Genomic DNA, 57,671 nt, shown 5'->3' with positions numbered 1-57,671 from the left:
TGTGGATTCTCACAGGGATATTCTTATTCCTTTGAAAGCCCTAAGGTATTTGACAAGCTGCTGATTCCAGAAGGAGATCAGCTGCGTCAGGCAATCAGTATTTCCAATCCTCTGGGAGAAGACTTCAGTATTATGAGAACGATTTCTCTGAACGGAATGCTGAATTCTCTGGCGTTTAACTATAATCACAGAAATAAAAATGTAAGACTCTACGAACTGGGTAATGTATATCTGCCAAAGTCACTTCCACTGACAGAGCTTCCAGACGAGAGAATGCAGTTCACCCTTGGTATGTATGGAGAAGGTGATTTCTTCACCATGAAGGGAGTGGTAGAAGAGTTCTTTGAAAAAGTCGGACTTCGCAAACCTGCCAAATATGATCCAAATGCAGGCAAGCCATATCTGCATCCGGGACGTCAGGCCAACATCATCTACGAAGGAACCGTAGTGGGTTATATCGGAGAGGTACATCCTGCAGTAGCAGATAATTACGGTATTGGAGAAAGAACTTATGTGGCTGTACTGGATATGAAGAATATTGTATCTTTTGCAACTTATGACCGTAAGTTTGAAGGAATCGCAAGATTCCCGGCTGTTACCCGTGACCTGAGTATGGTAGTACCGAAGCAAATCCTTGCAGGACAGATTGAAGAAATGATCGCACAGCGTGGTGGAAAGCATCTGGAAAGCTATCATCTGTTCGACCTGTATGAAGGTGCGCAGATTGAAAAAGGATATAAGTCCATGGCTTATTCCATTACCTTCCGTGCAAAAGACAAGACACTGGAAGAGAGCGATATCGCTTCCGCTATGAAGAAGATCTTAAATGGTCTGGAATCCATGGGTATTGTACTGAGACAGTAGAATGTATGAATTGTGTTGCTGGTCACGGAGTGAACAGTAAATGAATTCCCGCCGGTATTTGATAAAAAATGCCGGCGGTACTTGCGTTTTTACAGGAAATTCTTTATGATAGCAGATGTGAGCGGAATATGGATGCCAGAAGCCATGTATGATAATCTGGCATATTGAAGCGTTGAGGTAGAAAATATGAAATTATATATTCTCCGTCATGGAGAAACAGACTGGAATAAAAAAAGACTGCTTCAGGGGAAGAGTGATGTCCCATTAAATAAAACAGGGCGGGCGCTGGCCAAAGCTTCTGCAGTGGGGATGAAAGAGATCCCGTTTGATCTGGTGATATCCAGCCCTCTTGAGCGGGCCAGAGAGACGGCGCATCTGGTGCTGGGAGAGCGGGAGATACCATTTATTCTGGATGAACGAATCGAAGAGATTGGATTTGGAGAGATGGAAGGAAAGCCGTGGAGAAAGACTGAGGATTTCCAGGGAGATGAGAACATCTATCAGTTCTTCAATCATCCAGATCTGTATCAACCACCGAAAGGTGCAGAGAGCCTGACTGATCTGGCAAAGAGATGCGCGGACTTTATGCAGGATATCTGTCACAGACCGGAACTGGAAGAAAAGACGATCCTGATTGCCACACACGGGGCAGCCACCAGGGGATTGTTAAACAGCTTGCGGGACTGGAAAATAGAAGATTTCTGGGGCGGAAGAGTAGCGCCGAACTGTGGAGTGGCTATAGTAGAGAGTCACCATGGACAGGCAAAATTAATTGCAGAGAATATTACGTATTATTAAAATAGAAAGAGGTATTGCATTGAAAACAGCAGATTTTTACTTTGATTTACCGCAAGAGCTGATTGCTCAGGATCCACTGGAGGATCGTTCATCTTCCCGTCTTATGGTGTTAGATCGAAAAACGGGAGAGATCGAACATCACATTTTCAAAGAGGTGATTGATTATCTGAATCCCGGAGATTGCCTGGTGGTGAATAATACAAAGGTCATCCCGGCCCGTCTCTTTGGAAGTAAAGAGGGAACCGAAGCCAAGATTGAGATTTTATTATTAAAAAGAAAAGAAAATGATGTATGGGAGACGCTGGTAAAGCCAGGGAAAAAAGCAAAACCGGGAACCATAATCTCTTTTGGAGATGGACTGCTGACAGGAGAGGTCATTGATGTGGTAGAAGAGGGTAACCGCCTGATTAAGTTTACTTATGATGGTATTTTTGAAGAGATCCTGGATCAGCTGGGACAGATGCCGCTGCCTCCATATATTACCCACCAGTTAAAGGACAAGAACCGTTATCAGACCGTTTACGCCAAGCATGATGGCTCTGCGGCTGCACCGACAGCTGGTTTACATTTTACATCGGAGCTTCTGGAAGCGATCAAAGCCAAGGGGGTAAACATTGCACATGTAACTCTGCATGTAGGACTCGGAACCTTCCGCCCGGTAAAGGTAGAAGATGTCACGAATCATCATATGCATTCCGAGTTCTATATCGTGGAAGAAGATCAGGCGAAGCTGATCAATGAGACAAAGCAGAGAGGTGGAAAGATCGTATCTGTGGGAACCACCAGCTGCCGTACCCTGGAATCTGCAACGGATGATCAGGGTGTTCTTCATGCAGGAAGCGGCTGGACGGATATCTTCATCTATCCGGGTTACCAGTTCAAGATGATCGACCGCCTGATTACCAACTTTCATCTGCCAGAATCCACACTGCTGATGCTGGTATCGGCACTGGCAGGGAAAGATAACATTATGGCAGCCTATGAAGAGGCGGTGAAAGAACGTTACAGATTTTTCTCCTTTGGAGATGCTATGATGATATTGTAATGAAATCCTGGCATTAATAGAAATAAAGAAATAGCATCCTGCTTTTGTCAGAGCAGGGATGCTACTTCTTGCTTTTCAGATTTAGAATTTCGATGATGAACAATCGATGCCTCTTATTGTATCAGTTTCTCTAATGTCTGATAGAATTCCGGATAGCTGATCTTTACGCATTCAGCCCCTTCTATCCTGGTTTCACCGTCTGCACCCAGTGCTCCGATGGCAAAGCTCATGGCAATGCGATGATCCAGATGGCTGTCGATTACAGCACCGTGAAGCGGATACCCGCCTTCGATGATCATACCATCGTCTGTAGCCTCGATATGTGCGCCCATTGCTTTCAGATTAGTGACAACGGTATCAATACGGTTACTTTCTTTAACCTTCAGTTCCTGTGCATCTTTGATGGTAGTGATACCTTCTGCAAAACAGGCCATGACAGCAATCATTGGAATCTCGTCAATCAGCGTTGGAATGATTTTACCGCCAATGGTAACACCTTTAAGAGAACTGCTTCGCACCAGCAGATCGCAGGTAGGCTCTCCACCACTGGTTTTTTCATTCAGAATAGTGATATCGCCGCCCATTTCTTTTGCAACCCGTAAAATTCCATCTCTGGTCGGGTTGATCCCCACATTTTTAATCAGGATTTCTGAATTTGGAATCATCAGCCCTGCGGCAAGAAAATAAGCGGCAGAAGAGATGTCACCAGGAACTTCGATCTTCATACCATTCAGATCTGGTTCTGGTTCAATGGTGGCTGTAGTGCCGGAAGACGCCACATGGGCACCAAATCCTGCAAGCATCAGCTCGGTATGGTTTCGGGAAAGAACCGGCTCTGTCACACTGGTAGGAGCATCTGCATAAAGGCCGGCCAGAAGCACGCAGGATTTTACCTGGGCAGAAGCCACCGGTGATTTATAAGGAATCCCGTGAAGCTGTCCACCGCAGATGCGAAGCGGTGCACAGTCATTTCCCTTCAGACTGGTGATATCAGCGCCCATCATAGATAATGGTGTTATGATACGCTTCATTGGTCTTGTCTGAATAGAGGCATCGCCGTTTAGAATGGTGGTAAAACGCTGACCAGCAAGAATGCCGGAGATCAGACGGGTGGTTGTACCACTGTTGCCGGTATCCAGAGTATCTGATGGCTCTGTAAGACCATGTAGACCCTTTCCGTGAATCAATATCCGCTGGGAAGTATTTTCAATCTCAATACCAAGTTTACGGAAGCAGGAAATCGTAGATAAGCAATCCGCCCCCTGTAAAAAATTAGTCACTTCGGTAGTCCCTTCGGCCAGGGAACCAAACATGACTGCGCGGTGAGAAATGGATTTATCTCCAGGAATGCTCACTTCACCTTTTAAAGAATTTACTTTTGTAAAAAACATAATCGACCTCTTTTCCTGTTAAACTTCGTATATCGTATACCGGTATCTGCGTAATTCTTCTACCGCGCATACTTTGGAATCGGCATCATAGAATTCGACCATAAGTACTGCATCCTCGAATTCACGGTTATGTACAATGCCAATATTTTTAATCGTGATGCCGCGGCTTGCAAGAATGGTTGAAAGGATGGCAATTCCACCAGCCTCATCCACCAGATCACAATATAAACGATGGCTTTTCTTAATCGGTCCGGCAGACAGATCAGAGAAAGAGTTCCGGTAATCTCTGGATTCCCGGAAAAGTGTATGGATGGCAGAGCCGTTTTTCTGTTCCAGGGCAACACGAATGTCTTCCAGATTACGAATGTAGTCGTTCAGCACTTTTAATATATTCTCAGAGTTGGTCATACAGATCTGTTCCCACATCTCCGGTGAGGAAGAGGCAATACGGGTGATATCTTTGAAACCGCCTGCAGCGACCATCCGCATCGTCTCGGAAGGAGTATCTTCATTGTGAACCAGATTCACCAGTGCAGCAGCAATCAGATGTGGAAGATGACTGATGGCACCGGTCACAAAGTCATGTTCATGATAATCCAGAACCAGCGGAAGTGCTTTCAGACTACGTACCAGTTCGACATAGGCTTCTACCGATTCCTTTGGAACCTTTGAAGTTGGAGTAACAATATAGTAAGCATTTTCCAGAAGATGCCGTTTGGCATTGGCAATACCGGTTTTTTCGGAACCGGCCATCGGATGACCACCGATGAACTGACCTTCCAGACCCAGATCGGCTACATGGGTATGAATATCAGTTTTGGTACTTCCGACATCAGTAAGAATACAGCCCGGCTGAATCAGAGGCTTCAAGATCTCCAGATAAGAAGCGTTGGCTTCCACCGGTGCACATAAGAAGATGTAATCACATTCTGAAAAACGGGCATCTACCTGATCACAGGCTATATCAATAATCTGTTCATTTAATGCGTAATCTATGGTAGCCTGGCTCCTGGTATGGGCGATGATCCGGGTGTCCGGATAATAGTATCGGATGGCTTTTGCGATGGAGCCGCCGATCAGCCCAAGACCAATAAAGCCAATGGTAAGTGGTTGTTTCATAAAAATAGATCCTTTCTGTGTTACGGGTTTTTGACCCTGACATCGTTTATTGTACTATTGCAGGCTTGCATATGTCAACGATTTTACGCTTTAAAGCACGAAAATCTTATAATATACATAACATACCTTTTTCAGAATATATTTTCGCACATGATAAGAATAATGTGGAGTTGCTAAATTCGTGCTAAATTGTGCGAATTGAATGCAAAATTTAGAAAATACTAATATAATTGTTGGGAAAATGAAAAAATAATATAGTAAAAATGAATAAATTACTTGAAAATATTTGGAATATTTAGTAAAATATACCCATGGTGCTGAAAGGCATAATGAATTCTTCATAGTGAGGTATCAATATATCTCAATAAACTAGAATTGGAGGAAGGCATATGAAGGTTTATACAACAGACAGGATCCGAAACGTGGTAATCTTAGGACATGGCGGATCAGGAAAGACCAGTTTGGTGGAAGCAATGGCTTACTTATCAGGAGTGACCAGCAGAATGGGAAGCATTTCTGAGGGAAATACAGTAAGTGATTATGATAAAGAAGAGATTAAGAGAAAATTCTCAATTAATACAACCGTAATGCCGATTATCTGGGGTGATATCAAGGTAAATGTACTGGATACACCAGGTTACTTTGATTTTGTTGGAGAAGCAGAAGAAGCAGCTGCTGCAGCGGATGCGGCAGTTATTGTGATTAATGGTAAGAACGGCGTAGAAGTGGGTACACAGAAAGCATGGGAACTGTGCGAGAAGTATAAGCTGCCTCGTATGTTTTTTGTATCAAATATGGATGTGGACAATGCCAGCTTCCGTCAGGTAGTAGAGGATCTGACAGAGCTTTATGGCAAAAAGATTGCGCCGATTCATCTTCCGATCCGTGAGAATGAAAAGTTTGTCGGATATGTTAACGTAGTAAGACAGGAAGGACGCCGCTGGCTGGAGAAGGGTGAAAAAGAGCCATGTGATATCCCGGATTACTCTATGGAATATCTGGAAAAATATAGAGAGAATCTGTTGGAAGCAGTAGCAGAGACATCAGAAGAATTTATGGACCGCTATTTTGCAGGAGAGACCTTCTCACCGGCAGAGATCATGGCTGCGCTGACGATGAATGTTGACGAATGCTCTATTGTACCGGTAGCTATGGGTTCCCCTGTGAATTTCCAGGGTGTAATCAATCTTCTGGATGATATTGTACAGTATTTCCCGAGCCCGGATAAGAGAACGATTGCCGGCATCAATATGAAGACCAGTGAGATTTATGAAGCAAATTATGACTTTGCAAAGGCAAAATCTGCATTTGTATTCAAGACCATTGTAGATCCGTTTATTGGAAAATATTCTCTTGTGAAGGTAGCATCTGGTGTTATCAAGAATGATGATCTGCTTTACAACGTAAACAGAGATGAAGAAGTGAAGCTGAATAAACTGTATGTGATGGAAGGCAGCAAGCCGATAGAAGTTCCGGAACTCCATGCGGGCGATATCGGTGCCATCGGCAAACTGAATGTCACCAGAACCGGAGACACTCTGGCAACTAAGAATACACCGATTCAGTATGCCGGTGTAGATACTTCCACACCTTATACATACAAGAGATACTTTGCAAAGAATAAAGGCGAAGAGGATAAGGTAGCACAGGCACTGGCTAAGATGATGCTGGAAGATCTGACCATGAAAGCAGTGAATGATGCAGAGAACAGACAGACACTGATCTATGGTATGGGCGATCAGCATATTGATATTATTGCCAGCAAGCTGCTGAGCAAGTATAAAGTAGAGATCGAGCTGGCAAGACCGAAGGTAGCTTTCCGTGAGACGATTCGCAAGAACTCTGATGTGGAAGCAAAATATAAGAAGCAGTCTGGTGGTCACGGACAGTATGGACACGTTAAGATGAGATTTGCCAATTCCGGAGATATGGAGACTCCTTATGTCTTCGAGCAGGTAGTAGTCGGTGGTGCAGTTCCGAAGAACTATTTCCCAGCAGTAGAAAAAGGAATTCAGGAATCTGTTCAGAGAGGACCTCTGGCAGCTTATCCGGTAGTAGGTGTAAAGGCTACACTTTATGATGGATCTTATCATCCGGTTGATTCTTCTGAAATGGCATTCAAGACAGCTGCGATTCAGGCATTTAAGAAAGGTTTCATGGAAGCATCACCGGTTCTTCTTGAGCCGATTGCATCCCTGAAAGTGACTGTTCCGGATAAATTTACCGGTGATGTTATGGGCGATCTGAATAAACGAAGAGGTCGTGTGCTTGGTATGAACCCAGATCACAAAGGCAATCAGATTATCGAAGCAGATATTCCAATGATGGAACTGTATGGCTATTCCACTCAGCTTCGTTCCATGACAGGAGGATCTGGTAATTTCGCATATGAATTCGCAAGATATGAACAGGCACCTTCTGATATTCAGGCAAAAGAAGTAGAAGCAAGAGCGAGCAAAGTAAAATCAATGGAGGAATAAAGAAAACGGATACAGGATGATATCCTGATTTCAAAGTGAAAATCATAATTCCCAAAAGAAGTAAAACTCCGCAGTACGATGATGCTGCGGAGTTTTGTTGTGGCAGCAGAATTCCTGCAGAAAAATACATAGATTTTCCGGTGCAGATAGGGTAAAATAGATAAAACAGAAACAGGGAAGGAAAGCGAATATGATGCAGGGGATAAAGGTGATAGCGGTGGCAGCGATGCTGGCATTTCACGGAGCAGCGGGCGGCACCGTTTATCATGAAGCACTGACAGTAGAGACGGACCAGAAAAAAGTTGTAAATCCTTATGAAAAAGGTGGCACTTATGAGCATATGAAGATAGTTTATAAGTTCGGCAAAAGAAGAGTCGTACTGACAGCAGAAGATGTTACGGACTGGGTAAGATACTGGCCGGATGGTCACTGGGATATTGATGATGACCGGATTGCGGAATATGTGGAAGGTCTTCAGAAGCATTTTGATACATGGAATCGTACAAAAGTATTTGAAACGACAGGAAAAAAGACGATCCGTTTAAAGGGAGATTATGGATGGAAGCTGGACAGAGAGAAAGAAGTGAAGGAGATTTCCAAACTGCTTCGAAGAAACGGAACCACGATACATCCTCTTCACTTTCTGACAGAGGCGGCATCTCGTGACAATTCTGTCAGAGATTATGGAGATTCCTATGTAGAAATCGATCTGAGCCGTCAGGTACTGTGGCTGTATGAACATGGAAAAGTGACTTTACGTACCGATATTGTATCCGGGATGATGAATACGAGCCGTCAGACTCCCGGAGGTATTTTTTGCGTGAAGTATAAGCAGTCGCCAGCAGTTCTGAAAGGAGCAGATTACCAGACACCTGTGTCATTCTGGATGCCGTTTAACAGGGGGATTGGCTTGCATGATGCTACATGGCAGCCGAGCTTTGGCGGAGATGCCTGTTATACAAGGGGATCTCACGGATGCATTAATCTGCCTTATGATAAGGCAGAAATATTATATGAAAAGATTGGGAAAGGATTTCCGGTGATTTGTTATTATTCCAACCCGGAAGATGAGTGAGTATGAATCAATATGATGTAGCACCGCTGGAGGGCATTACCGGCTATGTATTCAGGAATGTCCATCATCGGTATTTTCCGGGAGTGCGTAAATATTATATTCCGTTTATTGAACCAAAACCGAAGGCGAAGAAGATTTTTACCGGAAGAGAAATGGGAGATATTCTGCCGGAGCATAATGAGGGAATTCCGGTAGTGCCGCAGATTCTGACAAATAAATGGGAAGATTTTCTGTGGACGGCAGAACATCTGAAGAATTATGGTTACACCGAGGTGAACTGGAATGTGGGATGTCCTGCAAAGACGGTGGTATCGAAAAACCGTGGATCCGGTTTTCTGGCATTTCCAGACGAAATAGATGAATTTCTTTATCGGGTATTTGAAAAAACGAACCTGAAGATATCGGTAAAGACAAGAATCGGGAAGGAGGATCCGGAAGAGTTTGACAGACTTCTGGAGATCTATGAGAAGTATCCGCTGGAAGAACTGGTAGTTCATCCAAGAACCCAGAAAGATTTTTATGGGAATATACCGAATCTGGAAGTGTTTGCCAAAGCGGCAGCATGTCGGAAATTTCCGGTTGTATATAATGGAGACATTACGGATCGGCAAGATCTGGAAAGGATTCAGATGCGTTTCCCGGATATTACATGTTATATGATGGGAAGAGGAGTATTGCGCAATCCGCAGCTGACAGAGAATCTGCAGAAGAATACATTGCCGGATAAACAAAAGATATGGAATTTTATGAAAGAACTGGAAGAGTCCTATAGCACAGAACTGTCTGGGGAGACAGTGGTACTTTTTAAAATGAAAGAGATCTGGTGCTATATGATCAAACTGTTTGAAGATCCGGGGAAACTGTCCGGAAAACTGAAAAAAGCAAAGCGCCTTTCTGATTATGAACTGGCAGCAAAAAGTATTTTTGAGGAATGTCAGATCAAAGAACAGCATACAGAACTTTGATTTTGGCAGGAGGGTAAAGGATTTATGATTTCCATTCAGATTTCAGATGTAAAAGTATTTATGAATAAATTATTCCTGACAGAATATTTTGACGCATTTCTTCTTTCTGAAGCAAATTTTGTGACATTTAACACCTTTCATATTGACGGAACACTTCAGCATGCTTATTATTCCAGTGAAGAACAGGAGGAATACGGTATGAGTCAGATGAAGTATTCCAGATGGAAACAGGTACGTCCTTTTGCGTTAAGTCTGATTAAAGGGACGCATACCCCGCTGGAATTTAAAATTGTGTTCCGACTATCCCAGTCTAATGTGAAAAAGCTGCTGAATCAGAACGGAATTACCTCTTTCTCAGAAGCAGATGTAAATGGACTGTTTTTAAATCTTCATTTTTCAGGCGGAGCAATGCATTGTATTTCCGGTACATCCCTGTCTCTGTTTTCCATGGATAAAGCCGTTGAGCATGCGTGGGATGATGCGGTACAAAAATATCTGAATCCATTTAGATAAAAGTTTATAGAAATTTTATTAGCACTCACTACAGATGAGTGCTAATTTTTCCTTGACATCTCTATTTCCTGGTATTATACTCTTGTTAAATGGTAAGGGGAAAAGAACCCCATAAGATTATAACCAAATTTTACGAGAGGTGATTACTATGAACAAAACAGGAAGTCTTTCTATTAACAGTGAGAATATTTTTCCGATTATAAAAAAGTGGCTTTATTCTGACCACGATATTTTTATGCGCGAGCTGGTATCCAATGGATGTGATGCCATTACCAAGTTAAAGAAGCTGGCGCTGATCGGTGATTATACCCTTCCTGAAGATTATAAAGGAAAAGTAGAAGTGGTGATCAGTGCAAAGGACAAGACCATGAAGTTTATCGATAATGGTCTTGGTATGACACCGGAAGAGGTAGAAGAATATATTACACAGATCGCATTTTCCGGAGCAACAGACTTTATTGAAAAATATAAGGATAATGCTAATGGGGATGAGATCATCGGTCACTTTGGACTGGGATTCTATTCTGCATTTATGGTAGCAGATGAAGTACACATTGATACGCTTTCTTATAAAGAAGGTGCAGAACCGGTACATTGGGAATGTGATGGCGGTACCAGTTATCAGATGGAGACAGGGAATCGTACAACAGTTGGTACCGAGATTACGCTGTTTTTAAATGAAGAAAGTCTGGAATTTGCCAATGAATACCGTGCACGTGAAGTGCTGGAGAAGTATTGTTCTTTCATGCCGACTGAGATTTTCCTGACTAACGCAGATGCAGAGCCGCAGTATGAGACAATTCTCAAGGAAGAGGTTCTGGATACCGATGAGGTAATAGAATATATTCACGAAGAAGCCAGGACAGAAGAAAAGGAAAATGAAAATGGGGAAAAAGAGGTAGTAGAAGTATCTCCGGCAAAGGAAAAGGCAAAGATCAAGAAACGCCCGGTTTCTATCAGTGATACCCATCCTCTTTGGACCAAACATCCAAATGACTGCACAGATGAAGAATATCTGGAGTTTTACCGTAAGGTATTTCTGGATTACAAGGAGCCACTGTTCTGGATCCATCTGAACATGGATTATCCGTTTAACTTAAAGGGTATTCTGTATTTCCCGAAGATCAACACCGAGTATGATTCTATTGAAGGAACGATCAAGTTATATAACAATCAGGTGTTCATTGCAGATAACATTAAAGAAGTGATCCCGGAATTTCTGATGCTGCTGAAAGGTGTGATTGATTGTCCGGATCTGCCACTGAACGTATCCAGAAGTGCATTGCAGAATGATGGATTTGTAAAGAAGATTTCGGATTATATCAGCAAGAAAGTGGCTGATAAGCTCAGTGGTATGTGTAAGACAGACCGTGAGAATTATGAGAAATACTGGGATGATATCAGCCCATTTATTAAATATGGATGTATCAAGGACAGCAAGTTCTGTGAACGTATGATGGACTACATTCTGGTTAAGAATATTGATGGTAATTATCTGACACTGGATGACTTCATTGCAGAGAACAAGAAAGAGGATACGACAGAGACTACAGATACTCAGGAGAAGAAGGAAGAGGCGGAATTCGAGGAAGACTTGGATAAGAAAGAGGATGCACCAAAGACCACTTTGTTCTATGTGACAGACGAGGTACAACAGAGCCAGTACATCAATATGTTCAAAGAAGAAGGGCTGGATGCTGTGATTCTGAAACATAATATTGACTCTCCATTTATCTCTCTGGTAGAACAGAAGAAAGAGAATGTTCAGTTTAAACGCATCGATTCAGATGTCAATGATACTTTAAAAGCTGCAGATGCAGAAGAGGTGACAAAAGAGACGGTAGATACACTGACAGAAGTATTCCGTAAAGCCCTTGGAAAAGACAAACTGGATGTGAAAGCAGAGAATCTGAAGAATGAATCTGTAGCATCTATGATCACGCTCTCTGAAGAAAGCAGACGTATGCAGGATATGATGAAGATGTACAATATGGGAGGCATGGATCCAGCGATGTTCGGCGGTGCTGAGACACTGGTATTGAATGTAAAGAACCATCTGGTACAGTATATTCTGGAGCATAAGGATGGCGAATATGTGCCGATGATCTGTGAGCAGCTTTACGATCTGGCGATGCTCAGCCATGCACCACTTTCACCGGAAGCCATGACAAAGTTTATTGCACGCAGCAATGAGATCATGACCAAACTGGTACAGTAAAACATAAGAAAAGCAGAGAGCCATTCGGTTGGAGAAATCTGACTGAATGGCTTTTTTAATTTCATAGGAAATCCCTCTTTTCAAATGCAAATATATGTGTTACTATAATGTAGTATTAAAAACTATGTTAAGAAATGTGAATATCTTTAGATGAAAATATAGAATTGCTTTGAGATAAAGAAACAGCCTGAAGCCGGAGGATGAAATTAATGAGTTATAAGATTATTATTGACAGTTGCGGAGAACTGACAGAAGCGATGAAGGCAGATGAACATTTTGGTTCAGCAGCGTTAACATTATATGTAGATGATCATACCATTGTAGATGATGAGACATTTGATCAGCATCAGTTCCTGAAGCTGGTGGCGGAAAGTCCGAACTGTCCGAAGTCGGCCTGCCCTTCCCCGGAGAGCTTTCGTGATAAGTTTGACTGCGGGGCAGACCATGTATATGCGGTAACACTTTCTTCTGAACTGAGCGGTTCCTATAACAGCGCAGAACTGGGAAAGAATCTGTTCTTGGAAGAGCATCCGGAGAAAAAGGCCTATGTATTTAATTCCAGATCGGCTTCCGTGGGAGAGACACTGATTGGATTGAAAATTCAGGAATGTGAAGAAGCAGGCATGGCATTTGAAGAAGTAGTAGAGCAGGTAGAAGCGTATATTGAGAAACAGAATACCTGGTTTGTGCTGGAGTCGCTGGAAACCTTGCGTAAGAATGGCCGGCTCAGTCATATGAAGGCGATTCTTGCTACTGCGTTGAAGATTAAGCCGGTGATGACAGCCACACCGGAAGGAACCATTGAGCAGCTTGCTCAGGCCAGAGGGATGAATAAAGCGCTGGTAAAGATGACAGATGCTATTGTAGAATATGTGGGACAGGATCAGGATCGGATTCTGGCACTTTCTCATTGCAACTGTCCACAGAGAGCAGAGATGGTGCGGGATGAATTGAACAGACGTCTGCATCTGAAAGATATTATCGTGGTGGATACGGCAGGAGTCAGCAGTATGTACGCCAATGATGGAGGAATTATTGCGGTAGTATAAAAGTATGACCGGAACAACCAGATCACCAGACAGGAAATGAGATTGTCTGGTGATTTTTCTTGTTTTTAAATGAATTTAATATTATAATAGTTTCAAGAGTGCGTCATGCGGAAGAGTCCGGTGATGCATATGATGAATTGAAGGAGGAATCAATGATGATTACCTGGAAAAATCTGGATACGCTTACAGCGTATCAGGAACTTGCCAATGCAAAAAAGGTGAACCTGAAAGAGGCGATGACAGGAGAAAACGGTGCAGACCGTGTGAAAAAATACAGTGTACCAATGGCAGAAGGACTGACATATCACTTTGCTGCAAAGCAGGTGGATGACAATATTCTGGCAGTACTGAAGAAGCTGGCAGAAGAAGCACAGCTGACAGAGAAATTTGCAGCTCTTTATAATGGAGAAGTGATCAATACAGGAGAAAAACGTCTGGTTCTTCATCAGCTGACCAGAGGACAGCTTGGGGACAAAGTGATGGCAGACGGCGTGGATAAGCGTGCATTCTATGTAGAACAGCAGCAGAAGATAGCAGAGTTTGCCAGGAAAGTACATAATGGTGAGATTACCAATGCAGCAGGTGAGAAATTCACTACGGTAGTGCAGATCGGTATTGGTGGAAGTGACCTTGGACCTCGTGCCATGTATCTGGCACTGGAAAACTGGGCAAAGAAACATGATACCTTTAAGATGGAAGCAAAATTTATCAGCAATGTAGACCCGGATGATGCAGCAGCGGTATTGTACGGCATCGATGTGGCACATGCTATCTTTGTATTGGTATCGAAGTCAGGAACTACCCTGGAGACACTGACAAACGAGGCATTCGTGAAAGATGCTCTGAAGAATGCAGGACTGGATCCGTCCAGACATATGATTGCAGTAACCAGTGAAACTTCTCCTCTGGCAAAGAGCGATGATTATCTGGCAGCATTCTTTATGGATGATTATATCGGAGGACGTTATTCTTCTACTTCAGCAGTAGGAGGAGCAGTATTATCTCTGGCATTTGGACCGGAGACATTTGCACAGTTCCTGGACGGTGCAGCAGAGGAGGACAAACTGTCTGCCAATGCAGATGCATTACAGAACCCTGCTATGCTGGATGCTCTGATTGGTGTCTATGAGCGCAATGTACTGGGTTATCCAAGTACTGCTGTACTCCCATATTCTCAGGCACTGAGTCGCTTCCCGGCACATCTGCAGCAGTTGGATATGGAGTCCAATGGAAAATCAGTAAACCGTTTCGGTGAACCGGTAGATTATGTGACTGGACCGGTGATCTTTGGCGAACCTGGAACTAATGGACAGCACTCTTTCTATCAGCTCCTTCATCAGGGAACCGATATTGTGCCGCTTCAGTTTGTAGGATATCGTAACAACCAGATGGACACTGATGTGGAGATTCAGGGAAGCACAAGCCAGCAGAAGCTCTGTGCGAATGTAGCAGCTCAGATCATCGCATTTGCCTGCGGTAAAGAAGACGACAACCGCAATAAGAACTTTGAAGGTGGACGTCCATCCAGTATTATCATTGGTGATCAGGTGAATCCTGGAAGCCTGGGAGCACTTCTGGCACATTTTGAGAACAAAGTAATGTTCCAGGGATTCCTTTGGAATGTGAATAGCTTTGATCAGGAAGGTGTTCAGCTGGGTAAGGTACTGGCAAAACGTGTCCTGGCTCATGAGACAGACGGTGCGCTGAAGGTATTTAGTGATTTATTGAATATTTAATGCATGAAATGCTTGACATTTACACATTACAGTGCTAGACTAACCACAACAAATCACAAACCAAACCGATGAGAAAGAGAAGTAAGCTTATCCGTTGTATTACAGAGAACTGCAGATGGTGGAATTGCAGTATAGAGCGATTTGCTGAATGGGCTTTCGAGGGCAGCCTGAAATGGATCACCGATTATCATAGAGATACAGAGTAGGCGTTGTCGGGAACCGAACCCGTTATCAATCAGGAGTGTATGAATGTACATGCGAAAGAGGACGTCACAGACGTCAAGTTGAGTGGTACCGCGATAATAAGAATTTTATTACCGTCTCAGGCAGATAGCTTGAGGCGGTTTTTTGTCCTATAAGATAAAGTAATTCTCATTTCACAAACTGCCATCAGCACTGCATTCATAAAAAAGTGATTTCAAGATTTCAAAAATTTTTTTAATGAAAAGGAGAAAACGTATTATGAAAAAGAAAGTGTTCACAAGTGTAGCAGTTATGGCAGCAATTACCTCAGCAATGGCAGCAACCGCAATGGCAGAGGATTATAAGGTTGGAATTGTACAGTATGTAGATGATGCATCCCTGAATCAGATCACAGAGAATATTGAAAAAGAACTGGATGCAAAGGGAGAGGAACTGGGTGTTACCTTTAATTACGCAGATTATTTTTCAAATGCACAGGCAGACTCCTCTGTGCTGAATCAGATCTCCACGGATCTGTTGGCTGACCAGGTAGATGTGATTGTAGCAATTGCGACTCCGGTTGCCATGGTGATGCAGTCAGCGACAGAAGATACGGATATTCCGGTGATCTTCTCGGCAGTGTCTGATCCGGTGGGAGCAGGACTGGTAGAATCTATGGATGCTCCTGGTGGAAATATAACCGGAACTTCAGATGCTCTGGATACCGCAACGATTATGAATCTTATGCTGGCAGCGAATCCAGATCTGAAAAAAGTAGGTCTGTTATATGACACGGCACAGGATTCTTCTCAGAATGCTATTCAGGATGCAATTGCATTTTGTGAAGAAAATGGAATCGAATACGAAGAAAAAACAGGTTCCACTACTGATGATGTAATTCTGGCAGCTCAGTCTCTGATTGCGGATGGCGTAGAAGCAGTATTTACACCAACGGACAATACCATCATGACAGCAGAACTTTCTATTTATGAACTGTTTAATGATGCAAAGATCCCACACTATACCGGAGCTGATTCATTTGCACTGAACGGAGCGTTCTGCGGCTATGGTGTAGATTATGCAAACCTGGGTGTGGCAACTGCAGATATGGTTGCAGAAGTACTGACTGGTGATGCAGATGTGGCAGCAACGCCGGTTCAGACTTTTGACAATGGTATTGCAACAGTGAATACAGATACCTGTGAAGCAATTGGATTTGATCTGGATACAATTAAAGAAGCATTCAGCGATTACTGCACAGATTTTGTAGAAATTCAGACAGCGGAAAGCTTTGCTGAATAAAAAGGAGAAAAAATATGTTTATTACATGGACCCTGATACAGAGCGCGTTGGAACTGGGAATTATCTATGGAATCATTGCACTGGCACTGTTCCTTACCTATTCCATGCTGAATGTCTGTGATCTTTCCACAGATGGATGTTATACAATGGGAGCGGCAGCCGGAGCAGTGGTAGCATTGGCGGGTCATCCTTTTCTGGCTTTGTTTGCAGCTATGGCGGCCGGAGTGTTATCTGGTCTGGTGAATGCATTTTTGCAGACTAAGATGAAAGTAGAGAGTATGCTGGCTGGAATCATTGTAAATACCGGACTTTATACTGTCAACATCTGCATTATGGGAAAATCGAATCTGAACATGAATACTACTACAACCGTATTTTCCATGATGAAGGAACTGTTAAAAGGAACCGCACTGGAAAGCTACAGCAAGATGATCGTAGCACTGATTTTCCTGGTGATCATTGCAGTTCTCCTGGCACTTTTTCTGGGAACCCGTCTTGGATTATCGATTCGTGCAACAGGAAATAATATTGCGATGGTAAAAAGTTCTTCTATCAATCCGGACATGACGACAACGGTTGGACTCTGTATGGGTGGCGCCATGACAGCGCTTGCAGGATGCCTTCTGGGAGAATATCAGAAATCAGTTGATGTGAATATGGGAACTGGAATGGTGACTGTAGCTTTGGCATCTCTGATTATTGGTGAGACTATTTTTGGACGCAGAACTATAAAAGTCAGAATCCTGGGAGTGATTCTTGGCTCCTGTCTGTACCGTGTGATTGTAGCGATCGCTCTGAGATTTAATCTGCCGGCGTCTGCTTTGAAACTGGTGTCAGCAGTGATTGTAGGTATTGCGATTTCAATTCCTGCCATCAAAGAGATCCTTGCATTGCAGAAGACCAAACGGGCAGCTATGCTGCGCCATAAAGCCTTATATAAACAGCAGAAGGGAGGCAGATAAGATGTTAAAACTCATAGATATTTGCAAAACCTTCAATAAGGGAACGGTAAATGAAAAGACAGCCCTGAATCATCTGAACCTGGAAGTAAAGGATGGAGATTTTATCACTATCATCGGTTCTAATGGGGCCGGAAAATCTACAATGTTTAATGCAATCTGTGGCGGATTTTATGTGGATGAAGGGTTTGTGGAATTGGATGGCGAAGATATTACGTTTTTGCCGGAGCATAAGCGTGCGAAGTTCATCGGACATCTGTTCCAGGATCCGATGAAAGGTACAGCACCTAATATGACGATTGAGGAAAATATTGCAATCGCCTATCTGCGTACCTCTACCAGCCAGCATGCCTATCTTAGCCGTGTATCTAAGAAAGAAAAAGAACAGTTTCGGGAACGGCTGGCTGTGTTGGATATGGGACTGGAAGATCGGATGAAGCAGCCGGTTGGATTGCTGTCTGGTGGACAGCGTCAGGCTCTGACTCTTTTGATGGCCACTATGATACCGCCTAAGCTGCTTTTGCTGGATGAGCATACAGCAGCCCTGGATCCGGCGACAGCTGACAAGGTGCTGGATCTGACCAAAAGAATTGTAAAAGAGCATCATCTGTCCTGTCTGATGATTACCCATAATATGCATTCGGCGCTGGAACTGGGAAATCGTACTTTGATGATGGACAGTGGAAGAATTATTCTTGATATTGAAGGAAAAGAGAGAGAATGCATTACGGTGGATGGTCTGCTGGAAAAGTTTAATTCCGGTGCAGGAAAGGAACTGGATAATGACCGGATTCTTTTCTCAAAATAACAGGACACAGGAGAAACAAAACAATTTATGAATTATCACAACATTACGAAGGATGATATGTTAAACGGTGATGGACTGCGTGTGGTACTTTGGGTATCAGGATGTGCTCATCACTGCAGAGGATGTCAGAATCCGGTGACCTGGGACCCGCAGGATGGTGTAAGGTTTGATGAGGAAGCAAAAAAAGAGATTTTTGATCAACTGGCCGAGAACTATATATCGGGGATAACCTTTAGTGGAGGAGATCCGCTGTTCCCGGCGAATGAAGCGGAAGTGACGGAGCTTGCACGGACGATTCGAGAAAAATTTCCGGAAAAAACAATCTGGCTGTATACCGGATATCTCTGGGAGGAGATAAAAGACAGAGAAATTATGACATATTTGACGGTACTGGTAGATGGAAAATATGAGGAAGCTCTGAGAAATACACAGCTTCACTGGAAAGGAAGCTCCAACCAGAGAGTGATTGATGTGCAGGAGAGCCTGAAAAGTGGGCAGATTGTGCTTCATGATTCCTGAAGATACGACATAGCAGAACAAGGAGAAGGCAATGAAACATACAGAAAAAATACAGATCAAATATTTTTCAGACAAAATAGAACGTCTGCGGTATATTGACGGAAAATCAGACTGGATCGATCTGCGGGCGGCGGAAGATGTGGTATTAAAAGCGGGGGAATATAAGTTGATTCCTCTTGGAATTGCCATGAAACTGCCAAAAGGATACGAGGCCCATGTAGTGCCAAGAAGTTCTACATTTAAAAATTTTGGCGTGATTCAGACAAATCATTATGGAGTGATTGATGAATCTTATTGCGGGGATAACGATCAGTGGTTTGTACCGGTCATGGCCATGCGTGATACAGAGATTCATGTGAATGACCGTATCTGCCAGTTCCGCATTATGGAACATCAGCCGGTGATCGAATTCGAAGAAACGGATCAGCTGGATGGAACAGACCGTGGTGGATTTGGCAGTACTGGAAAAGCATAATACTGGCAATACAAAACCTATGTAATAAGGTAACTATTCAGACCCACTGTGAAGGTACTGAACAGTTACGTAATAAGAGTCGAATTCAGATGCATATTGTTGACAGAAAAAAGAAAAAAGGCTATACTTATAAACAGGTTTGTTAAGCTGGGAAGCAGGGTGTAACTCCCTCACAAGTCCGTTACTGTAACAGTCAGAGACCAGGGCAGACCGCAGAAGTTCGTGAGACTGCGGCAACCGGTTCTCAGAATATAATTGATGATAAATAATGTTGAATATCATACGCTACCGTTGTCATTTTGTCAGCGGTAGTTTTTTACTTAACAGGAAATTTTTGTATGGAGACAGGCATATGGAGCATAAGAACGGTCTGGAAGACTGTTATGTCATGAAGAATAATAAAAAATTACATTGCGGCTATACCACAGGCTCCTGCGCTGCGGCTGCTGCAAAAGCAGCGGTCAGGATGCTGCTTCTGCAAAAAAAGATTTCAGAAGTGGAACTGATGACACCGAAAGGAATCTTATTGCATCTCCTGACAGAAGATGTACATCTGGAAAAGAAAAGCGCCAGCTGTGCGATCCGAAAGGACGGCGGGGATGATCCGGATGCAACCCATGGACTTCTGATCTATGCACATGTGACCAGAAGCAGTCAGCCGGGTGTACAGATTGATGGTGGAAAAGGCGTGGGACGCGTCACCCAAAAAGGACTCTGGCAGTCAGTAGGAGAAGCAGCCATTAACCGGGTGCCAAGAGAAATGATTCGGGAAGCGGTGCAGTCTGTCTGTGAGGATCTGGACTATGCAGGGGGCATTTCAGTAGTGATCTCTGTGCCAGGCGGAGAAGAGGTGGCGAAAAAGACATTTAATCCACGTTTGGGAATCAAGGGCGGCATTTCCATCCTTGGAACCAGCGGAATTGTGGTGCCGATGAGCGAAGCAGCTCTGATTGCCAGCATCCGTCTGGAGATGGAGATGCGTCATGCGAACGGTGATGAATATCTGATTATTACGCCGGGCAACTATGGAGAGGATTTCCTGCGGGAGCATGTGGAAATAGATCTGAAAAATTCCATGAAATGCAGCAATTATGTAGGCGAAACACTGGATATGGCGGCAGAGATGGGGGTGAAAGGAATCCTTTTTATTGCTCATATCGGAAAGTTTATTAAAGTATCTGGTGGAATTATGAATACCCATTCCCGTCATGCGGACAGCCGTGCGGAGCTGATGGCAGCTCAGGCGATTCGTGCAGGAGCAGATCTGGAGACGGCAAAACGCATATTAGATACCATTACGACGGAAGAAGCCATCGATATCTTAATAGAAAAGAATCTGACAGAACCGGTGATGAAGCTGGTGACAGAAAAGATTCACTATTATCTGCAGCATCGCTGCGATGGGGCACTTCAGACAGAGGCTATTATTTTTTCCAATGCCCATGGGTTCCTCGGGGAGACAGATGGTGCAGAGGAGATGCTGAAGAGATTTATGATTTTAAAATAGCAATATTAATGGAAAATACAGGAGGTAGCTATGAAAGGAAAATTATATGGAATCGGAATCGGACCGGGAGATCCGGAGTTATTAACATTAAAGGCAGTACGTCTGATTCGTGAGGCAGATGTGATCGCAGTTCCCGGAAAGGTAAAGACAGAGACAGTGGCTTATCAGATCACCGTACAGGCCGTTCCAGAGATTGCAGATAAAGAATGTGTAGAAGTATATTACCCAATGTCCAAGGATCCAGAGATTCTGGAAAAGTGTCATACAGAGGCGGCAGAAAAGATTGAAACCTATCTGGCAGCAGGAAAAACAGTGGCATTTCTTACCTTAGGAGATACGACCGTTTATTCGACTTATATTTATGTACATACCAAGCTTCTGGAAAAAGGGTATGAAGCAGAGATCGTCAGCGGAATTACTTCATTCTGCGCAGTAGCGGCAAGGCTGAACATTGGACTTGTAGAAAAAGCGGAGGAACTCCATATCATTCCGGCTTCTTACCAGATTGAAGAGGCATTAAAGCTGAAAGGAACCAAAGTTCTGATGAAGACAGCGAGCAAAATGGGAGAAGTGAAAAAGATGCTCAAAGACTGTGGTCAGGATGTGGTGATGATCGAAAACTGTGGAATGCCTGGAGAAAAAATCCACAGATCAGTAGATGAGATTCCAGAAGATGCAAGCTACTATTCACTGATTATTGTAAAGGAGAAATAAGATGATACATTTTGTTGGAGCCGGATCAGGAGCACCGGATTTAATTACTTTAAGAGGAAAGACATTTCTGGAGCAGGCAGATGTGATCATTTATGCAGGATCGCTGGTGAATCCACAGCTGCTGGATTATGCGAAAGAGGGCTGTGAGATTTATAACAGCGCAAAGATGACACTGGAAGAAGTGCTGGATGTTATGTTTGTAGCAGAGAAAGATGGCAAAATGACGGTACGTCTTCATACCGGGGATCCTTGCCTGTATGGTGCGATCCGGGAACAGATGGATGTGCTGGATGAAAAAGGAATCGAATATGATTACACTCCGGGAGTCAGCTCTTTCTGTGGAGCAGCATCTGCACTGAACCTGGAATATACCCTTCCGGATGTATCTCAGACAGTGATTATTACCAGAATGGCCGGCCGTACACCGGTACCGGAAAAAGAAGAGATTGCCAAACTGGCATCGCACGGAGCAACGATGGTGGTATTCTTAAGTACAGGTCTGCTGGAGCAGCTCTCCCAGCGTCTGATTGCAGGTGGTTATGCAGCAGATACACCGGCAGCGATTGTTTACAAAGCCACCTGGGAAGATGAAAAAGCATTTGTCTGCACAGTCGGAACATTAGCTGAGACAGCAGCCAGAAATCATATTACCAAGACAGCGCTGATGATTATCGGTGATGTGGTGACACATAGTCATTACAATCGTTCAGAATTATACAATCCGGCATTTACAACAGAATTCCGTGAGGCTACAAAATGAGACTTGCCGTGATCAGTTTTACTCAGCATGGCAGCCGTTTAAATAAAATGGTAAGCAAAGCAATGTCCCTTCAGGGGTATGACTGTGACAGCTATGCGATAAAAAAATATGCCTCTTCTTATGGATTGAAAATACTGGATCAGCCGTTGCAGGAGTGGACCGGTGAAATGTTTGAAAAAATGGACGCCATTCTTTTTATTGGTGCTACTGGCATTGCAGTAAGAAGTATTGCGCCATTTGTGCAAAGTAAAACAAAAGACCCGGCGATTGTAGTCATGGATGAAAAGGGCGTATTTGCCATATCGCTGATGTCCGGACATCTGGGCGGAGCAAATGAACTGGCAGGTGTCCTGGCGAATCTGACAGGTGCGATTCCGGTGATCACTACTGCGACAGATGTAAATGGCCGGTTTGCAGTAGATGTTTTTGCAAGAAAGAATGGATTATTTATTTCCAGTATGAAATATGCAAAGGAAATATCAGCAGATGTGCTGGATGAAAAAAAGATCGGTTTTTATTCTGATTATCCGGTAATTGGAAGAATTCCAGAAGAAATGGAAGTATGGCAGGAAGGGCAGGTGTTTGAAGGCACGAATGGAATCTGCATTTCTGTTTATGAGAATAAAGAACCGTACAGGCAGACCCTGCATCTGATTCCCAGAATTCTGACGGCAGGAGTGGGCTGTAAAAAAGGAACACCGGCAGAACTGATCAGAGAGAAGATACAGAAGGTTCTGGAAGAACAGCATATTTCAGAAAGAAGTATCAGCAGAATAGCCAGTATTGATCTGAAGGCAGAAGAAAAAGGTTTGTTGGAAACAGCCAGAGATCTGAATGTGAAATTTGTCACTTACACAGCGGAGGAACTGAAAAATGTAAAAGGGGATTTTACGGAATCAGCTTTTGTGGCATCCGTCACGGGTGTATCCAATGTATGTGAAAGAAGTGCAGTGCGTGGCAGCGATTACGGAGTGCTGATCTGCAGGAAGACCGCAGGGGACGGAGTGACCGTGGCACTGGCTGTAGAGGAATATATGGTGGACTTTACTTTGTGATGTCCAGGGATGATGGAGGAAAAAGAATGAGCAAAATATATGTAGTGGGAATTGGTCCGGGTGCTTATGAGCAGATGACGATGAGAGCGGCCAATGCCTTAAGAAACTGTGATACCATTGTTGGTTATACCGTATATGTGGATCTGGTAAGGGAACATTTCGCAGAGAAAGAATTCCTGACTACACCAATGAAAAAAGAAGTGGATCGTTGCCGTCTGGCATTTGAAGAGGCTGCAAAAGGCAAAAATGTGGCAATGATCTGCAGCGGAGATGCAGGCGTTTATGGCATGTCTGGGCTGATGCTGGAGATCGGAACCGAATATCCGCAGATTGAAGTAGAAGTGATCCCTGGTGTAACGGCAGCTACAGGAGGTGCGGCTGTCCTTGGTGCCCCGCTGATTCATGATTTTTGTCTGATCAGTTTAAGCGATCTGCTTACCCCATGGGAAAAGATCGAAAAACGACTGGTACTGGCTTCGGAAGCAGACTTTGTGATCTGTCTGTACAATCCTTCCAGCAAGAAACGACATGACTATCTGCAGAAGGCCTGTGATCTGTGTATGCAGCATAAGTCACCAGATACGGTCTGCGGCATTGTTCTGAATATCGGCAGAGAAGGAGAGGCTATGAAAGTGATGACCTTAAAAGAACTGCGCGATACACAGGTAGATATGTTTACTACAGTATTTATCGGTAATTCACAGACAAAAGAAATCGGTGGCAGAATGGTGACACCAAGGGGATATAAGAATGTCTAAGATTCTCATTTTTGCAGGCACTACGGAGGGAAGATTGCTGGCAGAGTTCCTTAAGAGACAGAAAGTACCTGCTTATGTATGTGTGGCAACAGAATATGGGGGACAGCTTCTGGAAGAAAACAGCTATCTTCAGGTCAGTCACAGCCGTCTGGATGAAACCCAGATGCGGCAGCTGATCCTGGAAGAGGGCATACATCTGACTGTGGATGCAACCCATCCTTATGCGGTGGAAGTATCAGCCAATATCAGAAAGGCCTGTGAGGAAGCGGGCTGTGAATATATCAGGCTGCTTCGCTCGTCTGTTCAGACCGGTGAGGAAGAAGAGATGGTCTGCGTGGAATCCGTGGAAGCGGCAGTAGAATTCCTGAAGGAAACAGAAGGTAATATACTGGTGACTACAGGAAGTAAGGAACTGCATAAATATACAGCTATTCCGGCGTTTGAAGAGAGAGTATTTGCCCGTGTCCTTTCCACACCGGAAGTAGCCCGTCACTGCGCAGATCTGGGCTTCACCGGAAAACATCTGATCTGCATGCAGGGACCGTTTTCGGAAGAACTGAATACAGCTCTTTTAAAGCAGTTTGGAGCCAGATGGATGGTGACCAAGGAAGCCGGAAAGAACGGGGGGTACGAGGAGAAGATCCGTGCAGCCAGAAATGCAGGCGCGAAAGTGGTACTAATCGGACGCCCGGTAAAAGAAAGCGGCCTTTCTTTAGAAGAGGTGATTCGTACCCTGATTCAGAAAGAAGAGATTCAGGTACAGCGGAAACTGGCAATTGTCGGCATCGGTATGGGAAACCGGGACAATATGACCGTGGAAGCACAGAAAGCCTGTATGGAAGCGGATCTGTTAATCGGGGCAGGCCGTATGCTGGAACAGATAGCAGAATCTGGAAAACCTGTTTTTGTATCCTACAAACCGCAGGAAATCTATGAGTATGTCATGAATCATCCCGAATATGAAAAAATAGCATTGTTGCAGTCTGGAGATTTGGGCTTTTACAGTGGCGCAAAGAAACTGATGGAGATCTTTGCGGGAGAAGAGATGGAAGTGTACCCTGGTATTTCTTCAGTCGTATATCTCTGTGACCGGCTGCATATGTCCTGGGAGGATGTGGTACTGGTCAGTCAGCATGGAAGATATGCAAATCTGATCGGCAAGATCAGGAAGAATAAAAAAGTCTTTGCATTACTGGGAAAAGGCAGTATGGTGAATGAGCTGTGCCAGAAACTGACAGAGTATCAGATGGATCAGGTAGTGCTGCATGTGGGGCAGGATCTTTCTTATCCGACAGAGCAGATTCGGACTGGTTTTGCCAGTGAACTGAGGACGCAAAGTTTTGCAGATCTCTGTGTGGTGTTGCTGGAAAACCAAAATCCGGATACAGTGGTCACCCACGGCATGGAAGATGAGGCGTTTCTGCGGGCAAAAGTACCGATGACCAAAAGTGAAGTACGCAGTATTTCCCTGTCAAAGCTGAGGCTGGCGAAGGATTCTGTTGTCTATGATGTGGGAGCCGGAACAGGAAGCATTTCGATAGAAGCAGCGCTGCAGGCAGAGGACGGATATGTTTATGCCATAGAAAAAAAGGAAGAAGCAGTGACTCTGATGCGGGAAAATCAGAAGAAGTTTGCGGTGGATAATCTGGAGATTGTAGAAGGACTGGCACCGGAAGCTTTGGAGAGTCTGCCGGCACCGACTCATGTATTTGTGGGAGGATCGTCAGGCAACATGAAGACAATTCTGGAGCTGGTACTAAAGAAGAATCCATCCGTAAGGATCGTGATCAACTGTATTGCCCTGGAGACTGTGGCAGAATCTCTGGACTGTGTAAAGACACTTCCGGTAAAAGAAGTAGATATCGCAGCGGTTTCCATTGGAAAGTCAAAAGAGATCGGAAAATACCATATGATGATGGGACAGAATCCGGTCTATGTCATTTCCTGTACAGGGGGAGAAGCATAAATGAAAAATTATCCGAGAGTGATGCTGGCAGCAGGATCCAGCGGCAGTGGAAAAACCATGATTACCTGCGGAATATTGCAGGCATTGAAAAACAGAGGCTTAAAGGTCACATCGTTTAAATGCGGTCCGGATTATATAGATCCCATGTTCCATGAAAAAGTGATCCATACCCGCTCCGGCAATCTGGATACCTTTTTTGCAGGAGAAGAGCTGACCCGTTATCTGTTTTGCCAAAATGCGGTGGACAGCGACATCTCCGTGATGGAAGGTGTGATGGGATACTACGATGGACTTGGTGGATTTTCTGTTCAGGCAAGCGCCTGTGATCTGGCTGAGGTGACGAACACACCAGTGATCCTGGTCGTGAATACCAGAGGCATGAGCCTGTCAGTACTGGCTTATATTAAGGGATTTCTGACATTCCGGGAACCGACAAGGATCCGTGGAGTGATTTTGAATCAGTTATCTCCGATGCTGTATCCGAGGATGAAAGAAGCAATTGAGAAAGAACTTGGCATACCGGTATGCGGCTATGTCCCACGCATGGAAGACTGTTCACTGGAAAGCCGCCACCTGGGTCTGGTCCTTCCTCAGGAAGTAGAACAGCTTTCAGAGAAGCTTCAGCATATCGCAGAAGTACTGGAAGATACACTTGATCTGGATCAGATCCTGAAGATTGGCGGGGCGGCTGGAGAAGTTGGAAGTTTTAAGCGGGCAGAAAAAGAGATGGATCAGTTTCTTAGCCTCGCTGCAAAAGAAAGGAAAGGTAAGCAGCCTCTTCGTGTTGCAGTGAGTAAAGACGAAGCTTTTTGCTTTATTTATGAAGCAAATATGCAGCTGCTTCGGGAGATGGGAGTAGAACTGATTCCTTTTTCTCCAATACATGATACAGAGATTCCTGCGGCTGACGGAGTACTCTTTTACGGGGGATATCCTGAGCTGTTTGCAAAGGAATTGTCAGAGAATGAGAAAATGCGACAGGATGTAAAGGAAAAACTGGCAGAAGGCTTGCCATGCATGGCAGAATGCGGCGGTTTCATGTATCTGCATCAGACGATGGAGGATATGGAGGGCAACAGCTGGCCGATGGCAGGTATCATTGACGGAACAGCTTATCGTACGAAAAAGCTGGGACGTTTCGGGTATATCGAACTGGAACGGGCAGAGGATGCAAAAGAGGGATGCAGGCTGAAGGGACATGAGTTTCACTATTTTGACAGTACCTCCTGTGGGGAGAGTTATCTGGCTAAAAAGCCTCTTAGCAGCCGCAGCTGGCGGTGTATTCATGAAACAGAGACACTGATGGCAGGATTCCCGCATTTATATTATTATGCCAGTCCGGAATTTATTCTGAAGTTTCTGAAAAAATGCAGGAAGTATCAGGAAACAAAATAAAATCAAACAGAACCGAGGATAAAAGAAAATGAAAGTATCACTTCTGGCGCTTGTACTGGGATTTTTGCTGGATTTACTGATCGGGGATCCGGAAGGCCTTTATCATCCGATCAGGCTGGTGGGCAACCTGATTGGCATTCTGGAAAAAAAGATGAACAGGAGAATCGATTCGCCTGACCGCCAGATGGTTATGGGGTGGCTCATGGCATTGATTGTGATTGGAATCTCATCGGGAGTCCCGCTGTTACTGCTTCTGGCGGCACAGTGGATTCATCCGGTCTGCCGTCTGGTACTGGAGACGATCATGTGCTGGCAGCTTCTGGCGACCAAATCATTGAAGACAGAAAGCATGAAGGTATATAAGAGATTGCGAAAGCATGATCTGCCTGGAAGCCGGAAAGCGGTATCCATGATTGTTGGAAGGGATACCAATGTGCTGGATGAAGCCGGGGTAACAAAAGCTGCTGTGGAGACAGTGGCGGAAAACACTTCAGATGGTGTTATTGCACCAATGTTTTATATGGCCATTGGAGGTGCGTTCCTTGGATGGATGTATAAGTCTGTCAATACCATGGATTCCATGGTGGCCTATAAGAATGACCGATATCGGTATTTTGGACGGATTCCTGCGTATCTGGATGATGTGGCAAACTATATTCCGGCAAGACTGGCAGGGCTCTTGATGATTGCAGCATCTTTCCTGATTCATCTGGATGGTGCTCATGCATGGCAGATCTTTCAGAGAGACCGTTACAATCATGCCAGTCCCAATTCTGCACAGACGGAAGCAGTTATGGCAGGGGCATTGGATGTCCAGCTGGCAGGGGATGCCTGGTATTTTGGAGAATTACATAAAAAGAAAACAATCGGAGATGATATCCGGCCGATAGAGCCAAAGGATATTGTCCGTGCGAATAAATTGCTGTATGCGACAGCGGGTATTTCCATGGCAATCTTTGCACTGGTAAAATATCTGATCTTACTGATCTGATGCAGCAGGAGCAGACTGGAGGAACAAAATGCTGAAACACCGGCATGGAGGAGATATATATGAGGTTTCTTACCGGATTGATTACTCTGCGAATATCAATCCATTAGGGACACCGGAGAGTGTGGTCAAAGCGGCACAAAAATCAATTCTGGACTGTGCACATTATCCGGATGTAGACTGCAGGGCACTGCGGAGAGCCCTGGCAGAAAAAGAAAATATGGAGCCAGAGCAGATCTTGTGCGGAAATGGTGCAGCAGAGCTGATTTTTGCCATGGTACAGGCTGAAAAGCCTCAAAGGGCACTTTTGATGGCACCCGGATTTGCAGAGTATGAGCAGGCACTGAGGGCAAACGGGTGTGAGATCCGTTACTATGAACTAAAAAAAGAACATGGATTCCGATATCAGACGGATTACAAAAAAATGCTGACAGAGGATCTGGATATGATTTTTCTGTGCAATCCCAATAATCCTACCGGACTTCTGATTCCAAAAGAAGAGATGCTGGAGATCTTTCAAATCTGTCTGGAAAAGAAGATACGCGTGGTTCTGGACTCCTGCTTCATTGACTTCCTGGAACAGGAAAAAGAAGCAGAATATACCGGATATCTGGACGACTATCCGAATCTGTTTATTTTAAAGGCATTTACCAAGATCTACGCTATGGCGGGACTCCGGCTGGGCTACGGAATGAGCCGGGACAAGAGGCTGCTGGAGCGAATGAAAAATGTGGTACAGCCGTGGAGCGTATCCATACCGGCACAGGCAGCTGGTGTAGCTGCTTTGCAGGAAACAGCATTTGTCCATCGTTCGGCAAAGATGGTTCAGGAAGAACGCATATGGCTGAAAAAGCAGCTGCAGAACATGAATCTGTGGGTTTGTGATTCTCAGGCAAATTATCTGTTTTTTGAAGGAACGGAAGATCTGTCAGAGAAATGTAGAAAAGAAGGTATTCTGATTCGTGACTGTAGTAACTATCATGGATTGAGAAAGGGCTATTACCGTATTGCGGTAAGAACAAGAAAAGAAAATGAAGAACTGGTGCAGGTATTTCGGAAGATCTTAAAGCCTGCAGAAAGGCGGAACTGATATGGCAAAAGCGATTATGGTGCAGGGCACAATGTCCAACGCAGGAAAAAGTCTGCTGGCAGCTGGGCTTTGCCGGATATTTAAACAGGACGGTTATAAAGTGGCACCATTTAAGTCTCAGAATATGGCACTGAATTCTTTCATTACCGAAGAGGGACTGGAAATGGGAAGGGCTCAGGTGATGCAGGCGGAAGCAGCAGGTATCAGGCCTTCTGTATATATGAACCCTATTTTGCTGAAGCCAACTACAGATGTGGGTTCCCAGGTGATTGTCAACGGAGAAGTGCTGGGAAATATGAAGGCAAGAGATTATTTTGCCTATAAGAAGCAGCTGGTTCCGCAGATTATGGAAGCATATCACAGACTGGAAGAGGAATATGACATTATTGTGATTGAGGGAGCAGGAAGCCCGGCGGAGATCAACCTGAAAGAGGAAGATATCGTTAATATGGGCATGGCAAAAATGGCCAAAGCACCGGTTCTCCTGGTGGGAGATATTGACCGGGGTGGTGTATTTGCACAGCTGATCGGTACCGTTATGCTTCTGGAAGAAGAGGAGAAAAAGATGGTCAAAGGTCTGATCATCAACAAGTTCCGTGGTGATAAAACTATCCTGGATCCAGGGGTAAAAATGCTGGAAGAAAAAGCAGGTATCCCGGTAGTAGGCGTGGCACCATATCTGCAGATTCAGGTGGAAGATGAAGACAGCCTGACAGAACGGTTTGACCGGAAAGCAGCAGTAGGAGTCATCGATATTGCGGTGATACGTTTGCCACGAATCTCTAATTTTACGGATTTTAATCCATTTGAGAGTATGGAAGGAGTCTCTTTGCGTTATGTAGGCAGCGTGTCAGAACTGAAGAATCCGGATCTGATTATTTTGCCTGGAACAAAGAGTACCATGGCGGATCTGGCCTGGATGCGTCAGAATGGCCTGGAAGCAGCAGTCTTAAAGGCGGCAGCATCGGGAAAACTGATTTTTGGTATCTGTGGCGGCTACCAGATGCTGGGTGAAACCTTAAGCGATCCGGAAGGAGTAGAAGGTGGCGGAACTATGAAAGGTATGGGCCTGCTTCCGATGGATACCGTATTTGCAGGTGATAAGACAAGAACCAGAGTCAGCGGGACTTTTACACAGGTGGAGGGCCGGCTGAAGGAATTGTCCGGAGTAGAGCTGGAAGGTTATGAGATCCATATGGGTGTGACAACGGTAAAAGAGGGCGCCCGGTCTCTTACAGAGATCACGGATCATGGTGCTCAGACAAAAGGGCAGACAAAGAAAGATGGGGCCTATACGGATCATGTATATGGTACCTATGTGCATGGGGTGTTTGAAAAAGAAGAAGTTCCAAAGGCTGTGATCTGCGCAATTGGACGGGAAAAAGGGCTGGATGTGAGTGAGATTACATCGGTTGATTTTGCACAGTTTAAGGAGACACAGTACGATCTGCTGGCGGCAGGATTAAGAGAACATCTGGATATGAAAAAGATCTATGAGATATTGAAAGAGGGAATTTAAATGAAGGTACAGCTGGAAAATGTAAAACCGATGGATATTGAAAAACGCAGTTTTGCTATTATTACGGAAGAACTGGGATATGAACTCCCGGAAGATAAGGCACCGATTATCAAGCGATGCATTCATACCAGTGCAGATTTTGATTATGCCCAAAATCTTATGTTTTCCGATGATGTAGTGGAAAAGGCACTGAAAGCATTGAAAAACGGAGCCTGTATTGTGACAGATACCCAGATGGCAAAAGCGGGAATTAATAAAAAGGCATTGCAGAAGTTTGGCGGGGAAGTGTACTGCTTTATGTCAGATGAAGAAGTGGCTGAAATTGCAAGAAAGAATGGTACAACAAGAGCAACAGCCAGCATGGACAAGGCAGCAGCGTTACAAAAACCACTGATTTTTGCAATCGGTAATGCGCCTACAGCACTGGTCCGTCTATATGAACTGATCGAGGATGGAAAGTTACAGCCGGAACTGATCATCGGAGTACCAGTAGGATTTGTGAATGTGGTACAGTCAAAAGAACTGATTATGCAGGCAGATGTGCCGTATATTGTGGCAAAGGGCAGAAAAGGCGGAAGCAATATTGCAGCCTGTATCTGTAATGCACTTCTTTATATGGCAGGCGGCAGAGAATAGCGGAATCGAGAATGCCTGTATAAGAAAAATTTAAGATGCAGTTAATGTTCTGGAAGCCATGGTATGTTATGATAGCAGTAACGTACTTGGAGGAGGATATCATATGAGATGCAAAAATAAGATAAGAACATTACAGATGGGAATGTTAACAGGGCTGATGGCATTTGCCATTCCGGTGCTGACCGGCGCAGAGGATGCAGCAGAACAGGTGGATATAGAGGAATTATTTTATACGTATTCCAATGATACCCAGGTGTATGATTTTACAGATCCGGCTTATCTGCAGGGACGGCTCAGTTCACTGGAGTATAAGAAGTATGATGGATATCTGGCCCTGGATCAGCTGGATCTGGACTGGAACGGAACAGAAGAATTGCTGGCGATCCGGGTAAAACAGCCGGATGAGAATACCGATCAGAACAATCTGATTGCAGAAGTATATCAGTATGAAGGGGATAAACTGAAAAGAGCTGCCCAGTGCACTCTGGCGGAAGACATTTTGACGACCAGTGAAGCAGATATCAATGTGTTCCTGGTCAGCACGGATAACGGCATGTATCTTTGCTGTGAAGAAAAGGAGACCATGAATTTTCTGGCAGACGGTGTGGATTGGAATCTGCGCACATTTACCTATGATGGAACGTCTTTTGTACAACAGGCAGATACTGGAATTGCCGGCAGTGCATGGGAGGATAGCGAGGTAGAACCAGCCAGAGATGCGTTAAACGCTATGGGGCTGTATCCGGCAGAACTGGTAACCATTCCGATAACCGATCAGGTAGATAATCTGACGAAGGTGAATGTGATACAGCGGTATCTGACGGAAGATATAGATACGGTGGATGCATATCTTGACAATCCAGAAGCAGAGCTTATGCAATATGGTGAGACCTGGTTCCACAGCTATCAAAATGAGAACCGGGAAAATAAAAATGCAGATAATTTTGCTGCTTATGAAGAACAGTCGGAGGCATTGGCAGAAACAGCTGATTCCTCAGAAGATTATATCATCCCAGACAGTGACAGCCGCTATATTACTGATGAAGATCTGACTGGACTTTCAGATTACGAAATTCTGCTGGCGAGAAATGAGATTTATGCAAGACATGGTAGAATCTTTGTAAATGAAGATCTGAACAGTTATTTCAGAAGCAAGTCCTGGTATCAGCCGGCAGTAAGTGGCGAAGACTTTACAGAAGAGTATGCGGCAAGTGTATTCAATGAATATGAGAGAGCGAATATTGACACCATTGTGAAATATGAGCAGGCTCATAACATCAATCAAATGTAAGAGAACATAGAAAAAGGGGAAGAGAGATGGCAGTACAGACAAAAGCAATTCTGGTTGTGAGCTTTGGTACCAGTCATAATGACACCAGAGAAAAGACGATTGACCAGATTGAAAACAGAATTCAGGACAGTTTTCCGGATTATCGGGTTTACCGTGCCTGGACCAGTGATATGATTCGAAAGAAATTAAAGAATCGGGATCAGGTTCAGATTGACAGTGTAGAAGAAGCTTTTGCCCGTATGAAGCAGGACGGCATACAGCAGGTGATTGTACAGCCGACCCATGTGATGAATGCCATAGAAAATGATAAAATGCGCGGCCAGATTCTGGCTGCGCAGAAAGATTTTAAGGAAATCCGAACAGGAGATCCGTTATTTGCCACAGATGCAGACCGGGATCGACTGGTAGAGATCCTGGGAGAGTACTGGAAGGAGATTCCAGAGGAAGAACTGCTGATCTTCATGGGACATGGTACTTCCCACGAAGCAAACTGTGTATATGAAGATCTGGATCTGGCACTGAAAGCAGCAGGACATGACAATATGTATGTAGGTACAGTGGAATCACTTCCTACCTTACATATGATTATAGAAAAAATTCAGTCACTGCCAGTAAAAAAAGTACACCTGGCACCATTTATGATTGTAGCGGGTGATCATGCCAGAAATGATATGGCAGGGGAAGAAAAAGATTCCTGGGGAAGCCTTCTGAGGGCAAGAGGCTATGAGGTGCAGTGTCACATTATAGGACTGGGGGAACTGGAAGGAATCCAGAATATGTTTGTACAGCATGTGAGGGAAGCAAAATGAGTATACAGATGTTAGGAATTGACCATATGAAGGCATCCATTGATGTACGTACTGTCTTTTCCTTTACGAAAAAAGCTATTGGAGAAACACTGGAAAAATGGAAAGAGCATCCGCAAATTGCAGGGTGTGTCATATTATCCACCTGCAATCGTATGGAAATCTGGGTCAGCAGCGTGGAAGAAGAACTGGATCTATATGATCTGCTTTGTCAGGAAAAGAAAGTAGATCCAAAGGAGTATGAAGAGTATGTTGTCTGTCGCCGTGAGGGTGAAGCAGTGCAGCATCTTTTTGAACTGGCCTGTGGACTGCAGTCCAGGATTCTGGGTGAAGACCAGATCATCACACAGGTAAAGGATGCCCTGACACTGGCCAGAGATCAGTACGCAACGGATAATGTGCTGGAAGTGTTGTTTCGCATGGCAGTAACAGCGGCAAAGAAAGTGAAGACGGAAGTGACTCTTTCAGATGCCAACAGCTCTGCGATTCATAAAGCAGTACAGGAGTTAAAAGAACAGGGCTATTGTTTTACAGGAAAAAACTGTATGGTAATCGGAAATGGAGAAATGGGTAAGCTTTCTGCAAACGTATTTCGTGAGCAGGGAGCTTCCGTTACGGTTACTGTCAGACAGTACCGCAGCGGTGTGGTGCAGATTCCGGATGGCTGTTCCAGAATTGATTATGGAAAAAGGCTGGAACTGCTGCCTTCCTGTGATTATGTAGTTAGTGCCACCTCCAGCCCGAATTATACCTTAACTAGGGAAAGTCTGGAAGCACTGCATCTGGATCATGATGTGGTCATGATTGACCTGGCGGTTCCAAGAGATATTGAAGTGGCTGTAAACGAACTGGATCATGTCACTTTATATGATATCGATTATTTTAAAGCGGATCATACCAGTGCCCAGGTGAAGGAGAATATCAAAAAAGCAGAAGCAATTCTGGATGTGCAGATGCATGAATTCTTTGACTGGTATGAAGGCAGAGACGTGATTGAACAGGTACAGGTAATCAAAAAGCAGGCTACAGAGGACTTCCATCTGAGAATTCAGAAACAGGTAAGAGAGCTGCAGCGTACGGCACAGGAAAAAGCACCACAGGAAGTAGAACAGATCGACCGGCTTCAGGAATATGTGGAAGCAGCGGCCGGAAAAGTAATCAATAAGATGATTTTCGGAATGAAGTCAAGGCTCAGCGATCAGGCATTCCGGGAATGTATCGAAGCAATAGGAGATGTATTTCGGGAATGAGCAGAAAAATAGTGATCGGCAGCAGGGAAAGTAAACTGGCTGTCATTCAGACAGAAATGGTAAAAAAATATATAGAGACCAATTGTCCGCAGATGCAGGTAGAGGTTCTGACGATGAAGACAACCGGAGATGTGATTCTGGATCGAACTCTGGATCAGGTGGGCGGAAAGGGCCTGTTTGTAAAAGAACTGGATAAGGCGCTGATGGACAGACGCAGTGATCTGTCAGTACACAGTTTGAAGGATATGCCGATGAAAGTGCCAGAAGAGCTTCCACTGGTGGCATTTTCCAGAAGAGAAGATCCAAGGGATGTACTGGTACTTCCGCAAGGAATGTCAGAACTGAATTTTGATAAACCAATTGGATGCTCCAGCAAACGGAGAATTCTGCAGCTGCAGGAACTGTATCCACAGGCTACGTTCGCTACAGTACGCGGAAATGTGCTGACTCGTCTGCGTAAGCTGGATGAGGGAAATTTTTCCGCACTGATTCTGGCAGCAGCAGGATTGAAAAGACTGGGACTGGAAGAACGCATTTCCCGTTTCCTGGAGCCAGAGGAGATGATTCCGGCTGCAGGGCAGGGAATTCTTGGAATACAGGGAAGAGCAGGCGAAGATTATCGTTTCCTGGACACCTATAACGATGCGGATGCAAGAGACTGTGCACTCTGTGAACGTGCATTTGTGAGGATTCTGGATGGTGGATGTTCCTCTCCTGTGGCAGCCCATGCCAGAATAAAAGAAGATCAGATTCTGCTGCTGGGTCTGTACTATGATGAGATGGATGGCGGATACCTGAAAGGAAGTCTCTCAGGACACAGAGATCAGGCGGAAGCACTGGGAGAACAGCTGGCACTTCAGCTGAAGGCGGAGTATGGAAGGAGAAACAGCAAATGACAGGAAAAGTATGGCTGGTAGGAGCCGGACCCTCTGATCCGGGTCTGTTTACCAGAAAGGGCGAACAGATTTTAAAACAGGCAGAAGTAGTGGTTTATGATGCACTGGTAGGGCAGAGCATCCTGAATATGATACCGGAAAATGCAACATTGATTAATGTGGGAAAACGATCCTGTAAGCATACTATGAAGCAGGAACAAATTAATCAGGTCCTGGTTGAGGAAGCAAAAAAAGGACAGCGTGTGGTTCGTTTAAAAGGCGGAGATCCGTTTCTTTTTGGAAGAGGCGGTGAAGAGCTGGAACTGCTGGTGAAAGAGGGAATTCCTTATGAGGTAGTACCAGGAGTGACATCTGCGCTTTCGGTACCGGCTTATAATGGAATTCCGGTAACACACAGAGATTACTGTTCTTCTCTTCATATTATCACCGGACATAAACGTCAGGGAGAGAGCTATAACATTGATTTTGAAGCACTGGTCAGAACAAAAGGAACACTGGTGTTCCTCATGGGCGTATCAGCGCTGGGAGACATCTGCCAGGGACTTCTTCAGACGGGTATGGATCCGGATATGCCGGCAGCTCTTTTGATTAAGGGAACGACGGCAGCTCAGAGAAGAATTGTGGCAACCGTGGCAACTTTAAAAGAAGAAGTAGAACGGCAGGGGGCTGAGACACCGGCCATTATCGTAGTCGGAAAGGTATGCAGCCTTGCTGAGGAATTTGAATGGTATGAGAAACTCCCATTGGCAGGAAAGAAGATCCTGGTGACCAGACCGAAAGAACTGATCTCTGAGATGTCTGCAAAGCTGCGTAGTGCCGGAGCGGAAGTACTGGAACTGCCGGCTATCCGTACTGTGCCATGTGAGGATCAGAAAAGACTGGTGCAGGCCTTAAAAGAGATCAGTACTTATCAGTGGCTGGTATTTACCAGCCCGACTGGTGTGCGTGTGTTCTTTGAAGAGATGGATAAACAACATATGGATATTCGTGCTCTCTGCCGGATACGTCTGGCTGTGATCGGATCCGGAACGGCAAAAGAATTAAAGAAACACGGACTTTACCCGGATCTGATGCCAGAAGAATTCTATGGAGAAGCCCTTGGAAAAGCACTGGCTGAAAAATGTCAGGATGGAGACCACATACTGATCCCAAGAGCAGCCACTGGCAACCAGGAGCTGGTACAGATCCTGACAGACAGCAAAAAAGTTACTATTGACGATATCGCTACATATGATACCATATATGCGGGATCTGCTTTGATTGATGAAAAGCAGGAGTTCGAAAATGGCAGTATCGATTATGCTGTTTTCACCAGCGCCTCAACAGTAAAGGGTTTTGCAGAAGCAACAAATGGACTGGATTATGCAAAAGTTCATGCGGTCTGCATTGGCCGACAGACAAAGGCAGCAGCAGATACCCTTGGTATGCAGACAGAAATGTCTGAAAAACCGACCATGGATTCAGTAGTAGAAAAAGTGGCAGAGTTGTGTCAGAAACAGGGTTAGGCAGCTTTGTTCCAACAGATACCGATCAGACAAGGAGGAAGGTCAGATGGAAATGACAAAAAGACCAAGACGATTAAGAGGAAGTATGACACTTCGGAAGATGGTACGGGAGACCAGAATGGATAAAGCCTCTCTGATGTATCCGATGTTTGTTATGGATGGAGAAAATAAAGTAGAAGAGATTCCTTCTATGGAAGGACAGTACCGCTATACAGTGGACCGTATGGGTGAGTGCCTTCAGGAACTTCTGGATGCAGGAGTTACTTCAGTTATGCTGTTTGGAATTCCGGCAGTAAAGGATGAAGTAGGAAGTCAGGCATATGATGACAATGGTGTGGTACAGCGTGCTCTGCGTTATGCAAAAGAGCATTTCCCGCAGATGTATCTGGTAACCGATGTATGTATGTGTGAATATACATCCCATGGTCATTGTGGAGTGCTGTGTGATCATGATGTAGATAATGATAAGACACTGGAACTGCTTGCCAGAACCGCAGTTTCTCATGCAAGAGCAGGTGCACAAATGGTGGCTCCTTCGGATATGATGGATGGAAGAGTGGCGGCAATCCGGGAAGCACTGGACGAGGCTGGATTTACGAATGTGCCGATTATGTCTTATGCAGTAAAATATGCATCTGCATTTTATGGCCCATTCCGTGATGCAGCAGGATCTGCACCTTCTTTTGGAGACCGCAAGACGTATCAGATGGACTTCCATAACAGCAGAGAGGGAATCAAAGAAGCGTTGCTGGATGAAGAAGAAGGCGCAGATATCATCATGGTAAAACCGGCGATGTCTTACCTTGATATGGTGGCTAAGGTAAAAGAACAGGTGACAACACCGATTGCATGCTACAGCGTCAGTGGAGAATACGCTATGGTGAAAGCCGCTGCCAAAATGGGCTGGATCGATGAAGAACGTATTATCTGTGAGATGGCGGTATCCGCTTACCGTGCAGGCACAGATATTTATATTACTTATTTTGCAAAAGAACTGGCAAAATGTATGGATGAGGGGAAAATAGGATGAGCAGATCAGAAGAATTATTCAGACAGGCAGTAGAACTGATCCCGGGAGGGGTCAACAGTCCGGTAAGAGCTTATGGAAATGTGCATGAAATACCACGTTTTATTGCAAGCGCTGACGGTCCTTATATCAGCGATGTGGATGGAAATACCTATGTGGATTTTATCGGTTCCTGGGGTCCAATGATTTTGGGAAATAATGATAAAAGAATTTTGAACAGTGTAGCAGAGGCAGCAGGAAAGGGACTGAGTTTTGGCGCAGCCACAGAAGCAGAAGTAGAGATGGCAAAGCTGGTTTGCGATCTGGTTCCTTCTATTGAGATGGTACGTATGGTGAATTCCGGTACGGAAGCAGTGATGAGTGCCATTCGTGTGGCAAGAGGATTTACAGGTAGAAATAAAATCGTGAAGTTTATGGGATGCTATCATGGCCATAGTGATGCGATGCTGGTAAAGGCAGGTTCAGGTGTCATGACAGCAGGTATCCCGGACAGTGCCGGAGTACCGGCAGGTTGTACCCAGGATACCTTATCTGCAGAATACAATAATCTGGACAGTGTACAGGAACTTTTTGACCGTTATACAGAGGAGATTGCAGCTGTCATCGTAGAGCCTGTTGGGGCTAATATGGGTGTGGTACTGCCAGAAAAAGGATTCCTGGAAGGATTGCGTGCTATTTGTGACAAATATGGCAGCCTTTTGATCTTCGATGAAGTTATTACAGGATTTCGCCTGAGCATCCAGGGTGCACAGGGATATTTTGGCGTACAGCCAGATCTCACCACATTTGGAAAGATCATTGGAGCAGGAATGCCGGTAGGCGCTTATGGCGGAAGAAAAGAGATTATGAAGCTGGTATCTCCGGTAGGAAAAGTATATCAGGCAGGAACGTTAAGCGGCAACCCGGTTGCTATGGCTGCTGGTCTGACACAGCTGAAAATTTTACGGGATACACCGGATTTTTATGAAAACTTAAATGCAAATGGTGACTGGTTCTATACGGAAATGGATCAGATCTTAACCGATCATCAGATTCCACATTGTCTGAATCATATTGGATCTCTTGGATGTGTCTTTTTTACAGAAGAGACGGTCAGAGATTATGTCAGTGCAAAGACGTCTGATACTGTCGTTTATGCAAAGTATTTTAAATACCTGCTGAATCATGGCGTATACATGGCACCATCTCAGTTTGAGGCTATGTTCTTATCCGGTGCACATACAAGAGAAAGAGAACTGAAGAAAACACTGGAAGTGATCGATGCATGCTGCAGCGAACTAAAATAAGAGACTGCCTTTTGGGAGTGCTGGGAATGCTGTTCCTGATTTCAGCAGCAGTTACACTGACGCTTTCTTGCAGATGCCTTTACCGGTCAGATATGAAGCATCTTCATCTGTCAGAAGAGACGGGGTACAGTGGAGAAGAGATACTGGCAAACTATGAAGAACTGATTGACTATAATTTGTCTCCGTTTCATACAAGGCTGGAATTTCCTACTTTTCCCATGTCAGAAGAAGCCAGAATTCATTTTCAGGAAGTGAAGGTGATTTTTCAGGGTTTTCTGTGTATGTTGATTGTCTCCGGAGTGGGATATCTCATTGGAGCGTTTATTTTGATACGAAGAAAAGAATGGAGATTTTTAAAATACACAGGGATTTGCAGTCTGGTTATTCCCATTGTAACAGGGATTCTGATAGCAGTGAACTGGGACTGGGCATTTGAGACCTTTCATGAACTGGTCTTTGCCAATGACTACTGGCTGTTTGATCCGGTTACAGATCCCGTGATTCTGGTTCTTCCGGATGAATATTTTATGCACTGTGCGGTCATGATCATCGTTCTGGTAGTGGCCGGGGCACTGGGATGTCTCGGATGGTATCAGATAAAAAGACATTGCAGCTGTCAAACTGTATAAGGAAGGAAAAAAGGGTCATACTCTAAGAAAAAGAAAGGAGTATGATCTTTTTTTATGAAAAAGAAAGAAATCATCAAAAAGACGGATCTGGATCAGCTTTCGCCAAAAGAAAAAATGAAATACGAGATAGCGGAAGAACTGGGATTGCTGGATCGTGTACTGACAGATGGATGGAAGACTCTTTCTGCCAAAGAAACAGGGAGAATTGGGGGAATTATGACCAAAAGAATGCGCAAGCCAAAACCATGATCTTGCAAGGCAAAATGGCCTATGTTATACTTGGATCATGAAAAATTTAGTACAAGATCTTAAAAACCAAAATTTCAGGCATATCTATTTATTTACCGGAGAGGAAGTCTATCTGAGGAACCAATATAAAAAAAAGCTGCAGGAAGCTTTGATTCCACCGGAAGATACGGTAAATATTAATTTCTATCAGGGAAAAGGCATTGATCTGAAGGAATTGATTGCTCAGGCTGAGACGATGCCTTTCTTCTCGGAAAGACGCCTTCTGGTAGTGGAAGACAGCGGATTTTTTAAGACGGCGACACCAGAGCTTGCCGAATATCTGGAACAGGTACCAGATACCACGTATTTTCTGTTTGTAGAAACGGATGTTGATAAGAGAGGAAAGCTATATAAGACGGTGAAGAAGCAGGGCAGCGTGGTAGAATTTGCCAAACAGACAGAAGATACTCTGATGCGCTGGATACTTGGAATATTAAAAAAGGAACAGAAAAATATTACCCGGTCTACGATGGAACTGTTTCTGGAGAAAACAGGAACCGATATGAATCAGATCAGTATGGAACTGGAAAAGCTGTTATCTTATACAATGGGAAAGGAGATTATCACAGCGGAAGATGTTCAGGAGATCTGTACCAGTCAGACGGTGAATCAGATCTTTGAGATGATCAGTGCCATGGCAGAAAAAAATCAGAAAAAAGCACTGGATTTGTATTATGATCTGTTAGCGTTAAAGGAACCGCCGATGAGAATCCTTTACCTGATTGCCAGACAGTTTAACCAGATTATGCTGATCAGCGAACTGAGCAGCCAGGGACTGGGACGAGAGACGATTGCAGAAAAACTGGGTATTCAAAGCTTTATTGTCCGAAATGGGCTGCGTTATGCCAGATCCTTTACGCAGGAACAGCTGCGTTATGCAGTGGAGACGGCTGTACAGACAGAGACAGATGTAAAGACTGGAAAGCTGGATGAGAAACTGGCTGTGGAGCTGGTCATAGTAGAGATGAGCAAGTGATAAAACCTGAAGATAGAAGTTCGCTTGCGAACTTCTACGCCTGCGGCAAGTCGCTTTAGCGACAGAATACGATGTTGCCGCAGTGCGATCTACAGGTCTTTTTTTATGCAATGATTTGTCATTGCATAAAAAAAGACCATCGGATGACGGGCCGATGGTCTTTTCAAGTTCTCATTTATTAGATATTGTTAACAAGTTTTGCTAAACGGGAAACTTTTCTGGCTGCATTGTTTTTGTGATAAACACCCTTTGTAGTAGCTTTATCAATAACAGATGTAGCGTTCAGCAGAGCAGCAATAGCAGCATCTTTATCTTTTGCTGTAACAGCAGCTTCTACTTTCTTGATTGCTGTCTTCACACCAGACTTGATTGCTTTATTGCGTTCAGCTTTTGTTCTGTTAACTAAGATACGTTTTTTTGCAGATTTAATGTTAGCCAATTCCTGACACCTCCAATTATTCTCTTTTTCATCTTTTATGTTAAACTCGGACACGGACGTTCTAACATAAACATACTTCATTATTTTAGTGCAACACCTGAATTGTGTCAATACATATTTCGGAAAAATTTGAGAAAAATAGCAGAAAAGAAGTGAAAATTAAAAAGAAAGCGAGAAAAAATATGCGTGGTTATTTTGAGATACGTACGGATCTGGCCCTGGAGGCAAAAGAGAATCTGGAAAAGGGGAAAGAAGAATTGACAGGAATTCATGTCAGAGAGGAGCGGGACGATGAACACCGGATCTACACCACTACGGTAAGCATTGATACGGAAAACAGTGCCAAAGCCATCGGAAAGCCGGTGGGATGCTATATTACCATGGAAGTACCCGAGATGATGGACGAGGATGAAGATTATCACCGGGAGATTTCGATCTTTCTTGCAGAGAAGATCAAAAAGATGCGAAAAAGACAAAAAGGATCTGTATTGCTGGTGGGGCTGGGAAACCGCAATGTAACACCGGATGCACTGGGACCATCTGTAATTGACAACCTGAAAATTACCAGACATCTGGCAAAAGAATTTGGTTTTCTGGAAAGTACCTCTACGCAGGTAAGCGCATTAATTCCAGGAGTGATGGCGCAGACTGGAATGGAGACTCTGGAGATCCTGAAAGGTGTGATCAGTCAGACACAGCCGGATACGGTGGTGGTTATTGATGCATTGGCTGCAAGGAGTATCAAACGACTGAATCGGACCATTCAGATCTCTGATGCCGGGATTCATCCGGGATCTGGAGTGGGAAATAACCGGTGCAAGATCAATCAGGATACGGTAGGCGTACCGGTGATTGCCATAGGTGTACCGACGGTAGTAGACGCCGCTACGATTGTCTGTGATGCACTGGAACAGACGGGGCTGGAAGGAGAACAGATGCAGCTGTTCCGGGAAACGATTTCTCCAGGGCTTCATACGATGTTTGTAACTCCAAAGGATATTGACGAAACAGTAAAACGGATCAGCTACACCATATCTGAAGGACTGAATATGGCATTTTCCTGAAAAAACATTCATAAAAAGAGAAAAACGACATAAGTATAGTACAGAGGTGGAAAAAATGCGGTTATTGGACAGGCTAATCCGCGGCGTACTGACGATCAGTGTGATCCTGCTGGGCGGATATATTTTGGTAAGGACAGTCACAATTGCAGGGGAGAATGGGATGTTTCAGGATTCGCCTGTCTTATCTGCCCTGTACCGAAAGCTGGAAACAGCAGGAATGCAGATTTATATTCCGGTGATTTCTTATCAGGAAGATGTCCTGGAAGCTTCGCCGGAACAAGATCTGGCAGACAGTATCGGCAGATCGTTGTATCCTGCCGGTTTCTGGGCAGAAAGGGAACAGAAACAGGAAGGGCGGGAAGAAGAATACGAATTAATTCTGGCTGCGGAGGCAAGGGCAGAAGAAGAGAAAAAGCCCCTGGATCTGAAGCAGTGGATGGAAGAAAGAACAGAAGGAGACCAGGAAGCTGAGTTTGAAACACTTCTGAACCGATATTTTTCTATGGATGCAGCAACAACCATAGACAGCAGCCGGCTGAATAACAGCCTTCTGGATCTGGATCTTACACTGGATACCGAGAAAGAAGGTCCACAGATTCTGATCTATCACAGTCATTCACAGGAAGGATTTGTAGATACTGTGGAGGGTGATGATACCACTACGATTGTTGGCGTAGGAGATTATCTTGCAAAGCTGCTGACAGAGACTTATGGGTATCAGGTGATTCATGACCGGGGAGTTTATGATCTGGTGGATGGGGTGCTGGATCGCAATGTGGCTTATGATTATTCCGGAGCAGCTGTAGAACAGTGGCTTTCACAGTATCCCCAGATCCAGGTGATTATAGATCTACATCGGGATGGCGTAGACGGAAAAAAGTTTGTGGTACAGGAAAATGGCAGACCAACAGCCAATCTGATGTTCATTCTCGGTATGAGCCGCACAGCGGATCAGCAGGATATTTCCTATCTGCCTAATCCGTACATAAAAGAAAATATGGCATTTGCTCTTCAGATTCAGGAAAGGGCAGAAATCGCTGCTCCCGGTCTGATGCGCAATATCTACCTGATGGCATACCGTTTTAATCTGCACTATCGGCCGCGAAGTATGCTTTTGGAAGCTGGCACTCAGCTAAATACTCTGGAGGAAGAGAAAAATGCCATGGAAGTCTTTGCAGGGATTCTGGATGCAGAATTAAAAGGCAGGTAAGCTTAAGATTCAGGTATAGACAAAGCGGGAAATCATGTGCTAAAATGCCTCTTGAACAGGAGGAAATACTATTGGCAGCAATTGATCAGAATAAAATCAGAAATTTTTGTATTATCGCACATATTGACCATGGAAAGTCTACACTGGCAGACCGGATTATAGAGATGACAGGGCTTTTGACCAGCCGTGAGATGCAGGCACAGGTTCTGGATAATATGGATCTTGAACGGGAACGTGGTATCACGATTAAGGCACAGACCGTTCGAATTGTCTATAAGGCAAAGGATGGAGAAGAATATATCTTTAATCTGATTGACACTCCGGGGCATGTGGATTTTAATTATGAGGTATCCAGAAGTCTGGCAGCCTGTGATGGCGCAATTCTGGTAGTCGATGCGGCGCAGGGAATAGAAGCACAGACTCTGGCCAATGTTTATCTGGCATTGGATCACGATCTGGATGTGATGCCTGTTATAAATAAAATCGATCTTCCAAGTGCAGATCCAGAGCGTGTGATCAATGAAATAGAAGATGTAATCGGAATAGAAGCGCAGGATGCGCCGCAGATTTCTGCTAAGACAGGACTGAATGTCGATCAGGTACTGGAGCAGATTGTCACCAAAATTCCGGCACCGAAGGGAGATTCGAAGGCACCGCTTCAGGCGTTGATCTTTGACTCTGTGTATGACTCTTATAAAGGCGTTATTATTTTCTGTCGTATCAAAGAGGGAAGCGTACGCCGGGGAACGCCGATTCGCATGATGGCTACCGGTGCAGAAGCAGACGTGGTCGAAGTAGGATACTTTGGGCCGGGGCAGTTTATTCCATGCGACGAGCTCAGCGCAGGTATGGTAGGATATATTACCGCCAGCCTTAAGAATGTCAAGGACACCCGTGTGGGTGATACGGTTACGAATGCACTGTTTCCGTGTGCAGAGCCGCTTCCAGGTTACAAAAAGGTAAATCCGATGGTATATTGTGGAATGTACCCTGCAGATGGAGCAAAGTATCCGGATCTGCGAGATGCACTGGAGAAACTTCAGCTGAATGATGCGGCGCTGCAGTTTGAACCGGAGACATCACTGGCACTGGGATTCGGTTTCCGTTGTGGGTTCCTTGGACTGCTCCATCTGGAGATTATTCAGGAACGACTGGAGAGAGAGTATAATCTGGATCTGGTCACCACAGCTCCGAGTGTTATCTATAAAGTGCATAAGACCAATGGAGAAGTCATTGATCTGACTAATCCATCTAATCTTCCAGATGCATCCGAGATCGAATATATGGAAGAACCGATTGTTGGGGCAGAGATTATGGTGACGACAGAATATATCGGTTCTATTATGCAGCTGTGCGAAGAACGCAGGGGAAATTATCTTGGTATGGAATATATGGAGGAGACAAGGGCTCTTCTGAAGTATGAACTGCCGTTAAATGAGATTATTTATGACTTCTTTGATGCACTGAAGTCCCGATCCAGAGGTTATGCGTCTTTTGATTACGAAATGAAGGGATACCAGAGATCTGAACTTGTGAAACTGGATATTCTGGTAAACCGTGAGGAAGTAGATGCACTTTCTTTCATTGTGCATGCAGAGACGGCATATGAGCGTGGAAGAAAGATGTGTGAGAAACTGAAAGAGGAGATCCCGAGACAGCTGTTTGAGATCCCGATTCAGGCAGCAATTGGCAGCAAGATCATTGCCAGAGAGACTGTGAAGGCTATGCGCAAGGATGTACTTGCAAAGTGCTATGGTGGTGATATCTCCCGTAAGAAAAAGCTTCTGGAAAAACAGAAGGAGGGTAAGAAGCGTATGCGCCAGGTGGGAAATGTAGAGATTCCACAGAAGGCGTTTATGAGTGTATTAAAACTGGATGATAATTAGGAGTATACCATGCAGAAAGAACTGGAACTGTATCTTCATATTCCCTTTTGCGTAAGAAAATGCAGATATTGTGATTTCTTATCGTTTGCAAAGGATGAAGAAGTGCAGAATGCATATGTACAGGCCTTGTGTGAAGAGATAAAAGGATGGGACGGCTTTGAAAACCGTCCCATCTCTACAATATTCATAGGCGGGGGAACGCCAACCATATTGCCGGCCCGGAAGATAAGCAGAATTCTGGAGACTATTCAGGAAAAAAGAGATCAGGGCTTTCCGGCTCCGAAAGAGATCACCATAGAGTGTAATCCTGGAACTGTGGATGAAGCTGACCTGCAAACTTTTCTGTCGTCCGGAATTAACCGGATCAGCTTTGGCCTGCAGTCAGCGGATAACCGGGAGCTGGAGACTCTGGGAAGAATTCACAGCTGGGAAGAATTCCTGGAAAGCTACAGACTGGCCAGGAAGGCTGGATTCGAGAATATCAATGTGGATCTGATGTCTGCGCTTCCAGGACAGACTCCGGCCGGGTGGCGCAGGACCCTGGAAAAAGTGCTTGCCCTGCAGCCGGAGCACATCTCGGCCTATAGCCTGATCATAGAAGAGGAAACTCCTTTTTATCAGATCTACGGAGAAGCGGATCGGTGCAGGCGGGAAGACGAACCCCAGTCGCTCCTGCCGTCTGAAGAAGAAGAACGTGAGATGTACGAAGATACAGGAAGAATATTAGCAGCACACGGATATCACAGATATGAAATATCGAACTATGCAAAAGGGGGAAAAGAATGTCGGCATAACTGTGGTTACTGGACAGGAATCGAGTATAAGGGGTTTGGTCTGGGCGCATCGTCTCTGCTGCAGAAACGTCGATATCGAAATACAGAGTCTCTGGAAAGTTATCTGGATGGAGCCTGGCAGCCGGAGATGGTGGAGGCACTGACCAGAGAGAACGAGATGGAGGAGACTGTGATTCTGGGGCTGCGAATGATGGAAGGCGTATCCGGAGAAAAGTTTTATCAGAAATATGGAAAACATTTGGCAGATATTTATGGAGAAACAATCCGAAAGTATGTAAAAATGGGGCTGATGGAAGCAGATAAACAGGGAATAAGGTTGACAGAAAGCGGAATTTCTGTCAGCAATGCGATTTTGTCTGACTTTCTGATCAGTGAATAAATTTGGGAGTTTTTTACAAAAATATTAAAAAACTATTGAAAGATATTGCATTGAATAGAGCAATATAGTATACTATTTGCAGGATTTGCAAAGAAATGGTAATAAATATGCGAATTCTTACTTCATAACGTACCAGATAATGGAAAGGGAGGAAGTATGAAGAAAACAAAAAAAGTAATCATGATGCTGATCACGGCATTACTGATCATGGCAGTGCCAGCGAGTGCACAGGCAGCATTTAAGGTTACGAAATCAGGTGTCTCATTGCCATCAACTATCAAGAAGGGTGCCACCTTTCAGATGAAGGGAACGTTGAAAGCCAATGAGAAGATGACAAAGATCAGTTGCACGATTTATAACTCGAATGGTAAGAAGTGTCTTCAGCGATATGACAAAAAACTGAATGGAAAGACCTATAATCTGAAGAAGGCAGATCCGTATCTGGCTTTTGACAGACTGGCAGCAGGCAAATATTATTATCGTGTATGCGTTTATAATGCAAAGGGAACCAAGAGAAGAGTAGTCAATCGGAAGTTTACTGTAAATGATACAGCAGCTTCCAGTGGAAGCATCAAGATATCCAATCCGTTGCCATCAGGTGATTTTACACTGAATGCAGGACAGTCTTATTCCCTGAGTGGAACGATCACTTCCAGGTATAAGATGAAGAAAATTACAGCTAAGATTCTGAACAGCAGTAATCAGGTTGTATACTCCAAGGTGTCCAAGCCGAACAGCAAGAAATATTCTCTGAAGAACAGTGCGATTGACAGTGCCATGAAGTTTGATGCACTGACAGCAGGTACATACACATTTCAGATTAATGCAATAGATTCAGAGAAAAACAATGTGGTATTGATCAAGAGATCACTTACTGTAAATGCCGGAAGCAATAATGTATCTCCTGGTTCAACAGGAAGCAATAATACAGCAGGTAATTCTGAGAGTCTGGATTATTCAGGTATCGTGACAAAGCCATCCGGATATAAAGCAAGAACCGGAAGACCGGCAGTATCGAATCCGTATTATTACAATTCTTCTTACAATATTTACTACAAGTACAACAGTCTGGCACCGACAGGTAAGAAGTATTACGCAAATTATTATGTATTAGGTAACTGCACCTGGTATGCATGCGGACGTGCTATGGAGATCGTAGCCAGCGCAGGCGGCAATATTTCAAGGGTACAGCAGATATTCGGTGGAGATCCGGTAGGTATCTATAATACGAATGCTTCTAAGAGAGTATTCAGTTACGGAACATCACCAAAGATAGGTGCACTTGCCATTTTTAATTATGGTTCAAGTGGAGATGCGCATATTGCGGTTGTAGAGGACATCGTTAATGGTGTGCCATATGTATCTGAATCAGGATACGCATTTGGAACAACCGTTCCTGCAGCAGACCGGTCCAACATTGTGTTCAAGTATCAGAGTATTTACAATTGGGCAGGAGGAAGACAGCTGTTGGGATATATTTATCTGATTTAATTATTGAAGAAAAAGAGAACAAAAAAAGAATCCATTTTGAGGATTCTTTTTTTGTTCTCTTATGCGTTTGCCAGAACCTGTTCTACTACGTAGTTATGTATAAGATTCGAAGTAGCTTCTGTATAATGAAGCCCGTCTACGGTATCATATCCCTGTTCTGTCAGGTAATCATAACAGTCCAGGTAGTGGTCAGGAAAAGCGGCTTTTAATGCCTGATTGAATTCCTGAATCATATCATTGGTGGTATTACACTGCGCATCATCAGAAAGAGGATTAACAGATAAATAATAAAATGGCGTATCCGTGAATTCTCTTGCAATACTTTGATACAGTTCAATGTAGAGATTCATGTTTTCCGGATCATTGACTCCCAGATTATAGACAATGGTCTGAGAAGGATCATTCTCCAGAAGAGTCCGAAGCTCAAAGACACCATCATCTGCAAACCACTGATAACCTTCCCCTTCCTTTCCAAGATAGGTGCAGGAATCTTGAACGGCTTCTCCCATGCTGACCGTTCTGGAATCACCTACAAATACAATAGAATGAGCAGGAACGGTGCTGGCTGTTTCAACAGCAGGAGCACTGCTTTCGGCTTCTGTCTGCTCCGTCTGAGCTGCCTCTGTAGCTTGTCTGGTCGAAGAAGACAGAGAAGGCAGACCCGGAAAGATGCTGGCAATCGTCTTCTTCACCGGATTGGCATCATCGGCATTCTCATAGGTCAGATACCCGGCGAGTCCAAGCAGAAACAGGATGGCCAGAGTGGCAAACAGAATCGTGAGATAATTTCGAATTTTCATCACAAAGTCCTTTCTTATGAAATTGTAAATATGCAGTAAATACAATACTGCAATCAAAGTTTAGCATATTTCCAAAAAAAGTCAAATAAAAGTAAAAAAGCCTATTGACATTTCGAAATACAGGTGATATCTTAAGGTCATGGAAATTAGCACTCGATAGTGACGAGTGCTAACAACCAAAGGAGGAATGAGGATGCGTCTGGATGATAGAAAATGGAAAATTTTTAATGCTATCATTAAAACCTATCTGGAGACTGGTGAACCGGTTGGATCCAGAACAATTTCAAAATACGCAGACTTAAACCTGAGTTCAGCAACGATTCGTAATGAGATGGCTGATCTGGAAGAGATGGGACTGATTATACAGCCTCACACATCTGCAGGCAGGATTCCATCAGATCAGGGTTATCGTATGTATGTGGACTATCTGATGGAGCAGAAAGACAAGGAAGTCAAAGAGATGCAGAACATGATGATTCAGAAGCAGGATCGTATGGAATCTGTACTGAAGCAGGTGGTTAAGGTCCTGGCAAACAATACGAATTATGCAACCTTGATTTCAGCACCGCAGTATCACAGAACAAAGCTGAAGTTTATACAGCTCTCCATTATCAGTGAGACACAGCTTCTGGCAGTGGTTGTGGCAGAGGGCAATATTGTGAAGAACAAGATGCTGAATTTTGAACATGGGCTGAACAATGAGATGCTATTAAAACTGAACATCCTGTTAAATACAGCATTAAATGGTCTTGCAATGGAAGAGATTAATCTTGGGCTGATCACGAAGCTGAAGGAACAGGCTGGTATCCACAGTGATGTGGTAAGCAAAGTTCTGGATACCGTAGCAGAGACCATACAGATGGATGATGAGATGGAGATTTACACCAGTGGCGCAACGAACATCTTCAAGTATCCGGAACTGTCAGACAGTTCCAGGGCCAGCGAGCTGATCAGTGCTTTTGAAGAAAAAAAAGAACTGGCAAGTCTGGTGACAGAGAGTATGGCTCAGACATCCGATATCGGAATTCAGGTTTATATAGGCAATGAAGCTCCAATTCAGAATATGAAGGACTGCAGTGTAGTGACGGCAACCTATGAATTGGGAAGCGGCATCAGGGGAACGATAGGAATTATCGGACCGAAACGAATGGATTATGAAAAAGTCGTTGATTCACTGAAAACTTTGAAGAGACAGTTAGACAACGTCTTTGAAGAACAGTAGAGTCAAAAATGATAGAACAGAAAGGTGGTCGATGAAAGTGGCAGAAGAAAACATGGAAAAGAACATGGAAGAAGCTGCAGAAGAGGTTACTGACAATGAGACAGAGACCGGCCAGAACACAGAAACAGATCAGAGTGTGGAAGATGCAGCTGCTGAATCTGTAAAAGAAGAAAAAGAAGAGACAGCACAGGAAGAAAAGAAAGACAAAAAGTTCTGGAAAAAAGAAAAGAAAGATAAGAATGCAGAACTGGTTGAGGAACTGACAGACAAAGTAAAACGTCAGATGGCAGAATTCGAGAACTTCCGTAAGCGTTCCGAAAAGGAAAAAGCAGGAATGTTTGAGATGGGAGCCAAAAGTGTCATTGAGCAGATTCTTCCAGTGATTGATAATTTTGAACGCGGTCTGGCAGCTGTGCCGGAAGAGTCAAAGGCAGATCCATTCGTAGAAGGAATGGAAAAAATTTACAGACAGTTCATGGATACCATGGATAAACTGAATGTAAAGCCGATTGAAGCAGTGGGCACAGAGTTCAACCCGGATTTCCATAATGCAGTGATGCATGTGGAAGATGAGGAAGCCGGTGAGAATGTGGTAGTAGAGGAATTCCAGAAGGGATACCTTTACAAGGATCAGGTAGTCAGACACAGCATGGTAAAAGTAGCAAATTAGTTTTTTCAGTATTACAGTTATGTATATAGGAGGACAAAATTATGAGTAAAATTATTGGTATCGACCTTGGTACAACAAACAGTTGTGTAGCAGTTATGGAAGGTGGAAAACCTACCGTTGTAACAAATACAGAAGGTGCAAGAACAACACCGTCTGTTGTAGCATTTTCAAAAACAGGTGAAAGACTGGTTGGTGAACCTGCAAAACGTCAGGCAGTAACCAACGCAGATAAGACCATCTCTTCTATCAAGAGACATATGGGTACTGATTATAAAGTGTCTATCGATGGAAAGAACTATACACCACAGGAGATCTCCGCAATGATTCTTCAGAAGCTGAAAGCAGATGCTGAGAATTATCTTGGTGAAAAAGTATCTGAAGCAGTCATTACGGTACCTGCATATTTCAATGATGCACAGCGTCAGGCAACAAAAGATGCCGGTAAGATCGCAGGTCTGGATGTAAAACGTATTATTAACGAGCCTACTGCTGCTGCACTTGCGTATGGTCTTGATAACGAAAAAGAACAGAAAATTATGGTATATGACCTTGGTGGCGGTACATTTGATGTATCTATCATTGAGATTGGTGATGGTGTCATTGAAGTTCTGGCAACGAACGGTGATAACAGACTGGGTGGTGATGACTTCGACCAGAAGATCACAAATTACATGATTGATGAATTTAAGAAAGCAGAAGGTGTAGACCTTTCTGTAGATAAGATGGCTCTTCAGAGATTAAAAGAAGCAGCTGAAAAAGCAAAGAAAGAACTTTCTTCTGCTACAACCACAAATATCAACCTGCCATTCATCACTGCAACAGCAGAAGGACCAAAGCACTTTGATATGAACCTCTCCAGAGCAAAATTCGATGAACTGACTCATGACCTGGTAGAGAGAACAGCTATCCCGGTACAGAATGCATTACGTGATGCAGGTATCACAGCATCTGATCTGTCTAAAGTACTTCTGGTTGGTGGATCTACACGTATCCCGGCTGTACAGGATAAAGTAAAAGCCCTGACAGGTAAAGAGCCGAGTAAGACTCTGAACCCGGATGAATGTGTAGCAATCGGTGCAGCAATCCAGGGTGGTAACTTAGCTGGCGATACAGGCGCAGGCGATATCCTTCTTCTGGATGTAACACCATTGTCCCTGTCTATCGAGACCATGGGTGGTGTAGCAACCAGACTGATCGAGAGAAACACAACGATCCCTACTAAGAAGAGTCAGGTATTCTCTACTGCAGCAGATAATCAGACAGCCGTTGATATCCATGTAGTACAGGGTGAGAGACAGTTTGCGAAAGATAACAAGTCCCTTGGCCAGTTCAGACTGGATGGTATCCCACCAGCAAGAAGAGGTGTGCCACAGATTGAAGTTACCTTTGATATCGATGCAAATGGTATTGTAAATGTATCTGCAAAAGATCTTGGAACAGGAAAAGAACAGCACATTACCATTACTTCCGGATCTAACATGTCTGACAGTGATATTGAAAAAGCAGTAAAAGAAGCTGCTGAATTCGAAACACAGGATAAGAAGAGAAAAGAAGCAATTGATGCAAGAAATGATGCAGATGCTATGGTATTCCAGACAGAAAAGGCTCTGGAAGAAGTAGGAGACAAACTGGATGCTAACGATAAGACAGCCGTAGAAGCTGATATTACAGTATTGAAAGAGCTGGTAGAAAAGAGCAATCCAGAAGAAATGACAGATGCTCAGGTAGCTGAGATCAAAGCTGCAAAAGAAAAACTGATGGAAAGTGCTCAGAAAGTATTCGCAAAAGTATACGAACAGAGTCAGGGAGCGCAGGCTGGTCCACAGGGAGCTGGTCCTGATATGGGCGGTGCTCAGTACAGCCAGGGCAGCACAGCACAGAATAATGATGATGATGTCATTGACGCAGACTATAAAGAGGTGTAAAGTAAGTTCTGGTGCGTGTCGAATCCATCGCGGATGAGACAACATGGGAAGGCACTGAAGCATTACGAAGTAAATAGAAAGTCCCAGGGGACGGAGGAGCATATCCCCCGTCTTTTGGGCGCTAGGAGAGAAAAATGGCGGAAACAAAAAGAGATTATTACGAAGTGCTGGGCGTTGACCGAAATGCCGATGCAGCTACCATAAAAAAAGCATATCGGCAGCTGGCCAAGAAGTATCATCCGGATATGAATCCTGGAGATAAAGAAGCCGAGCAGAAGTTTAAAGAAGCAGCAGAAGCATACTCTGTTTTATCAGATGATAACAAACGTCATCAGTATGACCAGTTTGGTCATGCGGCCTTTGAACAGGGTGGCGGAGGTGCCGGCGGATTTGATTTCAACGGAGCGGATATGGGAGACATCTTTGGAGATATTTTTGGAGATCTCTTTGGCGGTGGATCCAGACGAAGAGCCAACAATGGTCCAATGAAAGGGGCTAATTTACGTGCATCCGTAAGAATCACTTTCGAAGAAGCTGTATTTGGCTGTGAGAAAGAACTGGAGCTTTCCTTAAAGGATGAATGTACCAACTGTCACGGAACAGGTGCCAAGCCTGGAACCAGTCCGGAGACATGTCCGAAATGTGGCGGCCGTGGTCAGGTTGTTATGACACAGCAGTCCCTGTTTGGCATGGTGCAGAATGTAACGACCTGTCCAGATTGTGGCGGAACCGGAAAGATCATCAAAGAAAAATGTACTTCCTGTGGAGGCACGGGTTATACTTCCAGCAGAAAGAAGATCAAGGTGTCTATTCCGGCAGGTATTGATAATGGTCAGTGCGTCAGAATTGCAGGCAAGGGAGAACCGGGAACCAATGGCGGCCCAAGAGGAGATCTGCTGGTAGAAGTGGTTGTCCAGAGACATCCGATATTCCAGAGACAGGATATGAACATTTATTCTACCGCACCAATGAGCTTTGCACAGGCTACTCTTGGCGGCGATGTACGGATCAGTACCATTGACGGAGATGTGATGTATAATGTGAAGCCAGGTACGCAGACGGATACCCGTATTCGCCTGAAAGGAAAAGGAGTTCCATCTCTGAGAAATAAATCTGTCAGAGGTGACCATTATGTAACACTGGTTGTTCAGGTGCCGACCAGGCTGAATAATGAGGCAAAAGAAGCCCTGAAAGCATTTGATGCAGCAACTGGTAACAGCCTGAATCAGCAGAATACAGATACAGCAAAAAAAGAGGAAAAGCCAAAGAAAAAGGGCTTTATGGATAAATTAAAAGAAACCTTTGAAGATTAGAGTCAGATAGGAAAGAATGAGGATCCTGTAAATGAAATGGAATAAATATACATTAAAAACCAGGTCAGAGGTGGAAGACATAGTGATCTCCACACTGGCAGATGCAGGCGTAGAGGGTGTAGAGATTGAGGATAAAGTGCCTTTAACAGAGTCAGATAAAAAACAGATGTTTGTAGATATTCTGCCAGACGGACCGGCAGATGACGGAATTGCCTACCTGAATTTCTACGTAGAAGAAGATCAGGATCCACAGCCGCTTCTGGACAGAGTGAAGGAAGCACTGGAAGAACTCCGTATGTTTATGGACATCGGAGAAGGTACGATTACGGAAAGTCAGACAGAGGACAAGGACTGGATCAATAACTGGAAGCAGTATTTCCATCAGTTCTATGTGGATGATATTCTGATTATTCCATCCTGGGAAGAGGTAAAGCCGGAAGATCAGGATAAGATGATCATTCATATTGATCCTGGTACAGCTTTTGGTACCGGCATGCATGAGACGACACAGCTGTGTATGAGACAGTTGAAGAAATATGTCAATAAAGATACACAGATTTTGGATGTAGGTACCGGAAGTGGTATCTTGTCGATTGCAGCCCTGAAGCTGGGAGCGGCTCATGCGGTAGGAACAGATCTGGATCCATGTGCGATTTCAGCAGTAAAAGAGAATCTGGAAGCCAATGAGGTACCAGTGACAGACATGGATATGATTCTGGGAAATATTATTGACGATAAAAAGATCCAGGATGAAGTAGAATATGAGAAGTATGACATTGTTGTAGCCAATATTCTTGCAGATGTTCTGATCCCGCTGACACCTGTGATCCTGCATCAGATGAAAAAAGGTGGTCTGTATATTACCTCCGGTATTATTGATGACAAAGAGGAAAGCGTAGTGGCAGCAGTAAAGGCGGCAGGCCTGGAAGTAGTAGAAGTAACACATCAGGGCGAGTGGGTATCTGTGACCGCCAGAAAGATAGGCTAATATGCATCGATTTTTTGTGGAAGAGCCGGCTATGGGCGAGAATAGCATCACCATTACCGGCGGAGATGTGAATCATATCAAAAATGTACTCCGTATGTCTGTGGGCGACAAAATCTGTGTCATCAATGGACAGAATAACAAAGAGTACTACTGTGAAATCACAGCAGTTGGAAATGATGCAGTGGATACCAGAATCTGTGAGATTCGGGAATCAGATCAGGAACTTGGCAATGAAGTTGTGCTGTTTCAGGGGCTGCCGAAAAGCGATAAAATGGAGTTGATCATTCAGAAGGCAGTGGAACTTGGGGTGCACACAATTGTGCCAGTATCCACAGACCGTACCGTGGTAAAGCTGGATGCGAAGAAAGAGGCCAATAAGCGAAAGCGCTGGATGAGTATTTCAGAAAGCGCGGCAAAACAGTCGGGGAGACTGCGTATTCCAGAGGTGACGCCGGTAGTTTCTTACCGGGAAGCATTGGAGATGGCAAAGAAGATGGATGTCCGTCTGATCCCTTATGAACTGGCAGAAGGCATGGAAAAAACCAGAGAGCTGATGAGCAGTATCCAGCCGGGGCAGTCAGTAGCAGTATTTATCGGACCGGAGGGCGGATTTGAAAGCAGTGAGATTGAAAAAGCCATGGAGATCGGCGCATGGCCGATTACTCTGGGAAAAAGAATTCTAAGAACTGAAACAGCAGGTCTTGTCACGCTGGCTATGTTAGTGTATAATCTTGAAAGGTGACGGACAATAAAGCAGTCTTAATTAGCTTGTCTAGTTGTGACTGCTTTTGTTTTTGTTGTATATTGATAATGGAGAAAGACATGGAAGCATATTTAGATAATTCTGCAACGACCAGATGCCTGGACAGTGTCATTGAGATTGTGGAGAAGACCATGAGAGAAGACTATGGGAATCCATCTTCCAAGCATCAGAAGGGGCTGGATGCCGAGAACTATGTAAGAGCGGCAAGAACAGAGATCGCAAAGACACTGAAAGTGCAGGACAAAGAGATTTTTTTTACTTCGGGAGGAACAGAATCCAATAACTGGGCATTGGTGGGGAGTGCGCTGGCCAACCGAAGAGCGGGCAATCATCTGATTACTACAGCTGTAGAACATGCAGCAGTATTACAGCCTATGGGATTTCTGGAGGAGATGGGATTTCGCATTACCTATCTTCCGGTAGATAAGTATGGAGTGGCAGATCTGGAGGCTCTGAAGAAAGCAATCTGTGAAGATACCATACTGGTATCTATGATGTATGTGAATAATGAACTGGGAACGGAAGAACCGGTAGAAGATGCAGCAAAGATCATCAAAGCGAAGAATCCCAATATTCTGTTTCATGTAGATGCTATTCAGGCCTATGGAAAGTATCGCATTCATCCTAAGAAACTGGGAATTGATTTGCTTTCTGTCAGCGGACATAAGATCCATGGACCAAAAGGCAGTGGATTTCTGTATGTAAATGAAAAAGCAAAGATTCGTCCGATTATCTTAGGAGGCGGTCAGCAGAAGGGTATGCGTTCCGGTACGGATAATGTTCCGGGTATCGCAGGACTGGGGGTAGCAGCAAAAGAGGCGTACCAGAATCTGGAGGAGAAAGCAGCGCATTTACAGGCATTAAAGCAACAGCTGATAGATGGCCT

52 protein-coding genes and 1 other annotated feature (2 of these 53 only partly in view) are annotated in these 57,671 nt (G+C 44.3%); of the genes, 48 read left to right on the top strand and 4 right to left on the bottom strand.

Translation table 11 applies throughout. The features are described 5' to 3' along the window. The 3 genes from pheT to queA all read left to right on the top strand — a co-directional run. Positions 1-864, top strand: the 3' portion of a protein-coding gene (gene pheT / locus OCV47_RS02150; RefSeq protein WP_256299009.1) for a phenylalanine--tRNA ligase subunit beta. Its footprint begins 1,554 nt before the window's first position; the window shows 864 of its 2,418 coding nt (coding positions 1,555-2,418); its start codon lies beyond the left edge, outside the window; its stop codon occupies positions 862-864. A gap of 186 nt (positions 865-1,050) precedes the next feature. Next, positions 1,051-1,662 (top strand): histidine phosphatase family protein, encoded by a 612-nt coding sequence (locus OCV47_RS02145; RefSeq protein WP_262653428.1) that lies wholly within the window; start codon positions 1,051-1,053, stop codon positions 1,660-1,662. Between the two features lie 19 nt (positions 1,663-1,681). Further along, a complete protein-coding gene (queA, locus tag OCV47_RS02140) occupies positions 1,682-2,707 on the top strand; it encodes a tRNA preQ1(34) S-adenosylmethionine ribosyltransferase-isomerase QueA (RefSeq protein WP_262653426.1) in 1,026 nt (341 codons plus the stop codon). 113 nt (positions 2,708-2,820) lie between these two features. Here the strand turns inward: queA and aroA are convergent, their stop codons facing one another. Together aroA and OCV47_RS02130 are read right to left on the bottom strand one after the other, a co-directional pair. Next, a complete protein-coding gene (aroA, locus tag OCV47_RS02135; RefSeq protein WP_262653425.1) occupies positions 2,821-4,098 on the bottom strand; it encodes a 3-phosphoshikimate 1-carboxyvinyltransferase in 1,278 nt (425 codons plus the stop codon). An 18-nt stretch (positions 4,099-4,116) separates the two neighbouring features. Continuing rightward, positions 4,117-5,217, bottom strand: coding sequence for a prephenate dehydrogenase (locus OCV47_RS02130; protein ID WP_262653422.1), 1,101 nt, complete (start codon positions 5,215-5,217; stop codon positions 4,117-4,119). Positions 5,218-5,606: 389 nt separating this feature from the next. Here OCV47_RS02130 and OCV47_RS02125 point away from each other — a divergent pair, with 389 nt between their 5' ends. The 33 genes from OCV47_RS02125 (at position 5,607) to holA (ending at position 41,841) form a co-directional block, all read left to right on the top strand. Then, on the top strand, positions 5,607-7,697 hold the full coding sequence (locus tag OCV47_RS02125; protein WP_256296677.1) for an elongation factor G: 2,091 nt from the start codon (positions 5,607-5,609) through the stop codon (positions 7,695-7,697). Positions 7,698-7,887: 190 nt separating this feature from the next. Then, positions 7,888-8,772, top strand: a complete 885-nt coding sequence (locus OCV47_RS02120) for a L,D-transpeptidase family protein (protein WP_262653419.1) — start codon at positions 7,888-7,890, stop codon at positions 8,770-8,772. Positions 8,773-8,774: 2 nt separating this feature from the next. Then, positions 8,775-9,737, top strand: coding sequence for a tRNA dihydrouridine synthase (locus OCV47_RS02115; protein ID WP_256296673.1), 963 nt, complete (start codon positions 8,775-8,777; stop codon positions 9,735-9,737). Between the two features lie 24 nt (positions 9,738-9,761). Next, on the top strand, positions 9,762-10,250 hold the full coding sequence (locus OCV47_RS02110; RefSeq protein WP_117447433.1) for a DUF5721 family protein: 489 nt from the start codon (positions 9,762-9,764) through the stop codon (positions 10,248-10,250). A gap of 148 nt (positions 10,251-10,398) precedes the next feature. Then, the gene (gene htpG, locus OCV47_RS02105; protein WP_262653416.1) at positions 10,399-12,468 is read left to right on the top strand and encodes a molecular chaperone HtpG; all 2,070 of its coding nucleotides are present in this window, start codon (positions 10,399-10,401) and stop codon (positions 12,466-12,468) included. 209 nt (positions 12,469-12,677) lie between these two features. Beyond that, entirely contained in the window at positions 12,678-13,517 is an 840-nt protein-coding gene (locus OCV47_RS02100; RefSeq protein WP_117447431.1) for a DegV family protein, read from the top strand. Positions 13,518-13,672: 155 nt separating this feature from the next. Then, positions 13,673-15,253, top strand: a complete 1,581-nt coding sequence (locus tag OCV47_RS02095) for a glucose-6-phosphate isomerase (RefSeq protein ID WP_262653448.1) — start codon at positions 13,673-13,675, stop codon at positions 15,251-15,253. 59 nt (positions 15,254-15,312) lie between these two features. Then, positions 15,313-15,581, top strand: a binding site (T-box leader). A 134-nt stretch (positions 15,582-15,715) separates the two neighbouring features. Further along, a complete protein-coding gene (locus OCV47_RS02090; protein ID WP_262653415.1) occupies positions 15,716-16,738 on the top strand; it encodes an ABC transporter substrate-binding protein in 1,023 nt (340 codons plus the stop codon). 14 nt (positions 16,739-16,752) lie between these two features. After that, positions 16,753-17,700 carry an ABC transporter permease gene (locus OCV47_RS02085; protein WP_262653413.1) on the top strand — a complete coding sequence of 316 codons (948 nt, stop codon included), beginning with the start codon at positions 16,753-16,755 and terminating at the stop codon, positions 17,698-17,700. Position 17,701: 1 nt separating this feature from the next. Continuing rightward, positions 17,702-18,505, top strand: a complete 804-nt coding sequence (locus OCV47_RS02080; protein ID WP_256296664.1) for an ABC transporter ATP-binding protein — start codon at positions 17,702-17,704, stop codon at positions 18,503-18,505. A gap of 27 nt (positions 18,506-18,532) precedes the next feature. Further along, on the top strand, positions 18,533-19,024 hold the full coding sequence (gene nrdG, locus OCV47_RS02075) for an anaerobic ribonucleoside-triphosphate reductase activating protein (RefSeq protein ID WP_262653410.1): 492 nt from the start codon (positions 18,533-18,535) through the stop codon (positions 19,022-19,024). Positions 19,025-19,055: 31 nt separating this feature from the next. Further along, positions 19,056-19,499, top strand: coding sequence for a dUTP diphosphatase (locus OCV47_RS02070; RefSeq protein WP_117447426.1), 444 nt, complete (start codon positions 19,056-19,058; stop codon positions 19,497-19,499). A gap of 352 nt (positions 19,500-19,851) precedes the next feature. Then, entirely contained in the window at positions 19,852-21,006 is a 1,155-nt protein-coding gene (gene cbiD, locus OCV47_RS02065) for a cobalt-precorrin-5B (C(1))-methyltransferase CbiD (protein WP_262653407.1), read from the top strand. A gap of 30 nt (positions 21,007-21,036) precedes the next feature. Then, positions 21,037-21,720 carry a precorrin-2 C(20)-methyltransferase gene (gene cobI, locus OCV47_RS02060; protein WP_262653404.1) on the top strand — a complete coding sequence of 228 codons (684 nt, stop codon included), beginning with the start codon at positions 21,037-21,039 and terminating at the stop codon, positions 21,718-21,720. A 1-nt stretch (position 21,721) separates the two neighbouring features. Beyond that, positions 21,722-22,480, top strand: coding sequence for a precorrin-4 C(11)-methyltransferase (cobM, locus tag OCV47_RS02055; protein ID WP_262653403.1), 759 nt, complete (start codon positions 21,722-21,724; stop codon positions 22,478-22,480). Then, positions 22,477-23,535 carry a cobalt-precorrin 5A hydrolase gene (locus tag OCV47_RS02050; RefSeq protein ID WP_262653401.1) on the top strand — a complete coding sequence of 353 codons (1,059 nt, stop codon included), beginning with the start codon at positions 22,477-22,479 and terminating at the stop codon, positions 23,533-23,535. The genes cobM and OCV47_RS02050 overlap by 4 nt, the downstream gene beginning before the upstream one ends. Positions 23,536-23,561: 26 nt before the next feature. Then, complete coding sequence (gene cobJ / locus OCV47_RS02045; RefSeq protein WP_117447625.1) at positions 23,562-24,293, top strand: precorrin-3B C(17)-methyltransferase; 732 nt, start codon at positions 23,562-23,564, stop codon at positions 24,291-24,293. Next, complete coding sequence (gene cobK / locus OCV47_RS02040; protein WP_262653398.1) at positions 24,286-26,259, top strand: precorrin-6A reductase; 1,974 nt, start codon at positions 24,286-24,288, stop codon at positions 26,257-26,259. The genes cobJ and cobK overlap by 8 nt, the downstream gene beginning before the upstream one ends. Continuing rightward, a complete protein-coding gene (locus OCV47_RS02035; protein ID WP_262653394.1) occupies positions 26,260-27,654 on the top strand; it encodes a cobyrinate a,c-diamide synthase in 1,395 nt (464 codons plus the stop codon). It abuts the gene before it with no gap. A 28-nt stretch (positions 27,655-27,682) separates the two neighbouring features. Further along, a complete protein-coding gene (gene cbiB, locus OCV47_RS02030) occupies positions 27,683-28,645 on the top strand; it encodes an adenosylcobinamide-phosphate synthase CbiB (protein WP_262653392.1) in 963 nt (320 codons plus the stop codon). 28 nt (positions 28,646-28,673) lie between these two features. Further along, entirely contained in the window at positions 28,674-29,732 is a 1,059-nt protein-coding gene (cobD, locus tag OCV47_RS02025; RefSeq protein ID WP_262653391.1) for a threonine-phosphate decarboxylase CobD, read from the top strand. 1 nt (position 29,733) lies between these two features. Then, positions 29,734-31,251, top strand: a complete 1,518-nt coding sequence (locus OCV47_RS02020; protein ID WP_262653390.1) for a cobyric acid synthase — start codon at positions 29,734-29,736, stop codon at positions 31,249-31,251. Further along, positions 31,252-31,887: a precorrin-8X methylmutase gene (locus tag OCV47_RS02015; protein ID WP_117447416.1), complete on the top strand. Its 636-nt coding sequence runs from the start codon at positions 31,252-31,254 to the stop codon at positions 31,885-31,887. A gap of 103 nt (positions 31,888-31,990) precedes the next feature. After that, positions 31,991-33,178, top strand: a complete 1,188-nt coding sequence (locus OCV47_RS02010; RefSeq protein WP_262653387.1) for a YARHG domain-containing protein — start codon at positions 31,991-31,993, stop codon at positions 33,176-33,178. Positions 33,179-33,204: 26 nt separating this feature from the next. Beyond that, positions 33,205-33,987, top strand: a complete 783-nt coding sequence (locus OCV47_RS02005; RefSeq protein WP_262653385.1) for a sirohydrochlorin cobaltochelatase — start codon at positions 33,205-33,207, stop codon at positions 33,985-33,987. Then, positions 33,984-35,234 (top strand): glutamyl-tRNA reductase, encoded by a 1,251-nt coding sequence (hemA, locus tag OCV47_RS02000; protein ID WP_262653382.1) that lies wholly within the window; start codon positions 33,984-33,986, stop codon positions 35,232-35,234. Before OCV47_RS02005 ends, hemA begins: the two co-directional genes overlap by 4 nt. Beyond that, complete coding sequence (hemC, locus tag OCV47_RS01995; RefSeq protein ID WP_262653379.1) at positions 35,231-36,130, top strand: hydroxymethylbilane synthase; 900 nt, start codon at positions 35,231-35,233, stop codon at positions 36,128-36,130. Before hemA ends, hemC begins: the two co-directional genes overlap by 4 nt. Beyond that, a complete protein-coding gene (gene cobA, locus OCV47_RS01990) occupies positions 36,127-37,635 on the top strand; it encodes a uroporphyrinogen-III C-methyltransferase (RefSeq protein WP_262653376.1) in 1,509 nt (502 codons plus the stop codon). The genes hemC and cobA overlap by 4 nt, the downstream gene beginning before the upstream one ends. A 46-nt stretch (positions 37,636-37,681) precedes the next feature. After that, the gene (gene hemB, locus OCV47_RS01985) at positions 37,682-38,665 is read left to right on the top strand and encodes a porphobilinogen synthase (protein WP_117447409.1); all 984 of its coding nucleotides are present in this window, start codon (positions 37,682-37,684) and stop codon (positions 38,663-38,665) included. Beyond that, on the top strand, positions 38,662-39,948 hold the full coding sequence (gene hemL / locus OCV47_RS01980) for a glutamate-1-semialdehyde 2,1-aminomutase (RefSeq protein WP_262653375.1): 1,287 nt from the start codon (positions 38,662-38,664) through the stop codon (positions 39,946-39,948). Before hemB ends, hemL begins: the two co-directional genes overlap by 4 nt. A gap of 17 nt (positions 39,949-39,965) precedes the next feature. Continuing rightward, positions 39,966-40,577: a TIGR01906 family membrane protein gene (locus OCV47_RS01975; protein ID WP_262653446.1), complete on the top strand. Its 612-nt coding sequence runs from the start codon at positions 39,966-39,968 to the stop codon at positions 40,575-40,577. Positions 40,578-40,631: 54 nt separating this feature from the next. After that, positions 40,632-40,826: an alpha/beta-type small acid-soluble spore protein gene (locus OCV47_RS01970; RefSeq protein ID WP_117447406.1), complete on the top strand. Its 195-nt coding sequence runs from the start codon at positions 40,632-40,634 to the stop codon at positions 40,824-40,826. Between the two features lie 37 nt (positions 40,827-40,863). Continuing rightward, a complete protein-coding gene (gene holA / locus OCV47_RS01965; protein ID WP_262653374.1) occupies positions 40,864-41,841 on the top strand; it encodes a DNA polymerase III subunit delta in 978 nt (325 codons plus the stop codon). Positions 41,842-42,019: 178 nt separating this feature from the next. Here holA and rpsT read toward each other — a convergent pair whose 3' ends face one another. Further along, entirely contained in the window at positions 42,020-42,280 is a 261-nt protein-coding gene (rpsT, locus tag OCV47_RS01960) for a 30S ribosomal protein S20 (protein WP_262653372.1), read from the bottom strand. Positions 42,281-42,462: 182 nt separating this feature from the next. On the opposite strand from rpsT, the gene gpr reads away from it, so the two are divergent. The 5 genes from gpr (at position 42,463) to OCV47_RS01935 (ending at position 49,104) form a co-directional block, all read left to right on the top strand. Further along, positions 42,463-43,344, top strand: a complete 882-nt coding sequence (gpr, locus tag OCV47_RS01955; protein WP_262653444.1) for a GPR endopeptidase — start codon at positions 42,463-42,465, stop codon at positions 43,342-43,344. A 55-nt stretch (positions 43,345-43,399) separates the two neighbouring features. Continuing rightward, positions 43,400-44,554 (top strand): stage II sporulation protein P, encoded by a 1,155-nt coding sequence (locus OCV47_RS01950; RefSeq protein ID WP_117447404.1) that lies wholly within the window; start codon positions 43,400-43,402, stop codon positions 44,552-44,554. Positions 44,555-44,625: 71 nt separating this feature from the next. Next, on the top strand, positions 44,626-46,440 hold the full coding sequence (gene lepA, locus OCV47_RS01945; protein WP_317244127.1) for a translation elongation factor 4: 1,815 nt from the start codon (positions 44,626-44,628) through the stop codon (positions 46,438-46,440). Positions 46,441-46,449: 9 nt separating this feature from the next. Further along, positions 46,450-47,613: a radical SAM family heme chaperone HemW gene (hemW, locus tag OCV47_RS01940; protein WP_262653370.1), complete on the top strand. Its 1,164-nt coding sequence runs from the start codon at positions 46,450-46,452 to the stop codon at positions 47,611-47,613. 156 nt (positions 47,614-47,769) lie between these two features. After that, the gene (locus tag OCV47_RS01935; RefSeq protein ID WP_262653369.1) at positions 47,770-49,104 is read left to right on the top strand and encodes a CHAP domain-containing protein; all 1,335 of its coding nucleotides are present in this window, start codon (positions 47,770-47,772) and stop codon (positions 49,102-49,104) included. Positions 49,105-49,163: 59 nt separating this feature from the next. Here OCV47_RS01935 and OCV47_RS01930 read toward each other — a convergent pair whose 3' ends face one another. Further along, on the bottom strand, positions 49,164-49,904 hold the full coding sequence (locus tag OCV47_RS01930) for an SGNH/GDSL hydrolase family protein (RefSeq protein ID WP_262653367.1): 741 nt from the start codon (positions 49,902-49,904) through the stop codon (positions 49,164-49,166). A 187-nt stretch (positions 49,905-50,091) separates the two neighbouring features. Here OCV47_RS01930 and hrcA point away from each other — a divergent pair, with 187 nt between their 5' ends. From hrcA to OCV47_RS01895, 7 genes are all read left to right on the top strand, one after another. Next, positions 50,092-51,126 (top strand): heat-inducible transcriptional repressor HrcA, encoded by a 1,035-nt coding sequence (hrcA, locus tag OCV47_RS01925; RefSeq protein ID WP_416888000.1) that lies wholly within the window; start codon positions 50,092-50,094, stop codon positions 51,124-51,126. A gap of 31 nt (positions 51,127-51,157) precedes the next feature. Next, positions 51,158-51,796, top strand: coding sequence for a nucleotide exchange factor GrpE (gene grpE / locus OCV47_RS01920; RefSeq protein WP_262653364.1), 639 nt, complete (start codon positions 51,158-51,160; stop codon positions 51,794-51,796). Positions 51,797-51,837: 41 nt separating this feature from the next. Then, complete coding sequence (dnaK, locus tag OCV47_RS01915; protein WP_262653363.1) at positions 51,838-53,721, top strand: molecular chaperone DnaK; 1,884 nt, start codon at positions 51,838-51,840, stop codon at positions 53,719-53,721. A gap of 134 nt (positions 53,722-53,855) precedes the next feature. Then, positions 53,856-55,034: a molecular chaperone DnaJ gene (dnaJ, locus tag OCV47_RS01910; RefSeq protein WP_117447399.1), complete on the top strand. Its 1,179-nt coding sequence runs from the start codon at positions 53,856-53,858 to the stop codon at positions 55,032-55,034. 31 nt (positions 55,035-55,065) lie between these two features. After that, entirely contained in the window at positions 55,066-56,022 is a 957-nt protein-coding gene (prmA, locus tag OCV47_RS01905; RefSeq protein WP_262653362.1) for a 50S ribosomal protein L11 methyltransferase, read from the top strand. A 1-nt stretch (position 56,023) separates the two neighbouring features. Further along, on the top strand, positions 56,024-56,764 hold the full coding sequence (locus OCV47_RS01900; protein ID WP_262653361.1) for a 16S rRNA (uracil(1498)-N(3))-methyltransferase: 741 nt from the start codon (positions 56,024-56,026) through the stop codon (positions 56,762-56,764). A gap of 80 nt (positions 56,765-56,844) precedes the next feature. Further along, positions 56,845-57,671: the 5' portion of a cysteine desulfurase family protein gene (locus OCV47_RS01895; RefSeq protein WP_262653360.1), read on the top strand. 334 nt of this gene lie beyond the right edge of the window; 827 of the gene's 1,161 nt are visible here — the first part of the coding sequence; it begins with the start codon at positions 56,845-56,847; its stop codon lies beyond the right edge, outside the window.

Origin of the sequence: Muricoprocola aceti (assembly GCF_025567005.1) — a bacterium.
Classification (GTDB): domain Bacteria; phylum Bacillota; class Clostridia; order Lachnospirales; family Lachnospiraceae; genus Marvinbryantia; species Marvinbryantia aceti.
This window is presented reverse-complemented; position numbering and strand designations above follow the sequence as displayed.

Coding starts and splice junctions, on each gene's coding strand:
- OCV47_RS02145 (WP_262653428.1), top strand. CDS start 1,051: ATGAAATTATATATTCTCCGTCATGGAGAAACAGACTGGAATAAAAAA.
- aroA (WP_262653425.1), bottom strand. CDS start 4,098: ATGTTTTTTACAAAAGTAAATTCTTTAAAAGGTGAAGTGAGCATTCCT.
- OCV47_RS02130 (WP_262653422.1), bottom strand. CDS start 5,217: ATGAAACAACCACTTACCATTGGCTTTATTGGTCTTGGGCTGATCGGC.
- OCV47_RS02125 (WP_256296677.1), top strand. CDS start 5,607: ATGAAGGTTTATACAACAGACAGGATCCGAAACGTGGTAATCTTAGGA.
- OCV47_RS02120 (WP_262653419.1), top strand. CDS start 7,888: ATGATGCAGGGGATAAAGGTGATAGCGGTGGCAGCGATGCTGGCATTT.
- OCV47_RS02115 (WP_256296673.1), top strand. CDS start 8,775: ATGAATCAATATGATGTAGCACCGCTGGAGGGCATTACCGGCTATGTA.
- OCV47_RS02110 (WP_117447433.1), top strand. CDS start 9,762: ATGATTTCCATTCAGATTTCAGATGTAAAAGTATTTATGAATAAATTA.
- htpG (WP_262653416.1), top strand. CDS start 10,399: ATGAACAAAACAGGAAGTCTTTCTATTAACAGTGAGAATATTTTTCCG.
- OCV47_RS02100 (WP_117447431.1), top strand. CDS start 12,678: ATGAGTTATAAGATTATTATTGACAGTTGCGGAGAACTGACAGAAGCG.
- OCV47_RS02095 (WP_262653448.1), top strand. CDS start 13,673: ATGATTACCTGGAAAAATCTGGATACGCTTACAGCGTATCAGGAACTT.
- OCV47_RS02090 (WP_262653415.1), top strand. CDS start 15,716: ATGAAAAAGAAAGTGTTCACAAGTGTAGCAGTTATGGCAGCAATTACC.
- OCV47_RS02085 (WP_262653413.1), top strand. CDS start 16,753: ATGTTTATTACATGGACCCTGATACAGAGCGCGTTGGAACTGGGAATT.
- OCV47_RS02080 (WP_256296664.1), top strand. CDS start 17,702: ATGTTAAAACTCATAGATATTTGCAAAACCTTCAATAAGGGAACGGTA.
- nrdG (WP_262653410.1), top strand. CDS start 18,533: ATGAATTATCACAACATTACGAAGGATGATATGTTAAACGGTGATGGA.
- OCV47_RS02070 (WP_117447426.1), top strand. CDS start 19,056: ATGAAACATACAGAAAAAATACAGATCAAATATTTTTCAGACAAAATA.
- cbiD (WP_262653407.1), top strand. CDS start 19,852: ATGGAGCATAAGAACGGTCTGGAAGACTGTTATGTCATGAAGAATAAT.
- cobI (WP_262653404.1), top strand. CDS start 21,037: ATGAAAGGAAAATTATATGGAATCGGAATCGGACCGGGAGATCCGGAG.
- cobM (WP_262653403.1), top strand. CDS start 21,722: ATGATACATTTTGTTGGAGCCGGATCAGGAGCACCGGATTTAATTACT.
- OCV47_RS02050 (WP_262653401.1), top strand. CDS start 22,477: ATGAGACTTGCCGTGATCAGTTTTACTCAGCATGGCAGCCGTTTAAAT.
- cobJ (WP_117447625.1), top strand. CDS start 23,562: ATGAGCAAAATATATGTAGTGGGAATTGGTCCGGGTGCTTATGAGCAG.
- cobK (WP_262653398.1), top strand. CDS start 24,286: ATGTCTAAGATTCTCATTTTTGCAGGCACTACGGAGGGAAGATTGCTG.
- OCV47_RS02035 (WP_262653394.1), top strand. CDS start 26,260: ATGAAAAATTATCCGAGAGTGATGCTGGCAGCAGGATCCAGCGGCAGT.
- cbiB (WP_262653392.1), top strand. CDS start 27,683: ATGAAAGTATCACTTCTGGCGCTTGTACTGGGATTTTTGCTGGATTTA.
- cobD (WP_262653391.1), top strand. CDS start 28,674: ATGCTGAAACACCGGCATGGAGGAGATATATATGAGGTTTCTTACCGG.
- OCV47_RS02020 (WP_262653390.1), top strand. CDS start 29,734: ATGGCAAAAGCGATTATGGTGCAGGGCACAATGTCCAACGCAGGAAAA.
- OCV47_RS02015 (WP_117447416.1), top strand. CDS start 31,252: ATGAAGGTACAGCTGGAAAATGTAAAACCGATGGATATTGAAAAACGC.
- OCV47_RS02010 (WP_262653387.1), top strand. CDS start 31,991: ATGAGATGCAAAAATAAGATAAGAACATTACAGATGGGAATGTTAACA.
- OCV47_RS02005 (WP_262653385.1), top strand. CDS start 33,205: ATGGCAGTACAGACAAAAGCAATTCTGGTTGTGAGCTTTGGTACCAGT.
- hemA (WP_262653382.1), top strand. CDS start 33,984: ATGAGTATACAGATGTTAGGAATTGACCATATGAAGGCATCCATTGAT.
- hemC (WP_262653379.1), top strand. CDS start 35,231: ATGAGCAGAAAAATAGTGATCGGCAGCAGGGAAAGTAAACTGGCTGTC.
- cobA (WP_262653376.1), top strand. CDS start 36,127: ATGACAGGAAAAGTATGGCTGGTAGGAGCCGGACCCTCTGATCCGGGT.
- hemB (WP_117447409.1), top strand. CDS start 37,682: ATGGAAATGACAAAAAGACCAAGACGATTAAGAGGAAGTATGACACTT.
- hemL (WP_262653375.1), top strand. CDS start 38,662: ATGAGCAGATCAGAAGAATTATTCAGACAGGCAGTAGAACTGATCCCG.
- OCV47_RS01970 (WP_117447406.1), top strand. CDS start 40,632: ATGAAAAAGAAAGAAATCATCAAAAAGACGGATCTGGATCAGCTTTCG.
- holA (WP_262653374.1), top strand. CDS start 40,864: ATGAAAAATTTAGTACAAGATCTTAAAAACCAAAATTTCAGGCATATC.
- gpr (WP_262653444.1), top strand. CDS start 42,463: ATGCGTGGTTATTTTGAGATACGTACGGATCTGGCCCTGGAGGCAAAA.
- OCV47_RS01950 (WP_117447404.1), top strand. CDS start 43,400: ATGCGGTTATTGGACAGGCTAATCCGCGGCGTACTGACGATCAGTGTG.
- hemW (WP_262653370.1), top strand. CDS start 46,450: ATGCAGAAAGAACTGGAACTGTATCTTCATATTCCCTTTTGCGTAAGA.
- OCV47_RS01935 (WP_262653369.1), top strand. CDS start 47,770: ATGAAGAAAACAAAAAAAGTAATCATGATGCTGATCACGGCATTACTG.
- OCV47_RS01930 (WP_262653367.1), bottom strand. CDS start 49,904: ATGAAAATTCGAAATTATCTCACGATTCTGTTTGCCACTCTGGCCATC.
- hrcA (WP_416888000.1), top strand. CDS start 50,092: ATGAGGATGCGTCTGGATGATAGAAAATGGAAAATTTTTAATGCTATC.
- grpE (WP_262653364.1), top strand. CDS start 51,158: ATGAAAGTGGCAGAAGAAAACATGGAAAAGAACATGGAAGAAGCTGCA.
- dnaK (WP_262653363.1), top strand. CDS start 51,838: ATGAGTAAAATTATTGGTATCGACCTTGGTACAACAAACAGTTGTGTA.
- dnaJ (WP_117447399.1), top strand. CDS start 53,856: ATGGCGGAAACAAAAAGAGATTATTACGAAGTGCTGGGCGTTGACCGA.
- prmA (WP_262653362.1), top strand. CDS start 55,066: ATGAAATGGAATAAATATACATTAAAAACCAGGTCAGAGGTGGAAGAC.
- OCV47_RS01900 (WP_262653361.1), top strand. CDS start 56,024: ATGCATCGATTTTTTGTGGAAGAGCCGGCTATGGGCGAGAATAGCATC.